We start from the raw sequence: 57333 nt of genomic DNA on the forward strand, positions 1-57333 counted from the left end.
GGCCTGCGCTTGAGGCCCGGTTGCGTCCACGCTTCCGAGGCAAGCAGATTGGCGATGATGGTGCTGTGGAGCAGCGTCGCGCCTTTGGAAACACCGGTTGTGCCACCGGTGTACTGCAGCACCGCGGGATCATTCGGTCCGATGTCCGGCCGATCGAGCTTCTTGCCCCTGCCTGCGGCCAGCGCCGCATTGAAGCGCACGGCACCTGGCAAGGAAAAGGCCGGTATCGCCTTCCTGACCTTGCGCAGCACCAGATTGGCGACAATGCCTTTCGGAAAGCCCAGCAGATCGCCGACACTGGCCAGCACGACATGTTTGACCGGGGTGCCGCGGATGACCTCCTGCAGCGTCGCCGCGAAATTCTCCAGGATGATGATCGCCTGCGCGCCGGAATCGTTGAGCTGATGCTCCAGCTCCCGCGGCGTGTAGAGCGGATTGACATTCACGACGATGAAACCGGCACGCATGACCGCGGCGACGGCAATCGGATATTGCAGTACGTTCGGCATCATGATGGCGACGCGGTCGCCCCGCTTCAGGCCAAGCCCCTGCAGATAGGCTGCGAAGTCACGCGAAAGGCTGTCGACCTCGCCGAAGGTCAGGGCCTTGTCCATGAAGACATAGGCCTTTTCGTTCCTGTATTTCGCGAAGCTCTCCTCGAACAGCGCAACGACAGACGAATACTGGTTGATGTCGACCTCAGCCGGCACGCCGGCCGGGTAATTCCTTACCCAGATACGCTCCATGCGCTCCTCCCCTGGACCGCGTTTCCAGCAATCTAGACGCGCAGAAAAGGCTTGGGAAGCCGCAGCCTGCGTCTTAGGCGGCTCACAGTGATTACCCAGCGGCAATGGATGCGGGCGGTACAGGACACGTCTCGCAAGCTCCCGTTACGGTGCGGCAGCTTGCCTTTGGCCACGATCCGGCAAATGATCGGAGAAAGAGGCCGCATGGCCGGGCGGCTCTCCACCGTAACAATTGGCCAGGAGGGACGCATGAAGCAGCTCGGCGGCATCGACGCCACATTTCTATACATGGAGACGCCGGAAACGCCGATGCATGTCGCCGGTCTGACGCTCTATGAGCCGCCGGCCGATCTTTCGGGCTCCTTCTACGATCATTTCAAGGACTTCTTCCTCACCCGGATGCATCTGGCGCCGATCTTCGAAAAGAAGCTCGCCCGAACCGTGCTGGAGCTCGACCACCCGGCCTGGGTCGACGCCGGCGAGATCGATATCTCCTATCATCTGCGTCGATCGACACTGGCGGCGCCGGGCAGCTGGAAGCAGCTGGAGGACATGGTCGGCGAATTGCATTCGACCCTGCTCGACCGCTCACGACCGCTCTGGCAATTCACGGTGATCGATGGCCTCGATGACGGCAATGTCGCCATCTACTCCAAGATGCACCATGCCGCGATCGATGGCGGTGCCGGCATGGCGATTGCGGCAGCCCTCTACGACATGTCGCCCCAGCCACGAAAGGTGAAGCCGCCGGAGCCAAAGCCGGCCGTCCGCAAGCCGACGATCGAGGAGCGCGCCATCCTGGGCATCAATGACGTGGTGCAGAATGTGATGCGCCAGCAATTGAAGGCGATGGAAGCCGTGCCGCAGGTGCTCGGTACATTGACCGACCTGCTCATCGCCAAGAGCGGAAATGGCGAAAACAAGGGCGTTGGCTTGCCTGGCATTCCCGATATCCTGGCTCCCAAGACGCCATTCAACGTCACCATCACCGCGCAGCGATCCTTCGCCGCCCGCGCCTTGTCGCTCGGCGACGCCAAGATGATTGCCAAGGCAACCGGCACCAAGATCAACGATGTGGTGATGGCGGTGAGTGCCGGCGCATTGCGGGCCTATCTCGAAGATCACGAAGCCCTGCCGAAGAAACCGCTGGTGGCCTTCGTGCCGATCTCGTTGCGCCAGCCGGGTGACATGGATGCTTCCAACCAGGTCTTCGGCATGTTCTGCCCGATCGCAACGGAGCTTGCCGATCCGCTGGAACGATTGATGGCAATCCGAAAAAACAGCGGCGATTCCAAAACTTTGGCCGGAACGGTGAAAGATGTTTCACCGAAAGACTACACGCTGCTTGGCGCGCCGATCCTGTTTCCGGGCCTTGCCCAGCTCTATGGCCGCACGGGCCTTGCCGACGTGATGCCGTCGACCACGAATCTCACCATCTCCAACGTTCCCGGGCCACCGATCCCGGTTTTCTGTGCCGGGGCCAAGGTGCTGGCGATGTTCCCCGTTTCGATCCCGATCCACGGCATTGCCCTCAACATCACCGTGCAGAGCTATCAGGACCGGCTCGACTTCGGGATCACCGCCGACCGCCGTGCGGTACCGGATATCGACCATCTCGGCGACCTGCTGGTGACGGCCATGGCAGAGCTCAAGGCCGCGGCCGAAAAACTGCCTGCGCCTCCGCCGAAGCCTACAAAGCAATGAATCCGGTGCAATTCCAGGAAAAGTACGCAGCGTTTTCCGCCAGGAATTGCGGAAGGGCAAAGAGCCGGAGCGTTTCCGCTGAAAGCCGAAAAGCTCCGCTGCCGCTGCGGAAACCGCACGCAATATTGCAGTTTTGTGAACAAAAGCGGCATAGTCTGCGTTGAGTGCAGCCGGAATCGACCGACAGGAGCCATGATGGCCCACGCTGATACGCTGAAACCGCCTTCGCGACTGCTGTTCGCGCTGGAACTCAGGGCGTTGCCCGAACTCGGCGGTTTCGTCGCTTCGCTGCCGCTGCTGACGGCGCTGGCACCGCGTGGCGACGGCCATCCCGTTCTGGTGCTGCCGGGCCTCGTCACCAGCGATCGATCGACGGTGGCGCTGCGCGGCTTCCTGAAATCCAAAGGTTATGCCAGCTATGGCTGGGACCTCGGCCGCAACTACGGCCCCTTGCCCGGCGTCGAAAGCAAGATGATCGACCGCCTCAAGGAGCTGGCCGACAAACATGAGCGCAAGGTGAGCCTTGTCGGCTGGAGCCTCGGCGGCATCTATGCGCGGCAGCTCGCCAAGATGCTGCCCGACGACGTGCGCCTGGTGATCACGCTGGGCAGCCCGTTCAACGGCGATCCACGCGCGACGAACGCGTGGAAGCTTTACGAGTTCACCTCGGGCCATAAGGTCGATGATCGCGAAGGCCATATGGGTGGCGCGATTTCGGAATCGCCCCCGGTCCCGACAACGGCGATCTACAGCCGCACAGACGGCATCTGCGCCTGGCAGGCCTGCATGGAAAACGAGTTGCCGCACACCGAGAGCATCGAGGTGGAAGCGAGCCATTGCGGCCTCGGCCACCATCCGGCTGCTGTCTATGCGATTGCCGACCGTCTGGCGCAACGCGAAGGCGAGTGGACGCCGTTTGACCGCGGCGGCTTCAAGAGCCTGTTTTTTCCCGATCCGAAACGGAACTAATTCAACAGCCTGAGAAAACCCGGCACAGGCGTCGGCTACTCGGCCGCCTGCTGTTCCGGTACGTCGTCCAGCCGGTTGGGATCGCCCGGCGCGGTCTCGCAACCGAGATCGGGGAAGGCCACCACACGACGTCCATGAAAATCGGTCCGCAGCACAGCCAGGCCACGTTCCTCGAAAAAAGACAGCAGGCGCCGCGCACGGCGCGCGGATTGCGTGCCGTAGGCCCGCGCCAGCGCAGCGTCGGATGGGCACGACGAGCCGGTCACAGCCGCCTGCGCCACAATCAGGAACACCGCCTGCAGATCTTCAGGAACATCGGCGGACAGCGCCAGAGCCTGTTGCCAGACATCGCTTGCCGCCGTCGTCTCGTCGATACCGGTCTTGGCGATGGCCAGCCGCCGGCGGAATACGGAAAGGCCAAGCGGTTCACCCGGCACACGGCGGATGCGGCAACGCACCAGAAAGTCCTGGTAAAGCAATGAATCTGCTCGGAAAGCAGCATCAGGGTCTTCCACGATTTCCGATAGTACCGCCTTGATCAGCGCCTCACGCTCGACCTCGTCGAACAGGGTCGGTGCAGGCTCCGACGCGGCAGCCTGTTCGGGCAATGCACGCGCCAACTGTTCCAGAATGTCAGCGGTCGGGGTCGGTGCAGGCGGACGCGGGCGACGCACCACCGGTTGGCGCAACTCCTCCGGGCTCGGCGTCAGGATCAGGCTTTCGACATCCTCGATTGCCTCCGGCAGCGGCGTCAGCTTGGGGCTGACCGAGCGCGCCGACGTTTCGACCGTGCCAATGGCGACCGGCAACGGCCGCCGCGACATGGCAGGCCCGAGCGCCACGAAATTACCGCGCGCCAGATCGCGGAACATCTCTGCCTGGCGGCGTTCCATGCCAAGCAGATCGGCAGCACGCGCCATGTCGATGTCGAGGAAGGTGCGGCCCATCAGGAAGTTGGAGGCTTCCGCCGCCACGTTCTTGGCGAGCTTGGCCAGCCGCTGCGTGGCGATGACGCCGGCAAGGCCACGCTTGCGGCCCCGGCACATCAGGTTGGTCATGGCACCGAGCGAAACCTTGCGGGCTTCGTCGGAAACCTCCCCGGCCACCGCAGGCGCAAACAGCTGAGCCTCGTCCACCACCACCAGCACGGGATACCAGTAATCGCGCTCCGCATCGAACATGCCGTTCAGGAAGGCCGCGGCACCACGCATCTGCTGTTCGACGTCGAGACCTTCGAGATTAAGCACGACGGAGGCGCGGTGCTGGCGAATGCGGCCGGCAATGCCGGTGAGTTCGGCCTCCGTGCGCTGCGCATCGACCACGATGTGTCCGAAACGGTCGGCGAGCGTGACGAAATCGCCCTCTGGGTCGATCACCACCTGCTGCACCCAGGGTGCGCTCTGTTCGAGAAGACGGCGCAGGAGATGCGACTTGCCGGAGCCGGAATTGCCCTGCACCAGCAGACGTGTCGCCAGCAACTCCTCAAGATCGAGCGTGGCGGCTGCGCCAGACGCCGTCCCCATCTCGATGGCTACCTTCATTCAAAACCCCGGCCGAATTCCAGAGCAGAGCCCGATCACGATGAACCGGCAACCCGCTCTATCTCTTGTTGCGCGTATGATTCTTGTCCGAAAAGTCTGCAACTTTTCGGCGCCACGCTCCAGACATTTGGAGGGGACGTCTAGCATCTCGCCAGCCGGGATGCAGCGGCCGACCGGCGAAACCCACAGAAGAGGTGCCCTATCCCGTCAGCACCGAACCGTCGAGATCACTTGCCTTGGTCAGCCCGGCCAGAGCGAGTGTCAGGTCGAATTCGGCAACAATGTTGCGGATCACTTCGCGCACGCCGGTTTCGCCGGCGAGCGCCAATGCGTAGACATAGGGCCGACCGATCAGCGTGGCCGTGGCGCCGAGCGCCAGCGCCTTGGCAACATCGCTGCCCGAACGGATGCCGGAATCGAGCAGGACGGGCAAGCCACCGGCCGCGGAAACGATACCTGGCAAGGCATCCAGCGTGGCGATTTCCCCATCGACCTGGCGACCACCATGATTGGAAACGATGATGCCGTCGACCCCGTGCTCATGCGCCAGCCGTGCGTCATCGGCGTGGCGGATACCCTTGAGCAGGATCGGCAGCTTCGTCATGCCGCGCAGTCGCTTGATGTCACCCCAGTTCAGGTCCGGCCGCGAATAAGTGGCGGTGAAATGGGCAACTGCGGCACGCATCTGCTGCATCGACAGGCCAAATTGCTTACCCTTGCGGCGCAGGCTGAGCGCGGTCGAGATCAGATCGAAGCCACGTGGCCGGACGCCGGTCTCTGGCGGACTGGGCGGAATTTTGGACCTGAAAACGGGATCACTGAGATATTGCCCGAGCCCCAGCCCACGCAGGAACGGCAGGTAGGCGGCGTCGAGGTCGCGCGGGCGCCAGCCCAGCAACGTGGTGTCGAGCGTGACGGCGATCGCTTCGCAGCCGCATTTCTCGGCACGCCCGACCACAGAGCGGACAAAATCGTCGTCGCTGGACCAGTAAAGTTGAAACCAGCGCGGCGCATCGCCCATGGCTGCAGCGCATTGTTCCATCGGCACGGATGCCTGGTTGGAGAAGACATAGGCGATGTTTTCCGCGGCTGCCGCGCGGGCAACAGCAAGATCGGCCTCGGGATGCACCATCTCCAGCACACCGACCGGATCGAGCAGGATCGGCACCGTGTGGCGGCGGCCGAACAACGCCACGGAAAGATCGCGCCGGGAAACATCCCGCAACACGCGCGGCACGATCTGATGGCGTTCGAAAGCGCTGCGGTTGGCGCGCATCGTCGCCTCACTGCCAGCTCCTCCGGCAATGTAGGCGGCGGCCTCCTGTGTCATCTTGCGGATCGCCGCCTGTTCCAGCAGATCCGGCGCGACCGGAACGGTCGGACGCCTGCCGCCTGCGCCGGTTACATAGATCTGCATCTGGCGCAGGCGACCAGGCGCATTGCCGGCCTGTGTTTGGCTCATTCCTCTCTCCGACCAACTCTCTCGCGGGCTTGGGCGTCAACAACGCCCCGCAGATCAGTTTCCTGCCGCTTCGAACAATTCGATCACATTGCCTGAAGGGTCCATGCACAGGATCTGTCGGCCGCCCGGACCCTCGACCATAGTATTGCGAAACGACACGCCGCCATCCTGCAAGGCTTTTACAAAGGCAGGCAGATTCGTCACCTCGAGGACGAACCTGTTCCAGCCACCTGGCTCGGGTACGCTGCCATCCGGCATCGGTCGAGAAGCGGAAGCTTGGCGTCCCGCCAGCCATAGCGTGAGGTCACCCCGATCAAGGATCGCCATGTTGGGACCGAACTGCTGTCGCAAGGCGAAGCCCAGATGCGTTGTATAAAAGGAGACTGAGGCACCGACGTCGCCGACAAAGTATCGGACGGTAGCCACCTACTTCTTCTCGTAGCTCTGCCGGATCTCGTCCATAGCGTCCTTGATACGAGCCCGGAGGATATCGACGGATTCCGTACCCGACTTCTTGACGATTTCGGCAACTTCGCCGGCGTTCTTCACCGCCGCTTCAAAGGACTTGCGTGCGAAGTCAGCCTGCTTGGCGATCAGCTCCTGCGGATTGCCGGGCGCACGGTAATTCTGGCCGAATTCGGTGATCTCACGCAGGGACTCCTGCAGAACTTCGCGCTGCCTGGCCATGATCGAGGATGCACCTGTTGCGGTCGCCCGAGCCGATTTCTCCAGCGCTTCGAGGTTCTTGCGGTGATGACTGAGGATCGCATCGACATCCACCTGCGGCATCTTCAGGTCGCGGCCGAGCTTGCTGAACATGTCCATGAAGGATTCGGGTTCGGGCTGTTTTGCCATGGTCGTCATCTCCTCCTTTAGAGCGCCGCGCGTCCGTTTGGACGCGCAAAGGACGCTCCAACACTTTGATTTGGCGCATGATCCTTTCCGAAAATCGAACCCGATTTTCGGGGTCATGCGCTTGCTGGCGCCATTGCCGCGAGGGTGAGAATAGACCAGGGAACACAACCGTCAATTGACGAGAAACAGCCGTTCCACCGTGTAGAGCGCCAGACCGGCGAGGCCGCCGATGATCATGCCGTTGAAGCGGATGTATTGCAGGTCGCGGCCAATGTTCATCTCGATCAGGCGGGTAAGCTGCGCGAGATCCCAGCGCTTAACCTGATCGGCGATGAATTTGGAAACCCCGCTCTTCTGGCTTTCCACGAAAGAGGCCAAGGCAACGACAAAGCCCTGGTTCATGTCCGCCCTGATCTGCGGATCACCCGCGAGGTGCCGTCCGACCTCGATGAACATGCCGGTCAGGTGTTGCCGGATCATCGAGTTTTCGGCGACCGCATCCTGCTCGATGAAACGACGCAGGCTGTCCCACATGTCATGCGCCAGATCGCGGATTTCCGGCCGAGCCAGGAAACCCCGTTTCAACCGCTCAGCGCGACGGGCATATTCCTTCGACTGGCGCAGCCGATCGATGAACTTGGCGACGAAACGGTCGAATTCCTCGCGCATGGGGTGATCGGGATCGGCCCTCACCTCCTCCAGCAGCGATCCGGCGGAAGCCACGATCTTCTTCAGAAGATAGGCATCGGCGCGAAACAGATTGAAAAGCGAAGGCAACTCCTCGCGGATCTTCTCGCGCATGGTGGCCAGCGCCTGTTCGTCGTTGAGAAATCGGCCGATGACCCGGGTGAACTCATCGAACAGCTTCTGGTGACGACGATCCTCGGTGAAAGCCTCCAGCAGTTCCGCCGCCAGCGGTGCAACCTGGACCTTTTCCATCTGTTCCAGCATGCGCTGGGTGACGAAGCCGCGCAGGCCGGATTGCTCGATGGCGCCGAGCGTCTGCGGCACCAGCCGCACGACGAAACGCGACAGACCCGCGGCGCGTTCTTCATCGGCCAGCCAGTCAGCGACCAGGGAGGCAAAGTCGACCTCGTTCAGTTTTTCCCGAACCGGGCCAGGTGCCAGGAAATTGACCTCGATGAAGCGGCCGAGATTGTCTGCAATGCGGGTCTGGTTCTCTGGAATGATCGCTGTGTGCGGAATCGGCAGGCCAAGCGGTCGCTTGAACAGCGCCACCACTGCGTACCAGTCGGCCAGACCACCGATGGTCGCGGCCTCGGCAAAGGCGGCAATGAAGGCCAGCCACGGATAGCTTCCCTCCAGGGACTTCGAGACAGCAAATACCACCACGCAGAGCGCCAGTGCCGCGGCGGCCACGAACTTCGTGCGCCGCAGTGCGGCAAGTTTTGCCTCGGCATCCTTGTCAGAACTCAAGAACCCTGCGGCGGTAGCATCCTGCTGCGACATTTACGGTCCGCTCCTGCTGCTGCTCGAACAAAGCTTAGCATCGGAAAGTAAGGTTTGCGCATGCCGATTGCATGAGCTTTTCGGTCGCGCCCCGAACCAGTCAACGACGACCTCGGCCTCACATCGCTTAGCCAGCGACTTTTTAAATGCTTTGGTGACAAAGGGTTAGATGAAATATTGCATCGCAACAAAAATCCATGTTGCAATGCACAATAATCAACTCTATATGCTTGCCATGCTCCGGGTCGATCCTGAACGGAGCGCAACCCATAGCTCCTTTATGAGGATGGAGAATCGCCATGACCAAGACCGCCAAGGCCACCACGCCTGCTTCCAACTATTTTTCCTCGATCAAGAACGTTTTTGATGGCGTTCAGTCGAAGCTTGAAGTTCCCGCTGCCGCCCGCGATTTCGTGAAGCGTGGCGCCTCGACCGCCAAGGAGCGCGCCGAGACCGTTCACGGTGGCGCTGCCAAGCTGACCGACGGTGTCGAGAAGTTCGCCGCTTCCTTCGTTGCCGGCTATGCCAATTTCTCCCGCGGTCTGCTCGATGCGACGCTGGCCAATGTCCAGCACACCCTGAGCACGGTCGAGAAGATTGCCGGCGCGCAGTCGTTCAATGAAGCTGTCCAGATCCAGGCCGACTTCGTGCGTGAAAACGCTTCGGCCAACATCGAACGTGTCCGTGGTGCTGCCGAGACCGCCAAGACCACCGTCGTCGAAGGCGCCAAGACCGTTCAGGCCGAAATAACCATCCGCGCGGAATCTCCGCATAAACGGTTCTGATTTTCTGTACGAGTGCACGTCGCGCAAGATGTTGGCGTAACAAGGCCCGCTTTTCGGCGGGCCTTTTTTGTTTTCGGACCTCTGGCCAGCAAAAAGGCCGGGTCATCGACCCGGCCAATTCGCGGCAATTACCAAGACAATTTCAGCCTGAGGCGCCGAAAATGGACGCCCGTGCTGCTTATTTCGACGGCTTGATGCTCTGCACCGTGGTCTTGCCCGCGGCGTCCGTCGAGTAGGTGACCAGCACCTTGTCGCCGGCCTTGAGGCTGGCGGCCTTGACACCGGCCGGCAGCTTGACCGTCTGGCCGCTGTCGAGCGTCACCGAGCTCGTCAGCGCGTCGACCTTCTTCACGGTGGCCTTGAGGTCCTTGGCGAACGCGCCATTGACGCTGGCAAGTGCGAGCACGATGGCGGTGGCGGCGATGTACTTCCTCATGGGGGCAACTCCTTTTGTTGAGGCACCACCACATTGAAGGCCCGATCTCACCGGCACATTGCCGCTACCATACGGATCGGTAAAGTTGCGAAGCCTATTTCACCACCAGAACCGGAATGGTGGAGTGGGCCAGCACTTCGGCTGTCTGGCTGCCCAGCAGCACGCGCTCGACACCACGCCGGCCGTGCGAAGCAATCACGATAAGGTCGGCTTTATGCACCTTGGCGGCCTCAAGGATCGCATCGGCGGCGCGCTGGTCAGGCACATGGACGAGATCGGCATCGACGCCGGCCTTCGCTGCTTCCGCCTTGACGGCAGCCAGGATTTTCTCCGCATCCTCTTTCTGCGCGGCACTGAACTCCTGCATGTCCGCTCCGGACGGAACCCAGCCCGCACCGAGCGCAAAGCCGGACACCGGGAAAGGTTCGGTTGCAGTCACCACCGTTACCTTGGCGCCCAATGCCTTGGCGAGTGCCAGGCCTTGCTGGACTCCCTTGCCGGCGAGATCGGAACCGTCGGTCGGAACAAGAATATGTTTGTACATCGCAATCTCCATTGGTCCGTAAAACCTCCCACAAAGAAAGTGGGCATGCGTTGACCAAGATCAACCGGACAGCGGCGGAGCGAGGATGGGCCAGGAACGTCGGACAGGTGCCACGCCATTGGGCGTAGTTACCGCCTGTCGCGTTCGTGCAATGAAACCGTGATCGAAGCGTCCGACAGGCTCGCAAGTCCCTTGGCCGAATCGAGACATGGGACCTGCTCGGGCTCGGGCAGTGTCCTGGAGCGCCGGCACCGCAAGTGCAGCAAGCGTTCCCGTCTCGTGACTGGCAAAGCTCTTGGCGGTCCGTTATGTGTCGCTGCCCGAACAACCGTAGGAACATGTGATGGCGAACAAGAACATCGACCACGCTTTTACCGCCCGCGGCAAAACCGGCCACTCTTACGAGCCGACCTATGCCGGTGCCCTGTCCTTCATGCGGCGCAAATACACCAAGGATGTGAAGGGGGTGGACGCCGTGGTGTGGGGTATCCCGTTCGATGCGGCCGTCACCAATCGGCCTGGGGCGCGTTTCGGACCGCAGGCAATGCGGCGCGCCTCGGCCATCTTCGACAACGATCCACAATATCCGTTCTCGCGGGAGTTCTTCGACCACCTCGCCGTGGTCGACTACGGCGACTGCCTGCTGGACAGCGGAAACCACCAGAAGACCCCCGGCATCATCGAACGCGAAGCCGCCAAGATACTGAAGAGCGGGGCATTCCTGCTTTCGCTCGGCGGCGATCATTTCGTGACCTACCCGCTGCTGAAGGCTCATGCCGCCGTGCACGGCCCGCTGGCGTTCGTGCAGTTCGATGCACATCAGGACACCTGGCCGGATGACGGCAAACGCATCGACCACGGCTCGTTTGTCGGCCGAGCCGTCAAGGAAGGCCTCATCGACCCCGATCGTTCGATCCAGATCGGCATCCGCACGCATGCACCCGACACCTTCGGCATCAAGATCCTGCACGGCTACGAAGTCGAGGAGATGCGCGCCGCCGATATCGCCTACGCCATTGTCGAGCGTACCGGCGGTCGCAAGACCTACCTCACGTTCGACATCGATTGCCTCGATCCCGCCTTTGCGCCCGGCACCGGCACGCCTGTTTCGGGTGGCCCGAGCTCGTCCAAGATCCTGTCGACACTTCGGCTGCTCGGCCAGATCGACCTGGTCGGTGCCGACGTCGTGGAGGTTGCGCCGGCCTATGATCATGCCGATATAACGGCCATCGCCGGCTCGACCATCGCCATGCACTATCTCGGCCTGCTGGCGGAACGAAAGGCGAGAGCCGAAGAGAACACCAACCAGACCCATACCGGTCAGGACATCTGACGTCCCGGCCAGAAAGATCGGACCAGACAAGGCAATGAAACCGAAAATCTTCATCGACGGCGAACACGGCACCACCGGCCTGCAGATCAGGGCCAGGCTGGCGGACCGCGGCGATCTCGAAATCATCTCCGTGCCGGCAGAGCGCCGCAAGGAGACCGCTGCCCGCGCCGAGTTCCTCAACGCCGCCGATGTCGCCATCCTGTGCCTGCCGGACGATGCGGCAAGGGAGAGTGTGTCGCTGATCAAGAACGACACCACCCGTGTCATCGATGCCTCCACGGCCTATCGCGTCGCCGCCGGCTGGGAGTACGGTTTTCCGGAAATGGACAAGGAGCAGACGAAGCGCATCGCGGCTGCGAAGCGCGTCGCCAATCCCGGCTGCTGGCCGCAAGGCCCGATCGCGACACTGCGCCCGCTGGTCGAAGCTGGTCTGCTGCCGGCTGATTATCCCGTCACGTTCAACGGCATCTCCGGGTACTCCGGCGGTGGCCGCACCATGATCGAGGACTATGAGGCCAAAGGCGAGAACGCTTCGGAATTCACACCCTACGCACTCTCGCTGAAGCACAAGCACCTGCCCGAACTGAAGGCTTATGCGAAGCTGAAGCACGACGCGTTGATGCAGCCGGCGGTCGGTAATTTCGCACAGGGCATGATCACGGTGGTACCGCTGCAACTGGCCCAGCTCGACCATATTCCGACGGGTGCCGAGCTGCATGCGGCGATCGCGGACCATTTCGCCGGCATTCAAGGCGGCGTGGTGGAGGTGGCACCCTACGAAGCCGTCGACCGCGTGCCGGAGCTCAATCCGGAGCAGTACAACGACACCAACCGCATGAAGGTCTATGTCTTCGCCAACGATGCGCGGGCACAGGCGCTGCTGGTTGCCGTCTACGACAATCTCGGCAAGGGCGCATCGGGAGCGGCCGTGCAGAACCTCGACCTGATGCTCGGCCTCAACAGCTGATCATCGGATACCAGAGCTGGGCCGCGCCGTGGCGCGGCCCTGATTCCAACAAACCGGAAACATGTCATGCACCCGCCTGCCCTGCCGGCGCGCTGGAACGTCAGCGAGCCTGTTCTTGTCACCGAAACCTTCTCCAGTCGCATCTGGAAAGTGCGTCAGGCTGACGGCACGCCGGCCATCGTCAAGGCGTTGAAAGATTTCGACGACGTGGAAGACGAACTGCGCGGCATTCACCTGCTGTCCTGGCGGCGTGGTGAAGGTCTCGTCCGCCTGTTCGACGGCGAAGACAAGATGATGCTGATCGAATATGCCGGCGAACGTCACCTGCGTGCCGTCCTGGATGATGCGAGCGATACCGCCGCCACCGAGATCTCCGCCGAGGTGATGGCGCGGCTGCACTCGCCATCGCGACACCCCGCGCCTGGCGATCTGCAGCCGCTTCGCGATCGTTTCGTCAGCCTCTTCGACAAGGCCAAGGCGGACAGGAATGCCGGTGTCGAAAGCCTCTATGTCGACGCTGCCGAAATCGCCGAGCGCCTGCTCTCCGATCCCGTGGATGTGCGCCCTTTGCATGGCGACATCCACCACGACAACATCATCCAGTCGCCGCGCGGCTGGCTGGCGATCGATCCCAAGGGCATATTGGGCGATCCGGGCTTCGACGCCGCCAACATGTTCTTCAACCCGCTGGACCGGCTGTGCACCGAGCCAGAGCGTATCGCGACGATGGCCACGATCTTCTCACGCTCGATGGGCCAGGATCCGCGCCGCCTGCTCGATCATGCCATGGCTTATGGCTGCCTGTCGGCCTCGTGGCACAGCCAGGACAAGAACGACGTCGACGAAGAACGCGAATTGTCGATCGTCGAGGTCGTGCGATCCGTACGGGACAACAGCTTCTGAGGATCGACGCTGGTCGCTAGTTCCTGACGACCACTTCTGTCTCAAGTGGATACGCACCTTTGGTGCCGCGCCAGTGCGCTGTCGCGAAAACCAGCACGATCATCGCAAAAGCCTGGTGGGTCAACGCCACGTCGATCGGCGCCTGCAGCAGCAGCGTGGCGACACCGATGGCAGCCTGGCCGACGACAAGCCAGAACAGAACCCAGGCCCGGCGTGAATGCGTGCTGCCCGGCTTGGCACGTGCTGTGGAGAGTGCATGCCAGAAGGCAATGATCAGCACCGTGTAGGCAAACATACGGTGTACGAACTGCACCGTCTTCGGGTTCTCGAACAGGTTGATCCAGGCCGGATCGAGTATGAACAGGTCGCCGGGAATGATCGCGCCGTCCATCAGCGGCCACGTGTTGTAGGTAAGGCCTGCATGCAGGCCGGCAACCAGGGCGCCTAGATAGATCTGGATCAGGACCAGCAGCACCATGATGCCGGCGAATCGCTGGGTGCCACGTCCGGCTGGCGGCTCGCTATAGGTGGCCAGCCCGCGCGCTATGTAGGCGACTGCCGTGATGATGATGCAGGCAAGCGTCAGATGCGTGGCCAGCCGATACTGACTGACCGAAACACGCTCGCTGAGACCGGAAGCAACCATCCACCATCCGATGGCCCCCTGCAGTCCACCGAGCGCGAGAAGGCCGACCAGACGCGGCTTCAGGCGGCTTTCGAGCCGACGCGTCGCCCAGAAAAAAACGAGCGGAATGGCAACCAGGAAGCCGACACCGCGTGCCAGCAAGCGATGCGCCCATTCCCACCAGAAGATACCCTTGAACTCCTCCAGCGTCATGTCCTTGTTGATCTGCTGGTATTGCGGGATCTGCTGATATTTCTCGAACTCCTCCTGCCATTCGGCCTGGTTGAGTGGCGGAACGACACCGTGGATCGGCTTCCATTCGGTGATCGAAAGGCCAGAGCCGGTCATGCGGGTGGCGCCACCCACCATGACGATGGCAAACAACACCAGCAGCACGACATACAACCAGCCGCGAACCAGTGCACGATTGCGCAATTCGCGATTCTGTTCGGCAACGGGTGCGGCAATTTCGGTCGTGGCTGCCATGGCTGATCCGAGTATTGGTCTTGCGGTCTCAAGTGAACCATAGCACCAAAACTGGCAAGGTGACGCGGCGCGGCACGCCGTCGCGCCAGCGTTGGCCGGTTGCACGCGGCTGCCATTCGGCTTAATCCGAACGTCACAAAGGATTGCGGCCATGCCCATGCGTCTGAAGAAACTGATCGGAACCGTTCTCCTGGTGGCGCTCGTCGTCGTCTACGCGATTGTCGCGACCATTGTCGCAGTCGCGCAGCTGTCGCAATCCGGTCCGCTCGCCCACCTCGTCTTCTTCGCACTCAGTGGCCTGCTCTGGATTCTGCCGGCCATGGCCATCATCAAGTGGCTGATCCTCGAGCCCCGCCCGAAGAACTAGCAAGCAAGACCAAGATTCATTTATCTTTTTAGTCTAATATGTTGCACCATGACGTGTCCGTCTGATGCAGGCTCACTGCATGGTACCAACAGGACGATGCAGGCATGGTGGACGCGACGGCGTCGGGGGATAACAGGGCTTTCGCGTCAACGGCAGTGCCTTACGGGGCACCGCCAAGCACGCAATTTTTGCCTTCCGTGCAGGCAGCCACCGATGAAGTGCTCGCTTCTTATGCCGAATTCGCCCGAACCGCCGTTCATGCTCCGCCGCAGGACCCGCTCTGGGTACGCCACTGGATAGAACATCTGCGCCCCGACGCCATCATCGCCTCAGTGGCGGTTGACGGTCATACGGTGTTTGCCCTTGCACTCGAAATCGAACGCTCCGGTCCATTCCGCATAGCCCGCTTCCTTGGCGGACGTCATGCCAACGGAAATTTCCCTGCAACCTCAATTGCTTCCGGAAGTGACTTCGCATCACTGCACCTGCCAGCGCTGTTTGCAGCCATCCGGACGGCACGTCCAGATATCGATCTCATCGCACTGCAGCGACTTCAGCCCGACCTCAACGGCACGAACAATCCATTGGCGGGGCTTCCGTCCTTTCCCAGCCCCAACCTGGCCCTGGCGGTCGACCTCGATGGTGGTTTCGACAGTGTTCTCGAACGCGCCAGCGGCAAACGCAAACGCAAGAAGCACCGCTCGCAGGCGCGCAAATTCGAGGCCGCTGGCGGATTCGCCAGGATCGAAGCCGGCACCCGAGACGAGACAGGACGCCTGCTCGAAGCCTTCTTTGCCATGAAGGAACAGCGCTTCCGCAAGATGGGCATCATCAATGTCTTTGGCGACGAACGGGTGCGCGGCTTTTTCCAGGCCCTGTTTGCAAGCGCCCTCGAAAGCGACAACCCCACCTTCGTCCTGCATGGGCTGGAAGTTGGCGGCAAGCTGCGCGCCGTGACGGGTTCCAGCCGCTCGCCAAAGCGACTGGTCTGCGAATTCGGCGCGATCCTGGAGGACGAGCTCTCTTTTGCCAGCCCCGGCGATTTCCTGTTTTTCGACAACATCCAGGAAGCATGCCAGCAGGGCAATCTTCTGTACGATTTTTCCGTTGGAGATGAGCCGTACAAGCGTCAGTGGTGCGACGTCGAGATCAGGCAGAGCGACGCGCTTCTCCCGCTCACGACAAAGGGCCGCGCACTGGCCAGTGCCCTGCACCAGGGGGCGCGTGCCAAGGCCTTCGTCAAGAACAGTCCAATGATATGGAAGATCACAAAAGCCCTGCGACGCAGGACACAGGGCCAGGAACAATCGTCGCGCACCAACGAAGACTGACAAACCATCCACCTGGTGCATCCCCGCTTTTCGCGGAAATACTCCAACTTTGGCGCAGTTAAGGACGTAAAACCGCTGCGCACGTTAGCTGGAGTTGCTCCTAGGCCGCAGACCGACCAAGCGGAGCGCCAGGCCTGCCATGGCTTGCCGGCGTCACAAGAACCAGATCCGGATACCCCCCCTCGATCAGCTTTACGGCTGCATCGGCGACGGCATCGCTTGGCTCCAGCGCGCTGACGAAGACTTCCGTCGCTTCACCGACAAGCCGACGGATGCCATCGGCATCTGCCGGTCCACACTCCACCACCACGAGGTCATAGGCGGTGGTCAGCGACTGCATGATGATCGGCAGACGGTCTGCCGCCCGCATGGCACGTACCGGATCCGCCGTGCCTGCCGGGATCACGTGGCAGTCCGAATAGTGATCGGCATGGATGACATCGCTGAACTGAGCCTCGGAGGCCAGCAGATTGGTGATGCCAGCCTGGCTGGTTCCATCAAGCATCGGGCGAGAAGCGGCTCCAGATGCGGTGAGATCCAGAAGCAATACACGCAAGCCGGCGTCCGCGACCTCACGAGCGACCAGAATGGAGCTGGCGGCGGCCTCATCGCCTTCCGGCGAGATGAAGATAGCGCGCGCAGCCCCGCTGGTGATCAGCCTTTCGGCGGCTTTTTCGATATCGATCTCGCCAAGTCCCAGTACGGATTGTTCCAGCGCGGGCTCGTCCGCCGGCAAGGGCTCCTCCACCGGCACGTGTGCGTGTCCGGCGGAAACATTCTCGATCAGCGCCGCAGCCTTGCGTACCGCCTCGGCGCGCTCGTCGTCCTGCTGCCGCGTCGTTGCCGCAGGAATTTCTGCCGCAGGACGACGATTCTCTTCAGACGCATCAGCTTCTACTGCGGGCATTGGCACCGGTACTACCGGCATAGGTACCTGCCTCACAGGTTCGGGCCGCGGTCCCGGTGCCGGGCGCATGGCGCGACCCGAGAATAGCTCGCTTAGCAGGGTGAAAATCGACATCACCAGCAACGAGGCGACGAATGCCGCAGTGACGATAGGGATGACTTTGGGGAAATATGGCTCCGTGGGAATCGTCGCCCTCGAAACGATGCTTGCGACGACCGGCAGATAGTTGCGATCCTGACGTGAGTTCGCCTCCTGGAAGCGGGCCAGATTATCTTGAAGCGCCTGGCGTTTCGTTGCGGCGTCAAGCTCCAGGGAGCTGAGTTCGACCCGTGCTTCCTCGGCGCGTGCTGCCTCAGCCTTCAATTGGTTCAGATCGGTCAAAAGCTGACTCTCGCGCTCCCGCGCGGTTTGCGCTTGAGTGACGAGACCAGCCAAGACGTTCTGGGCTTCCCCGCGAAGCTGCCGATCTATGTCGGCAAGCTGAGACCGAAGCGAGCGGATGCGCGGGTGATTCTCAAGCAGGGTGGTCGAGAGATCCGCGATGTCGCTTTTGATCTGCCCTTCCCGGTCGCGAAGGCGCTGGATCGCCGGTGATGCCTGCACCTCCGGGAAGGAGTCCAGTGATCCTCCTCCCTGGAGCGCCTTCCGCACAGCTTGGGACGTTGCCTCGGCAGAGGCCCGGTTGGCCTGCACACGCGAGTATTCGCTCTGCATCTCGGAAACCCGCTGCGACACGAGCGCGGTGTTGTTCTGACCAGTGAGAAGATCAGACTGCGCCCGATAGGTCGCAACCTTGGCCTCGGCCTCCTTCACTTGCTGGGAAAGCCTGTTGATTTCCGGTTCCAGATAGCCGGTCGCTTCGGCACCCGACTCTCTCTTTGACCCCCGCAACATTGCAACATAGGCGTCAGCGATCTCACCGGGCACCGCGACTGCCAACTTGGGATCACGAGACGAAAACTCGATGCCGATGATGCGCGTCCCTTCAACGCGATAGACGTTGAGTTTCTCGCGCATTCTCTTGAGCACGCGCTCTTCAGGGGGAATCTCGCTCGGATCGCTCTTCAAACCAACCAGGATGAGAAAATGGCTGACCGCAGACATGTCCACGGTCTCATCAAACTCCGCCCGTTTCGCCAGATCGAGCTTTTTCGCAACCTGACTGAGAACGTCAGTCGACGAGATCAGCACCACCTGGCTGGCGACCGCTCCATCATCCAGATTTTCACGATTCGCATCGGCACCTGCATTTGGGCGCGTGAATGGAGATTCGCGGTCCGCGATTTCCAGTCGCGTCTCGGCTTTGTAAAGCGGCGTAACAAACGAGGTGATGGCGAATGCCAGGCCCGCCACGAGCAGGGAACCCACAAGTATACGCAGCCAGTTTCGGCCAAGACTCGCGAAGAGCTGCCTCAGGTCAACATCAACATCCGCCGCGCTAGATTGTACGCTCGACATGCATCCTGCTCCCACTTTGGGTTGCGGGCATGGTAAACAAGCATGGTAACTTAGCCGTTAAAAAAGCCACCCCTCAAATAAGCTGGCGGCAGAATCCCTTACCGCCAGTCGCTACGGATGCAATTGACAGCGCCCAAACCATAAAATCAGCATCTGCTCATATTTCGCGACGCCGAATTTTACCGGCCATTAACCCTAACAGACCGATAACGAGACTCGATCCTGAACGTCTGCCGATCATCCGGCGACCAGTCGAAGGCATGTACCTGGTGATGAGAAAATCTGCCCCGCTCCTTCGCGCATTGCTTGCAGTATCGCTGCTGGCGGGCTGCACCAGCTACCGGCCGACACCGCCGGCTTTCCATGACGCGCTCACGCAGCCCTACCGGCTCGGCGCCGGTGACCGCGTACGGGTAACCGTCTTCGAGCAGGACGGCCTGACCAACACCTACAATGTCGACCAGTCAGGCTTTATCTCCTTCCCGCTCGTTGGCCCGGTTCCGGCACGCGGCAGCACGGCCCAGCAGCTCGAAAAGGCCCTCGCCGTCAAGCTGCGGCAGGGCTATCTGCGCGATCCCGATGTCTCTGTCGAAATCGACCGTTACCGTCCGATCTTCGTCATGGGCGAGGTCGGCGCTCCCGGCCAATATTCCTATGTGCCCGGCTTGACCGTGCAGAAAGCTGTTGCCATCGCAGGTGGCTTCTCGGCTCGCGCCAACCAGTCGGATGTCGATGTTACACGCGACATCAATGGCAAGGTGATGACCGGGCAGGTCGTGACATCCGACCCGCTGCTGCCAGGTGATACCGTCTACGTTCGCGAACGCCTGTTCTGATCACGTGGCATCCCCTTCTTCGCTCCGCATCGTTCATTGCTTCCGCTCACCGGTCGGCGGTATTTTCCGCCACGTGCGCGATCTTGCCGATGCGCAGGCCGCTGCCGGCCACCAGGTGGGCATCGTCTGCGATTCGACAACCGGGGGTGCGTTCGAGGAAGCACTGTTTGACGACATGAAAGATACGCTGGCGCTTGGCGTGCATCGCACTCCCATGCAACGGCACATCGGTCCAGGGGACGCCGCTTCGGCCTGGCGAACCTTCAAGATCATCAAGGAATTGCAGCCGGACGTGCTCCATGGCCATGGCGCCAAGGGCGGTGCCTATGCGCGCCTGTTCGGCTCACTGTTGCGGGTTTCAAGGTCTCGCGTGGCCCGCCTCTATTCGCCGCATGGCGGCAGCCTGCACTATGACGAGCGCACGGCGACAGGAAAGCTGTTCTTCGCAATCGAGCGGACGATGGCTTTCTTCACCGACTACCTGCTGTTCGTTTCCGACTACGAGAGGCAGGCTTACCGGCGCAAGGTTGGGGAACCGCGTGTGCCGAACGTGCTGGTCTACAACGGGTTGCGCGATGGTGAATTCGAACCCGTCGCCGCAGAAACGGATGCCGCCGATCTTCTCTACATCGGCATGATGCGTGACCTGAAGGGTCCGGACATCTTCATCGATGCCCTCGCCCAGGCAGAGATTCGCTCCGAACGCACCATCAGCGCCGTCATGGTCGGCGATGGCGACGACCTGCCGCGCTATCATGCCCAGGTGAAGCGGCTTGGGCTGGACAACCGCATTCGTTTTTTCCCGCCGATGCCAGCCCGCAGGGCTTTTGCGCTGGCTCATGTTGTCGTGGTGCCTTCGCGCGCCGAAGCGATGCCCTACATCGTGCTCGAGACACTCGCGGCGGGAAAACCGATGATCGCCAGCGCGGTCGGTGGCATACCGGAAATCTTCGGCCCTGATTCCCCTGCCCTCGTGCAGCCGGACGCCATCGAAATCGGTGAGAAAATGGACCAGGCGCTGACCGATCTGGATGCCTATCGCCAGGCGATGCCGCAAACCAGCGTCCTGAAGTCACGATTCGGCGCTGATGTCATGGCAGCCGAAATCGAAAAAGCGTATTTCGCGGCCCTGGCTGGGTAGCGCTCCAAGGAACAATTCCGGCAAAACGCGTTGCAGCCTTTGCATCTGCAACTGCGTAAAACAAAAGAGTCGCAGACGCTCTGGATCAGGCGGCGGCCTCGGCGCTCTTCTCTTCGATCTGGCCAATCGCATCCACGACGGCGTCGAAGGTCAGCATCGTGGAAGCGTGACGTGCCTTGTAGTCGCGCACCGGCTCCAGATACTTCAGGTCAGCGAAACGACCTTCAGGCGGCGGCCCATTTTCCTTCAGCATCTTCCACATCGCCTCGCGCACCGCGCGCAGCTCCTGTGCAGTCGCGCCAACGACGTTGGCAGCCATGATCGAGGACGACGCCTGACCGAGGGCACACGCCTTCACGTCATGCGCGAAATCGGTAACGACACCGTCCCGCATGGCGATATCGACGACCACGGTCGAACCACACAGCTTGGAATGAGCCTTGGCTGTCGCGTCGGGATGCTCCAACCGGCCGATACGGCCGATATTTCCGGCAAAGCCAAGAATTTTCGTGTTGTAGACGTCGTCGATCATAATGTTTCAGCCCGCCGTGCTGGCACGATCATCGAATACTGCTGGCGTATCTTTCATTCGCTCGGCACGACCATATATAATGCTGGAGGTCCGGTGACGACAAGGCGACGGGCAGTCGCTTCAGCCGGCCTTTTTTCACGCCGCTTTCGGGCGGGAAACCGGGTGGGTTTCCGCTACCGCAAAAGGCAGTGGTCCGTTCAACTCGTTCCCTCTATGAAGGGAACTACGGGAGATGCCTTTCATGGATGCCGCCATCAAGAAGATCATGCCGCAGTCGGCCTATATGGACAAGCCGGTCACCGACCGGCCGAGCCAGGAGGAAGTCGAGGCGGCAGTCCGTACGCTTTTGCGCTGGACCGGCGACAATCCGGACCGCGAAGGACTGGTCGACACGCCGAAACGCGTCGCCAAGGCTTACCGCGAGATGTTCGGCGGCTATGATATGTGCCCGGCCGAAGAACTCGGGCGCACCTTCGAGGAAGTCGCAGGCTATGACGACCTCGTCATCGTGCGCGACATCAAGTTCCATTCGCATTGCGAGCACCATATGGTGCCGATCATCGGCAAGGCACATGTCGGCTATCTGCCGGATGGGAAGGTCGTCGGGCTTTCGAAAATCGCCCGCGTCGTCGACATCTTCGCACATCGCCTGCAGACCCAGGAGGCGCTGACTGCGCAGATTGCCGGTGTCATCCAGGACGTGCTAAATCCGCGTGGCGTTGCGGTGATGGTCGAGGCCGAACACATGTGCATGGCCATGCGCGGCATCCGCAAACAGGGATCGACAACCCTGACTTCCACTTTCACCGGCACTTTCCGGGACAATCCCGAGGAGCAGATCCGGTTCGTTACCATGGTGCGTGCCGGCAGCGGAATCTGATCCGCCTCGCCGGTTCCAGATTTCCAGGACCCGGCGATGACCGCTTTGCAATTTCCCGCCCCTTCCAGCGACAAGCTGCAGCTGGAGGAAGGCGAAGACTTCACGCCGCGTTTCGACGCCAGTGGCCTTGTCACCGCGGTCGTCACCGACGCCAGTGACGGCATGCTTCTGATGGTTGCGCACATGAATGCGCAGGCGCTCGCCCTGACGCTGGAAACCGGAATCGCCCACTACTGGTCGCGTTCGCGCAACGCGCTTTGGAAGAAAGGCGAAACGTCGGGCAATTTTCAGCATGTCGCTGAAATCCGGACCGATTGCGACCAGGACGCGGTGTGGCTTCGCGTAAATGTGACAGGTCATGATGCAACCTGTCACACTGGCCGGCGTTCCTGCTTTTATCGAACGGTGGAACTTGTCGACGGCAAGGGGATGCTCGCCGGGGACGGCAGCGCGCCGCTGTTCGATGCGCATGAGACCTATCGGAAGCCTCGTTGATTATCCCCCTGGGACGCAACTTTGCCCGATTCACGATTTCGATACGGCCGTTGTATAAGATGGTCGTGGGTTAAGGGAGACTGTGATGCTCGAATGGGCGTCATTGCGTGGCAGGGGGATCGCTCGCGAAGCGAATGACCCGTCGGCGTCCGACGGAGCACCGACGCTCAAGCATCCCAGCAAATGCGGCATAGCACTCGCCCTCGGCGGGGGTGTAGCACGCGGCTGGGCCCATATCGGCGTATTGCGTGCACTCGACGAGGTTGGCCTCGAGATCTCGATGATCGCCGGAACTTCGATCGGAGCGCTGGTTGGCGGTTGCTATCTTGCAGGCAAGCTGGATGAACTGGAAGAGTTCGCACGTGGTCTGACCCGGCGGCGTATCTTCGGCCTGCTCGATATCAATCTGCGCGGCAATGGTCTGTTCGGCGGCATGAAGCTGGACGCGCGACTGCGCGAACATCTCGATGGCATTCGTATCGAAGGGCTGCCGAAACCATTCGTTGCCGTCGCAACGGAAGTCCGTACGGGCCATGAAATCTGGATCAACCAGGGTTCGATGGTCACGGCGATGCGCGCATCCTATGCCCTGCCCGGGGTCTTCGAACCGGTCAATTGCAACGGCCGTGTCCTGGCCGACGGGGCACTGGTCAATCCGGTTCCCGTGTCGGTGTGCCGCGCCTACGAGCAGCCGATGGTGGTGGCGGTGAACCTGCATTACGATCTTTTCGGTCGCGCTGCCGTGATCAAGCACAATGCCGGTGAACTCGTCATACAGAAGGACGCGAAACGGCCAACCCGCTTCGACCCCAATACCACGGAGCAGGGAACACGGCTCGGCATCACCGGCATGATGGTGGAAGCCTTCAACATCATCCAGGATCGAATTTCGCGTGCCCGCATGGCCGGCGATCCGCCTGATCTGTCGCTGCAGCCGAAGCTCGGCCATATCGGGCTTGCCGAATTCCATCGTGCCGACGAGGCGATCCGCCTTGGCTACGAGGCCACCATGGCACACATCGACGAGTTGAAACGGCTGCAGGCAGTCCTCGCCTAGTCAGCTCTTCGGATCAGGCTATTGCCGCATCGGTGATGCGGAACTGCACGCTGCGATTGCCATTCCAGTAATTGCCGGAAACGGACCCCGCAACATGCAGGGTCTTGCCCCTGTTCTTGAACAGGAATTCCCCCAGCGTCGTGTCGACGGCACGGAAAGCCATCGCCTGGATGCGTCCTCCGCTTTCGGAGGTCAGGTCGACACGGATGTGATTGGTGCCGACCGCCCGCGCATCGGCCAGCCGATGGCGCGGCAGCACGAACAGCGGCGGCACATGGCCTGTACCATACGGTCCCGCCTTCTCCAGTGTGTCTAGCAACGTCAGCGTGGCCCCTTCCGCCGCCAGGGCACCATCCACCAGGAGGGTTTCCTCGTCACGCAGCCGGAACACGTCGGCCGCCGCCCGATCCTCGAAGAAGGCGCGCAAGGCACCGAGCTTCTCGCGCTCGACTGTGATGCCTGCTGCCATGGCATGACCTCCGCCCTTGACGATCAGACCTGCCTCCGCGGCCTCACGCACCAGCCTGCCGAGATCGAAACCGATAACCGAGCGCCCCGAGCCCGTGCCGGTACCGTTGGCATTGAAGGCGATGGCAAAGGATGGTCGCCGTGCATGCTCCTTCAAACGCGAGGCGATCAGCCCGACAATACCGGGATGCCAGCTGTCGGAAGCCGTGACGATCACCGCAGGTCCCTCCCCGCCGACCAGTTCAGCGTCGGCCTCGGCGCGCGCCTGGGCAAGCATCTCCTGCTCCATGGTCTGCCGTTCCTGATTCAACCGGTCGAGCGTTTCGGCGATGGTACGAGCCTCGACGGGGTCATCCGTCGCCAGAAGACGACTGCCCAGGGCGGCATCGCCAATGCGGCCGCCGGCATTGATACGCGGGCCGATCAGGAAGGCGAGATGGAAGGTGTTGACGGGTTCGCCGATGCGCGAGACACGCGCCAGCTCGGCCAGACCGACATTTCTTTGCTGGCGTATGACCTGCAGACCCTTGACGACGAAGGCGCGGTTGACGCCGACGAGGGGCACGACATCGCAGACTGTTGCCAGCGCGACGAGATCGAGCATGGCGAGCAGATCTGGCTTCGCTGCATCCGGCACCCGTTCGCGCAGCAGCCTGGCAGTCTGCACCAATGTCAGAAAAACCACGCCGGCCGCACACAGATGCCCCTGGCCGGAAAGATCATCCTCGCGGTTGGGATTGACGATTGCCGTCGCAGCTGGCAGCGCTCCGCCGACCTGATGGTGATCCAGCACCACGACATCAGCGCCGGCCTCCTTGGCGGCATCGATGGAAGCCGCACTGTTGGTGCCGCAATCGACGGTGACGATGAGGCTCGCTCCTCGTCCGACCAGCTCGCGCATCGCATCGGGATTGGGACCGTAGCCCTCGAAGATGCGATCCGGAATGTAGATTTCCGACGGCACCGAGAAATGCGCCAGGAAGCGCTTGAGCAATGCCGAGGAAGCCGCGCCGTCGACGTCGTAGTCGCCGAAGATGGCCACCCTTTCGCCGCGGATGACCGCTTCGGCAAGGCGCACGGCTGCCTTGTCCATGTCGGTCAGCGATGCCGGATCCGGCAGGAGATCGCGGATGGTGGGATCGAGGAAACGTTCGGTACCGACGGCAGTCACGCCGCGCCCTGCCAGAACACGCGCAACGATGTCCGGCACGCCGTGGCCCTGGGCGATGGCCAGAGCAGTCATATCCTGCCGTTCGGACAGCCGATGCACCCAGGCAAGTCCGGTCGCCGATCGCCGGACATCGAGGAAGAACCGCTTCTCACCGGTCATGCGGGGCTACCATTCACAGTATTGAGCCACATGACGGCTCAATACGGTGAAACCGGCAAAAATCAAAACTTATCGAGGTCCTGATGGCGCGCCTTGATCTCTCGCACCGTACGCGACGAGGAACGCAGCACGATTGTGTCGGTGGTGATGTAGTTGCGGCCGAACTTCACGCCTGCGAGCATGTTGCCGTCGGTGACGCCCGTAGCCGCGAACAGCACGTCACCGCGCGCCATCTCGTCGACGCGATAGACCTTGTTCGGGTCGGAGATGCCCATCTTGGCGGCGCGAGCGACCTTCTCGGGCGTATCGAGGATGAGACGGCCCTGCATCTGGCCGCCGGTGCAGCGCAAGGCCGCAGCGGCAAGAACGCCTTCAGGCGCGCCACCCGAGCCGATATAGATGTCGATACCAGTCTCTTCCGGATCGGTGGTGTGAATGACGCCGGCAACATCACCATCGCCGATCAGGCGGATGGCCGCACCGGTTGCACGCACCGCCTCGATCAGCTTGGCGTGACGGGGCCGGTCGAGAATGCAGGCCGTGACCTCGTTCACCGGCAACCTTTCGCCTTGGCAAGGCTGGCAATATTGTCGGCCGGGGAAGCGTCGATGTCGATGGTACCTTCCGGATAGCCGGGTCCAATGGCGATCTTGTCCATGTAGACGTCCGGCGCGAACAGCAGGCTGCCCTTTTCGGCGATCGCAATGACGGCCAGCGCATTCGGCAGGTTCTTGGCGCAGATCGTTGTACCTTCCAACGGGTCCAGCGCGATGTCGACCGCCGGTCCCTTTCCGGTACCCACCTCTTCGCCGATGTAGAGCATCGGCGCTTCGTCGCGTTCGCCCTCGCCTATCACCACGGTGCCCTTGATGTTGAGGCGGTTCAACTCAGACCGCATGGCATCGACCGCGACCTGATCGGCCGCCTTCTCATCGCCGCGCCCGCGCAGCCTGGCTGCAGCAACGGCGGCACGCTCGGTGACGCGCACCAGCTCCATGGTGAGAATCCGGTCAAGGCCGGCGATCGTGTTCGAAACAGCATTCATGAAGTGGAGATCCTCATTTGCAACGCGCCAAGGGCGCAGGCGCGCTTCTTGTGTCAAAGCCTCATGACAACAGCAAGACCCGGAGAGAAGCTTTCCTGGCCAAGAAACAATATCAATCGATTGAAAGAGATAACGGCATTTTCTGCCGCGAACGGCGGCATCGTTTGTCCTGGGCAGCACGTCCGCAGCGGCAGCGCAATGACGTTGCCCGGGATGCGGCGAATATTTGATCTTCTGAAAACTCCCGTTCGATGGCCGCAACGTTGACAACACCCTCATTGAGCAATATTGGATACAATCATGACTTCGGATACAAATAAGACGCAGTCGGATTCGGCTGCAGCAAAAATCAGGACGTTGATCCTGAACGGGACGTTTCAGCCCGGTCAGCCGCTACGGCAGGAGGCATTGTCGGAACAGCTGAGCATCAGCCGCACGCCGTTACGACATGCCCTGCAGTCGCTTGCCGAAGACGGGTTGGTCGAGGCAACCGACTACAAGGGAGCAAGGGTTGCGGCGCTTGACCCGGGCATGGTCGACGACCTGTTCGAGATGCGGTTGCTGTTGGAACCACTGGCACTCAGGTCCGCCTTCGGGAGCCAAACCAAGCTTGATTTTGCGAAGGCCGAGATGGCGCTCGATGCTGCCGAGATGGAAAGAGAACCATCGAGACTATCGGCGTTGAACTGGGACTTCCATCAAACCCTGTACAAACCATCAGACCGGCAGACCCTGCTGAAAACCATCGAACAGCTCAACCGAGCGTCGGCGCTCGCAGAGGTTATCGCGAGTTCCATTGTCGCCCGCCCCGAGAAATCGGCTGCCGAACATCGAAAACTGCTTCAAGCCTGTCGCAATGGCGACGAAACAGGTGCGATCTCGATTCTGGTCGAACACTTGCGGCTGGCCCATCACGACATAAAAAATCGGAGGGAGTGACCATGCCCATCATAAACAGGATCGCCGAGTTTCATGACGACATGGCGCAGTGGCGGCGTCACCTTCACGCCAATCCGGAACTTTCTTTCCAGGAACAGGAGACCGCAGGTTTCGTCGCCGAAAAACTTCGTTCCTACGGAATCGAAGTCACCGAAGGCGTCGGAGGAACAGGCGTAGTCGGTATCCTGCACGGCAATCGGAGGGGCTCACGCTCCATCGGATTGAGGGCGGACATGGACGCGCTTGCCATAGAGGAACGCAACGATTTTTCGCATCGCTCGACGAACAAGGGCGTCATGCATGCATGCGGGCATGATGGGCATACCGCAATGCTCCTGGGTGCTGCCCGCTACCTCGCCGAGACCAGAAATTTCGAGGGCCGCGTTGTTTTCATCTTCCAGCCGGCCGAAGAGATGGGGGGTGAAGACGGAGGTGCCGCGCGCATGATCCGGGAGGGTCTGTTCGAGACTTTTCGCTGCGATGAGATCTATGGCCTGCACAATTGGCCGGGAATGGAAATCGGTACCTTCGCCGTCAAGGCGGGACCAATGATGGCGTCGGGTGATGCGTTCGAAATCGAGGTCACGTCCACTGGGATGCACGCCGCCCAGCCTCAGAAAGGCGTCGACGTCGTTATGACTGCCGGGCATATCCTCATCGCACTCCAGCAGATATCGGCGCGCAACACCGACCCTCTGGATGCAATCGTCGTGAGTGCGACACAGGTTCACGGCGGCGACGCCTACAATGTCTTGCCGAACAACGTCACCATTCGCGGCACCGTACGGGCATTTTCTCCCAACGCGCGAGCGACTGCAGAGCCAGCGGTACGGCGGATCGTCGAGGGCATCGGCCTGTCGACAGGCGCGCAGTGCAAGGTTTCGTATTCCCAGCAGTATCCAACGCTCATCAATTCGCAGTCCGCCGTCCGATCGGCTGAGGCTGCGGGATCATCGGTGTTCAACAAGATCGACACGAACCCGCCGCAGACGATGATCGTCGAAGACTTTGCCTTCATGCTCCAGGACCGACCTGGGTGCTACGGCTGGATCGGCAACGGACCGGACGACAATGGCCGCATCCTTCACAGCGCATGGTTTGATTTCAACGACGAAGCGCTGCCTTTCGGGGCTTCCTATTTTGCGTCGCTCGTCGAAGCGAGGCAGAACTAGCTTCTGCAAATGACAGTACGCAGTTCAATTGGGCGTGACGACAAGGCGCGATGGATGCGCCCTTCCGTCGCGACGAAAATTCCGATCTGGATCGAATTGGAAGCGCTCACCGCAGGGGCTGTGGAGTTGTTCGAACGCTCTCTCCAGCAACATCCCGAAATCGAGGAATGCTACACCGTAGCCGGCAATCCAGACTACCTGTTGTTCGTCTCTGTCACGGCAATGCAGGAGTTCGAAAGCCTGCATCGCAATGTCCTTTCGAAGCTCCCCGGCGTCAGGAAGATCAGGACTGAATTCCTGTTGCGTCGTGTTCTTTTACGGGCGTTTCCGGACTAGGAAGCGACATCGTCCAGGAAGTCGACAGTCGGCACGAAGAACAGGCATCCTGTAACCGCGCGGCTGAAATCGAGCAGATGGTCATAGGTTCCCGGCGGATTGCCGACGAACATGTTCTCGAGCATTTTCTCGATACGGTGCGGGGAACGGGCGTAGCCGATGAAATAGGTCCCGAACTCACCCTTGCCAATCTCGCCAAACGGCATGTTGTCCCGCAGGATCTGCAACTGCTTGCCGTCTTCCTCGATCGAGGTCAGGACATTGTGGGCGTAGGGCTTCTTTTCTGAATCGCGCTGTTCGATGTCGGAGAGTTTGTGGCGCCCGATGATGTTCTCCTGCTCCTCGACCGGTACCTTGTTCCACCGCTCGACGTCATGCAGGTACTTCTGGACGATCACGTAGCTGCCGCCAGCGAAGGAAGCATCTTCCTCACCGACGATGGTGGCATCCACCGCTGCCTGGTCGACTGGATTCTCGGTGCCGTCAACGAAACCGATCAGGTCACGATCGTCGAAAAACTTGAAACCGTGCACTTCGTCGACAGTGGCGACAGCAGCGCCTAACCGCGACATGATGTGCGTGGCCAGTTCGAAGCACAGATCCATGCTCGCAGCACGCAGATGAAAGAGTATGTCACCGGGGGTTGAAACCGCGTGATGGACACCGTGAATTTCACGGAACGGATGCAGATCCCTTGGCCTTGGCGCACCAAACAGCCTGTCCCAGGCCTGCGAACCAAATCCCATGACGCAGGAGAGCTGACCTTCGAGATCACGGAACCCGACACCCCGCAGCAAGCTCGACAGGTCAGCGCAAAGGTCGCGCACCGTTTCCTCAGCCTCCGGTCCAGGATTGATCGTCACCACCAGGAAAATGGCTGCACGTGTAAGCCTGCTGGCAACCGATTGTGATACGGGGGAAGGAAGGCTTGAGACCATTTTGTCCATCAACCATCGTCGAGCGTCAACGATCCATACGATGCAACGGCCAAGATCGATCTACAAGTTTCGAGATCCACAAAACGACGTTCCCTTGAGACACAGCCAATGTGGTCGAATCTGGCACAGCCGAAGCTCCCACCGAGGCCTTGACCACACTGGAGCAACGGCAGCACTTCGTATCTCCCGGATATTTTTGGGGATGCTCCGATGACGGTCGTCATTACCACCAGACACGATATCAATCTCGAGACGCTGTTGCGTGTCGCCTGGCAGAAGGAACCTGTCATGCTCAGCGACGCCGCCCTGTCGGAAATCGCGCGTTGCCGGACCGCCTTCCTCAACCTCATCAACAAAGACCCGTCGGTCGTCATCTATGGCGTGACGACGGCAATGGGTGAACTTGCCCACACGCGTCTTTCAACCGACGAGCGCGAGCGCCATGCCCGCATAAAAGCCTTCGCCGCTGCGACCTCCTTTGGCGACCCCTTCCCTGAGCGTGTGGTGCGCGCCATGGTGTTTGCACGGCTGGCCAATTTCGTGGAGGGCCATGCGGCAACCACCACCCGGATAGCGCTTGCTGTGGCGGACATGCTCGACGGTCGGCCAATGCCAGCTGTTGCTTCCTCCGGCCAAGGCGGGGCCGGAGAAATCCTCGCCCTCTACCCTCTGTTCGCCGAACTGACTTCCAGCCTTGATCTCGAAGTCAAGGAACGTGGCTCGCTGATCAACGGGTCGCCATGCGCGGCAGCGCTCGTTGCCGACAGCGCCATTGCCGCGAGACGAAGATTGCGACGCGCCGAGCAGGTCTTCGCCCTTTCGATCGAAGCGTTCCGTGCGCCGCTCGAGCATTACGACGCAGCGCTCGAGACCCTCTGGGGCGACGAACATGAAGCCACGGCCCTGAGCGGCCTGCGCACTCTGCTTGAAGGCGGAACAAACGAACGACGCAACTATCAGGCGCCCGTCAGCTTTCGTATCGTGCCGCGGATCCTCGGCCAGGCATACCGCGCCCTTGCCACTGCCGAACGCGCGGCAACGATTTCGCTGCGCTCGGCCTCCGACAATCCCGTCTTCATCCCGCCGGACGACAACCACGTCTACGGTCGCTGCATCAGCACCGGCGGCTACCATAATGCCATGGCAGCGCCTGCCCTGGACGACCTGGCAGCGATCTGGGCGGATCTTTGCCTGCTTTCCGACCGCCATGGATCCAAACTGCTCAACGGCGCGGTTTCGCATCTACCCAATCTGCTAATGGTCGATCGGCATCCGAGCGACAGCGATGGACATGGGGCTCTCGGCTATGTGCCAATGGCCTCAACGGGATATCTCGAACAGGCGAAAATGGCGGCGCAGACGACCTTCATCCCGGGTACGGAGTCGGCCGGCTCGGGTCAGGATGACGTGGCGACGACAGCCTTCATCGCCTGGACAAAGGAAGAGAAAGCTGGCCGATATCTCGATGCGTGCCTGGCGGCTCTTTCAGCGGTTGCCTCGCAGGCCTTCTACGCCACGAAGCGCAACGCACCGCCTCGGCTTGCACAGTTCATGGATGAGGTGCGCTCTTTGGTGCCGCCGGTGCGGCAGGACAGGATCCTTGGACCGGAACTTGAGCGGCTGGCGCGGCACTTTACTTCAGAAACGTTCAGGGCCTAGCTACAGCCCAAACGTTTCCAATGATGTGAAACCGGTCAGATCGGCAGCATTTCCGGCTCATCACCGCGCTTGCGCGGCCGCATCATGTCCTTGGCCATGATGCCGCTGGCACGGCAGAAAGCCGCGAAGGCGCGGCATGCCTCCTCGGAGGTCATGATGCCGACGCTGGCACCGAAACAGGCATTGAAAGCCGTCTGATACAGTTTACCCTGCTTGCCCGTTGGCCAATCGGACAGGAAGTCCATGGCCTGTTCGACACCATAAATCTCCTCGACCGGCTGGTCTGGGGTGGGGACGATACGAACGGGTACGGCAAACTGCAATTCGCGCATGGCAACGCCTCTCGATTACCTCCACCCGGGGCGTGAACGTCTTTTCTGGGCGGAAGTTCCTTGCCGAAGCCTTTTATGGTGAATTGTGGCGAGAGCGCGACCACTGGTTGCATATCTGCAACACAACCGGCCGCACCACCTCGCTTACAGCAACAGTCCACACCAAAGAAGCAAACGCCAGGGTTGCAGCAAGGATCAGGCAGGGGCGAAGCGCGGCTTGCAGTTTCGCGTTGGTGCCTCATCAACCCGCCTGTAGAGAGCGCCCCAGTCCGACAACGGCTCGATTTTAGTCCAGTTCGGCGAGGCATCCATTACCGCGATATCCGAAGCGCCGGCGACCAGATAGCCGCTCGCCACCTGGCAATCGAGCTCATCGCGTCGCAGCTCAAAGATCTTGCGGTGGCCGTAGACCAGAATGTTCTCGTTCATATGATCGTGATCCCAGACCACCGGCATTGGCCCCGGCGGCAGGCTTTTCATCACAGCAGAAAACGCCTCGACGTCCGCGCGCAGCTGACGCTGTCCGCTTGTGCGGCCATCGGTGACGACAACCTGAACAAGCTGCACGATGGCGGCGATGGTCAGCCCGGCACCGATGATGAAATGCGCCATGTAAAGCCGGCGCCAGTTCATCGACACCCAGAGCCCGGCCATGACGGCGAGAGGCCAGGTCGCCGGCATCGAATAGCGCGTTCTGCCGATCGGAAGGATGCTCGTCAGCACGCCCAATGGCACCGCAGCCAGGAGCAATGCATCGATCATCCAGCGGCGCTCCCGCGGCAGGTCGGAGCGGACGGAGACCAGGGCAACCGCTGCCGGCAGGAATGGCAATTGGTAAAGAATCGCCAAAGGCAGATCACTCAGATGCAGCAATCGTGTCAGGCGGTTGTCGCCGCCAACCTCGCCACCGAGCCGCATTTCGCTGACCCAATGCGCGGCACCGGCATCCGGACGATTCGACCAGGCCCAGGCGAGCATCGGAAGATGCGCAACCGCAATGATGGCGACCGCGACAAGCGCCTCGCGCGGCTTACGTTCGAGAAGCGGCATGAGGATCATCGGCAGTGCTGAAAACGCAACCGGGATCGGCCCCTTGGTCATGGCCGCGCAGGCGAGAAGAGCTGCAATGCCAAGCCACAAGGCGGGTCCGAAATGCTGACGAGCACGGCCATACAACCAGAGCGCCAGCGCCATGCCGCAAAGAGCCGTGACTGTGACATCCGTCTCGCCGATGCGTGCCTTCAGCAGTATCTGCACCGAGCAGAGGAAGGCCAATCCCGCTGTCAGAGCGGCCACCTTTCGATCGCGCGGCGCAAGGACAAGTGCAGCGGTACCGGCGGAAAGTGCACCGGCCAATGCCGCAATCACGCCCGGCAGGCGGACTGTCACCTCATCGAGGACACCACGCAACAGACCAACGGCCGCCATCAGCCAGGGCGTGAATGGTGGCTTGTTGACGTAGGGCGTGCCGATGAATTTGAGATGCCACCAGGCACCACCTTCCAGCATTTCCAGGACCTGCAGCGCGCGCCGGCCTTCCTCGAAACGCAGTGGGCGCAGCCCCAGATACGGAAAATAGAGAAGGAGACCCGCGCCAAGCACGAAGACAGGCCAGTATCTGGCCCACCCTTCCAGCATGTTGATCTGCCATTGCGCGGGAGATGCGCGCCAGCCCGGCCAGCCGAGCAGTTGCCTGAGGATACCCGACACGGAATACCGTCCCGTTTAGATGCCTGTCTCCCCCAGCAGTCGGCATTTAGCATGCTCAAATCCCCCTGTCTTGCGCCCGATGCAACGCAGAGGTTGAAGAACGACACCATCGGTGTCACATGATAATCTGCTCGAAACAAACCGCTTCCGGATATCCATGGTTACCTATCTAGACGCCGAAACGGCCCCGCTGCGTAACACCGGCCAGATCAGGCTCTACAATGAGGAAAGCTTCGCCGGGATGCGCAAGGCTTGCCTGCTGACCGCGCAGTGCCTGGACGAACTGGTCGATATCGTAAAACCTGGCGTTACCACGAATACGATAGACCGCTTCGTCTTCGAGTTCGGCATGGACAACGGTGCGCTGCCGGCCACGCTCAACTATCGTGGCTATACGAAATCGTCCTGCACCTCGATCAACCACGTCGTCTGCCACGGGATTCCCGATGACAAGCCGTTGCGCGACGGTGATATCGTCAACATCGACGTTACCTACATCCTGGACGGATGGCATGGCGATTCCAGCCGTATGTATCCGGTTGGTGCCGTCAAGCGCGCGGCCGAACGACTGATGGAAGTGACGCATGAATGCCTGATGCGCGGCCTTGCCGTCATCCGTCCCGGCGTGCGCACTGGCGCCATCGGACAGGCCATCCAGGTTTATGCCGAGGCTGAACGCTGCTCCGTCGTTCGGGATTTCTGCGGTCATGGTGTCGGCCGACTGTTCCATGACGCTCCAAACATCCTGCACTACGGCCATGCCAATGAAGGCGTGGAAATGCGGCCCGGCATGATCTTCACGGTGGAGCCGATGATCAATCTCGGCCGACCGCATGTGAAGGTTCTTTCCGACGGCTGGACCGCGGTAACCCGGGACCGTTCGCTTTCAGCGCAGTACGAACACACGATCGGCGTCACCGAAACCGGTTGCGAGATCTTCACACTGTCGCCGAAGGGGCTCGACAGGCCGGGCCTCCCGCCGCTGTAAGCTGAAACTGGGTGAAGCTGCCCCTGCTCTCATGCCGAAGACGCGTTCAAGGCTGAGGTCCATGACGAGCACGGGGAAAAACGAGCGTCGGTTGCTGGCCTGACAGCGGTATCACCGCTCGGGGAAACAAGCATGGATACAGTCTGGCTGCAGGATTTCCTTGCCGTGATACGCGAGGGCGGGTTTTCCCGAGCCGCCGAGCGACGGGCCATCAGTCAGCCTGCCTTCAGCAGGAGAATCAAATGCCTCGAGGAGTGGGTGGGCACGCCGCTTTTCGACAGAAGCTCGCATTCTATCGAGCTCACCAGTGCCGGCGAACGCCTCAAGCCATTCGCCGAGGAGATCCTCAGGCAACTCGAAAGCGCGCGCCGTGATGCGATGAGCGCTGCCCAGGCGGCAACGGAGACGCTGGTTTTCGCATCGACGCACGCCCTGTCGTTGACGTTCTTCCCGCCTTGGCTGCGCCGGCTGGAAAGTGACAAGCCCTTGATGGCTTCCGTGCAGCTGATCGCGGATTCAATGGTGCGCTGTGAACAGCTCATGATCGAAGGGCGGAGCCAGTTCCTCCTGTGCCATCACCATGCCGCTGCCTTCAACAGGCTGACAGGCGATCGATTTCGGTCCGTGCCGCTTGGCACGGACATCCTCGTTCCCGTTGCCGCGCCGTCCCTCGCATCGGCTGAACTCATGGAGAATGGGCCCTATCTCGCTTATTCTGCTGAATCCGGCATGGGCCGCATTCTGAACGCCGCCTGGGAACAGAACGGCAGGAGCCTGCCACCGGAGCCGGTCTTCTCCTCGCATCTTGCAACGATGCTTGTCGCGATGGCACGCGACGGGCGCGGGCTGGCGTGGTCTCCGCTCAGCCTGGTTGCCGAGGATATCGCTTCCGGACGCCTGGTGAAGATCGGCCTGCCGGAGGACGAGGTCTCGATCGACATCCATCTTTTTCGCGCCAAGGCGCGGCAGACCCAGACAGCGGAACGCTTCTGGCAGCGTTTGCTACGCGACCGTGATCAGCTTGCGAAGAACGACAGCAGCTCTTCCGTCACCAGAGCTGGGCATTCCTCCTGAAGATTATGGCCGCAATCCAGCGCCCTGCCCCTGACGTCGAGCGCTTTCTCCCGCCAGGTCTGTTCGACGTCATAAAGCGTGCCGACGGTTCCACGCGCGCCCCACATGGCAAGCAGGGGTACGGCAATGCGTTTGTCGTCATCCGTGGCGTCATGGACAAGATCTATACCGGCCGCGGCCCGGTAATCTTCACAAACGGCATGCTGTGTCCTGGGGTCGCGATAGCAGCGCAGGTATTCTGCCATGACCTCGGGTTCGGTTGCATGCACAGCACCGTTTTGCCGGCCAAGATGTGCCTGCAGAAAATATTCCGGATCAGCACCCATGAGCCGCTCCGGCAACGGGTGGGGCTGGATGAAGAAAAACCACCAGAAGTACCGCGTGGCAAATTCCCGGTTGGTGCGCGCATACATCGTCGCGGTCGGTGCGATGTCCAGCACTGCCAGACTGGTTACGGCATCTGGATGGTCGAGCGCCATGCGGTGGGCGACGCGTCCACCCCGATCGTGTCCCGCCACGACAAAACGCTCGAACCCCAATGCCCGCATCAGTTCGACCTGATCCCTGGCCATCGCCCGCTTGGAGTAATTGACGTGATCATCTCCGCCCGACGGCTTGCTGCTGTCGCCATATCCGCGCAGGTCGGCCGCGATCACGGTGAAGTGTCGGGCAAGTACCGGGGCGATCTTTCGCCAAGTTACGTGCGTTTGCGGATGCCCGTGAAGAAGCAGGAGCGGCTGCCCCTCGCCCGCGATCGCAAAGCGCAGTCTCGTTTCCGCCGTCGAGGTGAAATCGAACAGATCGAAGCCTTCCAGGAATGGCGACGATCCGATCGGCTTCAGTGATCCTTCAGCGGTCAGTTCGCGTCCAGCCATGGATTGTCCCGCAGATGCTTGCGCTCGAAGGCGCTGATTTCATCACTCAACTCCAGCGTCTGGCCAACAGCATCAAGCCCCTTGAGCAAGGCGTTCTTGCGTATCGCCTCGATCTTGAAACCGATCTCCAGGTCCTGGCCACTGATGGTCTGGCTGTCCAGATCGATGACGAGCACGTTGTCCTCGGGCAAGCCGGCGCGCTCCTGCAGACGCCTGACGTCAGGCTCGCCGAGCTCGATTGCGAGCAAGCCGTTACGGGCGCAGTTATCGAAGAAAATGCCCGCAAAACTCTCCGCGACGATGGCGCGGATGCCATATTGCATAAGCCCCCAGACAGCATGTTCCCGACTGGATCCGCAGCCAAAATTGGCGCCGGCGATCAAAAAGGCGGCATCCCGCCATTGCGGGCGGTTGAGGATGAATTCCGGACGAGCCCCGCCCTGCTCGTCGAAACGGAGATGGTAGAACAGTCCGCGGTCGAGACCGCTGCGATCTATTCCTTTCAGGAACTGCTTGGGCATGATGACATCGGTATCGATGTTGCTGGCCGCGAGCGGTACTGCAACACCCCTCACCTTGACAAAGGCTTGCATCTCTAACGTTCACTCGCGATTTGACGAACATCCGCCAGGCGACCAGCCACGGCCGATGCCGCAACCATTGCCGGGCTCATCAGATGCGTGCGTCCCCCGGCACCCTGACGATCCTCGAAATTTCGATTGGTGCTGGACGCACACCGCTCCGCCCGGGCGAGGACGTCGTCATTCATCGCCAGGCACATCGAACACCCCGATTGCCGCCATTCGAAACCAGCCGAGGTGAAAACGCGATCGAGGCCTTCGGCTTCCGCCTGGCGCCTGACCGACATTGAGCCGGGGACAACGATCGCCCTCACACCTGGCGCGATTTGCCGCCCTTCCAGAATTCGCGCCGCATCGCGCAGATCCTCGATGCGCGCATTGGTGCAGGAGCCGATGAATGCTGCCTGGATTTCGATCGAATCCACGGGCTGACCGGCTCTGAGATCCATGTAAGCCAAAGCGCGCTCGATGGCTTGCCGGCGAACAGGATCCGGCTGCAGACGGGGATCCGGTACACATTCGGTGATCTTGACCGCCTGATCCGGGCTCGTTCCCCAGGTCACCATGGGTGCGATTTCCCCGGCGGCCAGGATGACTTCCCTGTCGAAAACCGCATCCTGATCCGTCTGCAGCGATGTCCAGCTTTCAGTTGCCAGTCGCCAAAGCTCACCTTTGGGCGCCCGCGGCGTTTGCGAGAGGTAGTCCATGACCTTTTCGTCGGGTGCTATCAGCGCGCCGCGTGCACCGCACTCGACCGCCATGTTGCACAGCGTCATGCGCGCCTCGATGCTGAGCGTACGGATGCCTGCGCCCTGAAACTCGATCGCATAACCCGTCGCGCCCGAAGCACCGATCTTCTCGATCAGCGCCATGACGACATCCTTGGAACGCACACCTGGCGGCAGATGCCCCTCCAGTGTGACACGCATTGACGCCAGCCGCTTGTAGATCAGCGTCTGCGTTGCGAGGTAGTGCTCGATATCGGATGTGCCGATGCCGAAGCCGAGGGCACCAAACGCACCATAGGTGGTGGTGTGGCTGTCACCTGCCGCAATCACCATGCCCGGCAACACCAGGCCGATCTCAGGCATGACCACATGTTCGATGCCTTGCATGGCATGCGTCATGTCGAAAATCTCGATGCCGAAATCGCGGCAGTTCTCGGCGAAATATGCGGTCTGTCTCGCTGCGTCCCCCGGCATGGTGATGCGGCCGACGACGGTTGGATTGACGTGGTCGACGACACCGAGAGCCGCACGAGGACGCCAGACGGAACGGCTGGCCAGACGCAGGGCGGTGAATGCCTGCGGTGACGTGTATTCGTTCAATACGGTGCGATCGACATAGAGCACGACCTGCTGACCCTGCTCGTCGAGCTTTCTCACCGTGTGACGATCAACGAGTTTGTCGTAAAGCGTTCGAGCCCTGTACACCGCCGCAACCTCCGGTCTGTGACGGAAAGGTTAGCGTCGGCGAACGCGAGCGGTCCCATGCAAAACTTGCATCGATTAATCGGCAAATCCTGCTGGCCGTCGAGCGTGCCGAATTACTAGGGTGGCTTTGCCGGTCAGCCAATGTGCTGTCGGCCAATGAGCAGAAAATGCGCCATCGTTGTCGACAGTCCATCGGCGGCATTCAGCCAGAAAAGCCGGGACGCGAACAACGCCAGGGGAAATTTTCGTCTGTCGAGCAAGGTCTTGCCGGGCGAATGCAGCAAGGACCGGGGGAGACAACATGCATCGGATTGTGAGCTTCTTTGGCGGCCATCTCATCCACGCCGATCGAAATGCGATCGAACGTCGCCGGTATTGCGGGGAATGATGCAGGCTTCCCTGACCACCTTCCCGTCATCTGCCGTGGAAGAAGCAACTTCCATCCGCCGTCACCTGCACAGCAGACCCGAACTGAAATTCGAGGAAAGGGAAACCTCCGACCTCGTCGCCAGTTTCCTCGTCCGGCATGGCTACGAGACGAAGCAGGGTATTGCGGATACTGGCGTGACTGGCGTTCTCGATACCGGACGGCCAGGTCCAACCCTCTGTTTTCGTGCCGACATGGACGCCCTGCCAATTCAGGAAGAGACAGGTCTGCGCTACGCGTCAACCGTCCCGGGCAAGATGCACGCGTGCGGCCATGACGGACATACGGCTTCACTACTGCTGGCCGCCGCGAAGCTTGCTTCGGAAAGCGACCAACTGGGCGGGCGTATCAAACTGCTGTTCCAGCCTGCAGAGGAAGGCGGCACCGGCGCTGCCCGCATGATCGAGGAAGGCGCACTCGCCGGGGTTGACGCCATTTACGGCTTTCACAACCGTCCGGGCTATCGGTCAGGCCGGGTTTTCGCCAAGGCGGGGCCGGCCATGGGCGGCACGTCTGTCTATGATGTCACCATCATCGGCAATGGCGGCCACTCCTCTCGGCCCGACCTGGCAGTAGACCCGATTTTCGTGGGCGCAAGCCTGATCCATTCCATGCAAAGCGTGGTGTCGAGACGCCTTTCTCCGCTGGAATCGGGAGTGGTCAGCGTCACGCAGTTCCATGGCGGCAACGCCCACAACATCATCCCCGGCCGCGCTTCGATGACGATCAACACACGCGATGCCAGTCCTGAAACCGGGGCCATGATCGACCGAGAGCTCAATCGTTTGATCACGAGCATCTGCCACGCCCACGGCGCCGAGGTGGAGCTGACGCGCATCCTGCGCATTCCACCCGTCGTCAACCACGACGCTGAAACCGAGTTCACCGTGGCTGTCGCTGCCGATGTCGTCGGGCCCGACAACGCGGGATATGTCCATCAGCTTCCCACGATGGGAGCCGAGGACTTCGCCTTCTACCTCGAGAAGGTTCCCGGCTGCTTTTTCTTCGTCGGCAATGGCGAAGACAGCGCCTATCTCCACCACCCCCTCTACGATTTCAACGACGACATTCTACCGGTCGCCGCGGGCATGTTCGCAGGAATTGCCCATCGGCGCCTCGGCCCTGGTGCCCGCTCACGGGATGGATGACAGCACCTTCGTGCAACGGGTCAGCAAAGCTCTCTTTTGCGAGCGCACCAGCCAATCCAATGGAGGATCTCTCACGTGTCGGTTCTTGAGCCACAGGACTATTTCCGGCTGCGTCTGCCGTCAGACCCGCAGATTTCACCAGATGGGCGCTATATCGCCTATGTGCGCGACCGGCCGGACGTCATCCAAGATGCCTGGTCTTCGAATGTACAGATCATCGAACGCAAGTCCGGCAAGGCTGAAGATCTGGGCGATGGGTTCCAGCCACGCTGGTCGCCGGAATCAGGCCGCCTCGCATTTGTGAACGCCGGCGACGATACGAATGAAATCCGCCTTTGGTCCGCAGCAACTGGCGAAGCCGTCACAGTCGCCAGCCTGCCGTCGACACCCGAAGGCCTTGCCTGGTCTCCCGACGGTCGAACAATCGCATTCGTCATGCGGGCGCAGCTGGCACGACCCGGCCAGGCGAACAACCAACCGGCACCGGCCTGGCATGCGCTTCGTACGGAACATTGGGCGCGGCCCGGTCAGTACACGGAAAAGCTGCTGCGCCGAATAGAAGGCGTCGACGCCGAACTGCTGCCCGAGGGGCATCACCAGATCTTCCTGCTCGATGTCGCGACGGCCACGATCCGGCAGCTGACCTTCGATCCGTTCGAACATGGCGGTCCGCTGGCGTTGATCACAAAACTGAAGCTCGCCGGGCATATCTCCTGGTCTCCGGACAGCCGCAGCCTGGTGATGTCGATGCTGCGCGATCCGACCCCACCTGGTCCAGTCGACCCGGTTCATGCCGTGGCGGCGGATGTCTACAGCTTTTCGATTGCGGACGGTGCCGTCACCCGCCTGACCCGTTTCGGCGGAACGATTGCTCATGCCTCTGTCTCACCTGATGGCGAGTGGATCGCGTTTGTCGGCTCCCGTGGACCACAGAAGAGCTTCCGCACGAATGTCGTCCATGTCATGAGCCGGTCGGGCGACAATCTCCGCGCCTTGAACCATCCCGACGGACTTGAAGTCCATCAGGAATTGCTCTGGCTGCCAGACAGTTCGGGATTGCTCGCCCTCGTCCCGCACGAAGGCACCGGATCCCTGCAGAAGGTCGACCTCGAAGGGCAATGGACGGTCCTGTCGCGAGAGGTGGGAGGCTCGGCGGCATCCGGATATGTGCTGTGGAGCAAGTTCGTTTCCGTCTCACACGATGGCGAGATCGCGATATTGCGGGGCAGTTCGACACGGACCGACGAAGTCGCAATCCTCTCCCCTGATGGCGCGCGCTGCCAGGAGGTGACGCGCGAAAGCGACTGGATGTCGGACATAACCGTCGCACCGATCGAGCCGATGTGGCTGGCAACCAGGCAGCCCATGCAGGCCTGGCTTGTCCGGCCAGCCGACGCACCTGCCGACAAGCCGCTCCCCATGATCCTGTGGCTCCATGGCGGCCCCTATCTGAGCTGGGGGCCACATTTCGCGGTCATACCGCAGCTATGGGCGGCGCGCGGCTATGCCGTGCTCATGATGAACCCTCGCGGATCGCTCGGTTATGGTGAGACCTTCACCGATCATCTGGAGCATGATTTCCCCGGCGCCGACGATCTGATGATCGCCGATGCCGTTGACCTGGTGGTCAAGCGCGGCGGCATCGACCCCGAGCGCGTCTATGTCGCGGGGGAATCCGCGGGTGGCGTGCTGACAGCCTGGCTCATCGGTCACACCCATCGCTTCGCAGCGGCCGCTGTTGTCTATGGAGTCGTCGAATGGATCAGCCAGACACTGCTCCAGGACCGGCCGGACTACTTCGCCTATCGCTGGCGGTCGGGGCCGCCTTGGGATGCCGGCAAACAGGAAGTGTACTGGCGTCATTCGCCGCTGGCCCTGGTCGGCAATGTCCGCACACCCACGATCGTCCTGTGTGGCGAACGCGACTGGCGTACACCGATCACGCAGTCGGAAATGTACTTCACCGCCTTGAAGATGTGCGGTGTCGAAGCCGCGCTGGTCAGCTATCCCGACAACAATCACGGGCTCGAGCGCCATCCCAGCCAATATCTCGATTTCGCCGAGCGGATCGGAGACTGGTTCGAGCGATACGCGCAGGTGACCCTGGCCAAGTCGGCATGATCGCCAACTCGACCGGAGGAGCAGCCGGAGGAAGCTGCTCTCTCGATCGTGACGTTTGACAAGCAGGCCGAGCCAGTCCCGCGGCAATGCAGCGGGATCGGTCAAGATAAGGCCGTAGAAAAAGAGGAAGAAGCCATGTCGCTCAATCAGATGAATCCGCAGGAATTCCTGGAGCTGACCTATGCCCGTGCACGGCAGAGCGTGCTGAGTCGCCGAGCGGTCCTCGGCGGCTTCGCCGCGCTGGCTGCGGCAATGGTTCTGCCGGACCGCGCAGCGTTCGCCGAGGGCCGCGGCGGAACGTTGCGCATCGGCCGCGACCAGGAACCCGACAGCCTGGATCCGCAAAAGACGCTCGTCGCCGTCTCGGACCAGACCAATAACTGGATCTACGAGCCGCTGGCGCGTCTCGACACCGACGGCAATGTCGTGCCCGGGCTGGCTGAACGGTGGGACGTAACGGACAACAACAAGACCATCGTGTTCCACCTGCGCGACGGCGTGACGTTCCATGACGGCAGCCCTGTCGATGCAGAAGCCTGCGTGTGGACCACGCAACGGATCATGGACCCGGCCACGGCATCGCCATCCGCCTATCTGCTCGGCCCGTTCGACAAGGCCGAGGTGATCGACCGTTTGACCGTTGCCTACCATTTCAAGGAACCTTTCGTGCCACTGTGGATCGGCCTCTCAAGCCCCGCGGCCGCGATCCTGCCACGCAAATCGATCGAAGCGCTTGGCGATCAGTTCGGCCGCAATCCCGTCGGCTGCGGGCCCTTCCGTTTCTCGGGCTGGGCGCCCGATACCGGCATCAAGCTGGTGCGGTTCGACGACTACAAATGCGGCCCGGTGGGGGCACCGGATGAAGTGCAATTCCTGTACTTCCCCGAGGATTCGACCCGGATCGCGGCCCTGGAGACAGGCGAGATCGATGTGCTGGCCACGGGTCAGGCCGTACCCGTCGACGCAGTCCGCCGGCTGCGCCAGAATGGCGAGATCCAGCTTCTGTCGCGAGCGAGGCAAGGATTGCGCGCGCTGGTCTTCAACATGAGCAAGGCGCCGTTCGACGACATTCGCGTGCGCCAGGCAGTTAGCCATGCGATTGACCGCGAAAAAGTGCTGGCGTTTGCTCTCGACGGCAACGGCCAGATTGCGCATGGCCCCCTGCCCACGACCATCCCGGGTTACTCAAAGGCGGTCGAGACGCTGGACTATCCCTATGACCCAGCCAAGGCCAAGGCGCTGCTGGCCGAGGCCGGCCAACAGGCAGGACTGAAGCTGCGCATGATCACCTCCGATATGCCGCCGGTCCGCCGGACGGCCGAGATCGTGCAGACCGAATTGCGTGACATCGGCATCGAACTCGAGATCCAGTCGCTTCCGGTTGCCGAATGGGCCTCGCTGTCGAGCAAGGGCGAGCACCACATCTTCTTCATGGCGTATGAATACAACGATGCCGATATCCTCTACGCGGCGCTGCACAGCCAAGGGTCATACAACCGCAGCTTCCACAAGGACCCGGCGCTGGACAAGCTACTCGAGGCGCAAAGGGTGGCGTTCGATCCAGCCGGGCGCCAGACGCTTCTCGACGACGCACAGGCGCTGATCATGCGCCAAGCCTATTGGGCTCCCCTGTTCGAACCATTGAACTTCGCCGCCCTGTCGTCCGCAGTCAAGGACGCAGCCTTGCGCAGCGACGGCGACATCTCCGTCAGCAGCGCCTGGATCGAGAGCTGAGGAACGGCTGGTGCTGCCCCTCATCATCAAGCGGATCGGCTACGCCTTGATCATCATTGCGGGCATCGCTTTTGTGGTGTCGGCGATGACCAAGCTGGTGCCGGGCGACCCGGTCGACGTGATGGCGGCGGGTAACCCCGGCATGACCGAGGCCGACAAGGCAAGGCTGCGCAGCCAACTCGGTCTAGACCGGTCGATGATGGATCAATACGTCTCCTACCTTGGCAATGCGTTGCAGGGCGACCTGGGCACTTCACTGCGCCAACGCGTCCCGACTGCGCAGCTGATCCTGGAGCGGCTGCCGGCAACGGCGGAGCTGACACTGTGGTCGATGGTGCTGGCGTTGCTGGTCGCGGTCCCGATCGGCGTGGTGACCGCGCTTCGCCGGGATAGCCCGGTCGATACTGCTGGCACCGTCGTCGCCGTCCTCGGTGTGTCCACTCCCTCCTTCCTGCTTGGTGTCCTGCTGATCCTCCTGTTTTCGGTACAACTCGGCTGGCTGCCGGCCTCGGGCTACAAGGGATCGGTGATCGCCGCGATACCAAGGGCGATCGTCGAGGGTCGCTTCGACCTCCTGTGGCAGAAGGCACGTTACTTCCTCCTGCCCTCGGTTTCGCTGGCCTTCGGCCTGATGGCGGTGAATGCCCGGCTGATCCGCTCGGCGATGATCGAGACGATCCGCCAGGACTATGTCCAGTTCGCCCGGGCCAAGGGAGTACCACCGCGCACGGTGGTGCTGCGGCATGCCTTGCGCAATGCCATCATCCCGGTGATCACGATGATCGGCCTGCAATTGGGTAACCTGTTGTCCGGCGCCATCGTAGCCGAAACAGTGTTCGCCTGGCCGGGTATCGGCCGGCTGTCGGTGCAGGCCATCACCACCCGTGACTATCCCCTGGTTCAGGCGACCGTGCTGATCACGGCGGTGCTGTTCGTGGCCATGAACCTGATCGTCGACCTTCTCTACCATGTCATAGATCCACGGATGCGCCATGGCTGACAGCATGTTGTCTCAAGCCGTTGGAACCGGGTTGTCGGCCGAGCCTGCACCTGACGTCGCCCGCGGACGGTTCCTCAAGGCGCTGCGCCGCAGTCCGAAAGGGCTCGCCGGGCTGCTGCTGGTCGGCCTGGTCCTCGCCTGCGCCGCCGCAGCCCCGGTCCTTGCGCCGCACGACCCCGCCCAGCAGGTCCTGGAATGGCGTTTCCTGCCGCCCGCCTGGGCGACGGGCGGCAGCTGGGAGCACATCCTGGGTGGCGACAATCTGGGGCGGGATATCTTCAGCCGGATCCTTGTCGGGGCCCGTACCTCGGTGGCGGTCGCCGTCGTCGTGGTCGCGCTGGCCGCCACGATCGGTTCCCTGCTCGGTGCCGTAGCCGGCTATGCCGGCGGCATCGTCGACAACATCATCATGCGGCTGGCCGACTTCCTGCTCGCCTTTCCCTTCCTGCTTCTCGCCCTGATGATCATGGCGATCCTGGGTCCCGGCTTCTGGACCATGGTGCTGGCCCTGTCGATCGCCTTGTGGGTCAACTACGCTCGCGTGGTGCGCGGCGAGGCATTGCGCATCGAGCAGATGGAGTTCGTGGAAGCGGCGCGATCGATCGGCGTGCCGGGCTGGCGCATCGTGCTGGGCCATGTCGTGCCGAACGTGATCCCGTCGGTTCTGGTTCTCGCCACTTTGGAGGTGGCATTGGTGATCATCGCCGAAGCAGCCCTCAGCTTCCTCGGCCTCGGAGTACAACCACCGACCCCCTCCTGGGGCAAGATGATCAGCGAAGGCCGCGACTTCCTCTACGACGCACCATGGATGGTGCTGGGCCCTGGCCTGGTGATCCTGATGACTTCGGTGGGCATCAACCTGTTCGGCGACTTCCTGCGCGACTTCATCGATCCGAGGACAGAACGATGAGCGCACCTCTGCTTCAAATCCAGGACCTGCGCGTGGAGTATGCGTCGCCGAGAGGTCCGGTTCAGGCGGTTGCCGGCGTATCGCTGACGCTCGACCGCAACCGCATCCTGGGCCTGGTCGGCGAAAGCGGCTGCGGCAAGTCGACGGTCGGGCAGGCGCTGATGGGCCTGATCCAATCGCCAGGACGCATCGCCGGCGGTGACATCCGCTTCGAGGACAAGAGCCTGATCGGCCTGCCCGAGCGCGAGATGCGAAAACTGCGTGGCGACCGGCTGTCGATGATCTTCCAGGATCCGACCGCGACCCTCAATCCAGTTCTCACCATCGGCGACCAGATCGCCGAGCTGTTCCGGTGGCACCGGCCGCAGATGCGGCGGCGCGAGGTGCAGGCCCGCGTCACGGCGCTTCTCGAACGTGTCGGCATCGTCGATGCGGACAGGCGATGCCGGGCCTATCCGCACGAATTGTCGGGCGGGATGCGCCAGCGTGTGGTCATCGCCTGTGCCCTCGCTCTGGAACCGGCCCTCATCGTTGCCGACGAACCAACGACCGCGCTGGATGTCACGGTCCAGGCCCAGATCCTCGACCTCCTCCGCGGTCTGCAGTCCGAGCACGGCACCGCAGTGATCCTCGTCAGCCATGATCTCGGCGTCATCGCCGAAACCTGTGACGACGTCGCAGTGATGTATGCGGGGCGGGTGGTCGAGAGCGGTCCGGCCGATGAGGTACTGGCTCGGCCACGGCATCCCTATACCGCAGGTCTGATTGCATCGCGCCCGTCTATCATGGCTCCAGATCAGGTGGTCAGGCCGATCCCGGGTACGGTGCCCGATCTGGCGCGTCCGCCGGCTGGCTGCGCGTTCCATCCGCGTTGCCGCCATGCCGTCGCGACCTGCCGCGACGCCATTCCCACCTTGTCCGCAATCCGGGAGGAGCCGCGCCATGCTGTCGCCTGTCCCCTCGCTGCCTGATCAGGCCCGAACCGCCACAGCCGCCGATCTTCTCTCGATCGAAGGCCTGGAGAAGCATTATGCCCTGCCCGGACGCTGGTTCGGCCAGGCGGGAGTGATGCGTGCGGTCGATAATGTCAGCTTCGCCATCAGGCCACAGGAAACGTTCGGCCTCGTCGGCGAAAGCGGCAGCGGCAAATCCACGATCGGTCGTATGATCGCCAGGCTGATCCGCCCGACTGCCGGCCGCATCCGTTTCGACGGCAAGGACTGGCTTGCCTTGTCCGGCGACGAGTTTCGGCGCGCCCGGAAGCGGGTGCAGATGGTGTTTCAGAGCCCCTATGCATCGCTGGATCCGCGCTGGCGTATCGCCGACATCGTCGCCGAACCGCTGCGCACGCATCTCAACCTGCCAGCGGCGGAGCTGCGCGACCGGGTGGCAGGTCTGCTGCAGGCTGTCGGACTGGACCCAGCCGTAGCCGACCGCCATCCGCATCAATTTTCGGGTGGTCAGCGCCAGCGCGTCGGCATTGCCCGCGCCATCGCGCTGGAACCCGACCTGCTGGTGGCGGATGAGCCCGTGTCTGCTCTCGATGTCTCGGTACAGGCCCAGATCCTGGCGCTGCTGCAGGACATCAAGGCGCGCCGCCGGCTGTCGATGCTGTTCATCTCGCACGACCTTTCGGTCGTCGCCTATCTGTGCGACCGCGTCGGTGTTCTCTATCGCGGTCGTCTGGTGGAAATTGCAACGACCCGCGACCTGTTCAATGCGCCAGGACATCCTTACACCCGCGCGCTGCTCGCCGCGATCCCCGGATCGGGGCAGCGTCGCGAAGCACCCATGCCGGCCGCAGGCACCGTTTCGGAGGGCGGCTGCGCCTATGCCGGCCGATGCCCTCATGCCCGGGATCCATGCCGCACAGCCGTGCCGGCACTTCGGCCATCCGCATCCAACACACTGATTGCCTGCCATCGAGCAGGAGAAATCTGAAAAAGCAGCGCGCCGCGCAGCTTTTTCAGGGAGGGGGACAGCGCTGGGAACGCTGTCCTCGTGAACAAGCACGCCCATTTTTCTGAACTTTTCATTGGAGGAGACAATGAACATCAAGAGCCTTTTGCTCGGCTCAGCTGCAGCTTTGCTCGCAGTTTCCAGCACGCGGGCCGCCGACGCTGTCGTCGTCGCAGAGCCGGAACCCGCTGAATACGTCAAGGTCTGCGACGTCTACGGCGCCGGCTACTTCTACATCCCGGGCACCGAGACCTGCCTGCGTGTCGGCGGGTACATTCGCTACGATATCGGCATGGGAGACGTTGGTTCGTACAACGGCGCGCGCGCCAACGACCGCCTCGACAACAAGGAGCAAGGTACCTGGTGGAAACTTGCCCGTTTTGCGATCAGGACCTGGACCGGTCAGGAGACCGAGCTCGGCACGCTGAAGACCTACACCTCGACCCGCTTCGACTTCGGCAACCCCCAGGACTACGGTTCGAACTCGACAAGCAACGGCTACGCGCTGACCTTCGCATGGGTCCAGCTCGGTGGTCTGCGCATCGGCAAGGGTGAAACGGCTTTCGCCAGCTTCATCGACTATGCGGGCAACGTCATCAACGATACGCTGGTTCCATACAGTGCCCTCGATACCAACCTGATCAGCTACACTTTCGATGCCGGCAACGGTTTCTCGGCGGTCGTTTCGCTGGAACAGGGGGCGGGCAAGTTTTCGAAATGGAAACGCGCCGGCGACACCTGGACCAGCGCCGACAACACCATCGACAGTTATGTGCCCCATGTCGTCGGCGGTGTGAAATATACCCAGGGCTGGGGCGGGATCACCGGCGTTGTTGCCTACAACAGCAATTTCGAAGAGTGGGCCGGCAAGGTTCGCCTGGACGTGAAGGCGACCGACCAGATCGACCTGTTCATCATGGCCGGCTACGGCACGAATGACCATATCGACCGCAATTTCTACAAACTGTGGGGCGGTAACTGGGCGGTCTGGGGAGGCGGCACCTACAAGTTCAACGAGAAGACTTCGTTCAACGCCCAGCTTTCCTATGATGACGCCAAGAACCTTGGCGTCGCCGTCAACGTTGCTCACCAACTGGTTCAGGGCTTCACCGTCACTGCCGAAGTCGACTATGTCAACGAAGGCAATTTCGGTACGGCCGACTATACCGGCAGTTGGACCAACGCCAACAAGAAGAACAATCTCGGCGGCCTGCTCCGCTTCCAGCGCGACTTCTAACACCGCGACAACTCCCAGAACCCGTCGGGCAACGCCGGGTTCTGTTTTTGGGCAGGCTGAAATGCCGGTCGCAATGACAGGCCGTTGGTAGAACTGTGTCCCTGTACCAGCCAAGGAACTCGCTCTACACTGCCGGCAAGGCAGGCAGGTTCGAAGCGGGGGCTCGATGAGCAAGGGGGACGATACGCGTCAATTCCTGGCTGAACAGTCAATTGCGCCGCTCGAGAAACAGAAAATCGCTGACGACAAGCCGCATTATCTCGGTCACCGTGAAAGGCTGCGCGAGCGATTTGCCAGTGCCGGGCATGGCGCCCTGCCCGATTACGAGTTGCTGGAGCTTCTGCTCTTCCGCTTCGTCCCGCGCACGGACACGAAACCCATCGCGAAGGCACTGCTTGCCCGCTTCGGTACGCTTGCCGAAGTCCTCGGCGCACCGACGGGATTGCTGCAAGAGGTGAAAGGGGTCGGCCCCGCCGTTGCGCTTGACCTCAAGGTGATCGCCGCGGTCACGCATCGCTCACTCCGCAGCGAGGTGACCGGTCGCGAATCCCTGTCTTCCTGGCAGCAGTTGCTGGATTATTGCCGAGCGGCCATGGCGTTCGAAAGCCGCGAACAGTTCCGTATCCTCTTCCTTGACAAGAAGAACATGCTGATCGCCGACGAAGTGCAGCAAACCGGAACGGTCGACCACACCCCGGTCTACCCACGCGAAGTCATGAAACGAGCGCTGGAACTTTCAGCCACGGCAATCATCCTCGTGCACAACCATCCTTCAGGTGACCCCACCCCGTCGCGCGCGGACATCGACATGACCAAGGAAATCGTCGAAGCCGGCAAACGGCTGGGCATTACGGTGCACGACCACCTCATCATCGGCAAGAAAGGTCATGCCTCGATGAAGGGGCTGTTGCTGATCTAGATCGCAGGTATCAGGGCGTCGCGATCTTGCATTCGGCGGCCAGCCTGTCGATCGCCGCGGCGGCTCCGGCCAAAAAGAAATCGGCGTTGGCACGGCCGGTGATGACGCCAAAACGCCACGAAAGCCTGAGGTGCCTGGCCGACGCCAACCTGCTGACGGCGTCGGTGCCAGGTCGTATCAATGTCCGCGAACCATTGGACACCGACCAGTCTTCCTTGACATTTTCGCCACGGTCGACCGACACGGCAACAGTGATGGTGTCCGTGACAGCGACACCATCGTTGAGCTGCAGCCACTCGCTCCATTGCGGCTCGCCGTCCGGGCGACAGGCAATGGTCAGGACAGGACGATAGCCAAGTGCGCCGCTGCCAATGGCTATGATGCTGTCGGCAGAGACCGAGGCAGTGATCGAGCCATCCGGAGCGGAGCCAAACCGCCAGCGATCGGCAGCATCGTCCGCCTGCGCGGCACCACAGCCGAACGCCAGCAACACTATGCCAAGCAGCGGACGAAGTCCGACAACCGACCCTGCCAATTTGCCCTCCGCGAAAAACAGGCACGACTCTGCTGCAAGCTACGCTACGGCAGCTTACCAAGTGATTAGTGTTGATTTAGTGGCATATTGGGCAATCGCCAGTAGTCTGCATGTACAGACCGGTGGAGCGGACAAGAGTGCGACGCTCCCAGCTGACAGGCCAACTCGGAGCACAGGCGGCCTGGGCCCACGCAAAGAAAAAGGCCGCCTTGCGGCGGCCCTCATTCTTTTTCCGTTGACGCTTATTCAGCGTCCTTGGCGGCTTTCTTCTTTGGAGCAGCCTTCTTCTTTGGCTCCTCAGAGCCAGCCTCTTCGGCCTTTTCAGCCTTCTTGGCGGCTGCTTTCTTGGCCGGTTTGGCCTTGGTCTCGCCTTCCTCGTCCTCGGCCATCAGCTCTTCCTTGCTCACCTTCTTGTCGGTGACGGAGATCTGGCCGAGCAGATGGTCGACGACCTTCTCCTCGAACATCGGCGCGCGCAGCGTGTTCAGCGCATCCGGATTGGAGCGATAGAACTCGTAGACTTCCTGCTGCTGGTTGCCCGGGAAACGACGGATCTGCTCGAACAGGCCACGCTGCAGTTCTTCGTCGGAAACCGTGACGCCAGCCTTCTCGCCGATCTCGGCAAGCACCAGGCCCAGGCGAACACGACGCTCGGCAAGGCGGGTATACTCGGCACGGGCTTCTTCCTCGGTCGTCTCTTCGTCGGCAAAGGTGCGGCCAGCGGCTTCGAGATCGCGATTGACCTGGTTCCAGATGTTGGTGAACTCGGCCTCGACAAGCTTGGACGGCGCCTCGAAGGAGTAGGACGTGTCGAGCTGGTCGAGCAGCTGGCGCTTGACCTTCTGACGTGTCATCGAACCGAACTGGCTCTCGATCTGGCCCTTCACGACTTCACGCAGACGCTCAAGCGATTCCAGGCCGAGGTTCTTGGCGGTTTCGTCGTTGACCTCGAGCTTACCTGGGGCGGCAACTTCCTTGACGGTGACGTCGAAGGTCGCTTCCTTGCCGGCCAGGTGAGCCGCCTGGTAGTTTTCCGGGAAGGTCACGGTGACGAGCTTTTCATCGCCAGCCTTGGTGCCGACCAGCTGATCCTCGAAGCCCGGGATGAATTCCTTGGACCCCAGCACCAGCGGCTGGTCGGTACCGGCGCCGCCAGCGAAAGCCTCGCCGTCGATCTTGCCGACATAGTCGATGGTGACGCGATCACCTTCGGCGGCCTTGCCCGACTTGGTTTCGTAGGAACGCGACGATTCCGCGACGCGCTGAACCTGCTCGTCGATTTCCGATTCCGGAACGTCATAGACTGGGCGGGTCACCTTGATGTCGGAGAAATCCTTGATCTCGATCGCCGGGATGACCTCGTAGTTCAGCTTGAACTCGAAATCGCTGCCGCCGGCCAGGATCTTTTCAGCTTCCTTCTCATCCTCGGTCATGATGACCTCGGGCTGCATGGCGGCCTTTTCGCCACGGCCGGTAATGATGGTGCGCGACTCGTTGAGGATCTCGTTGACCACCTCAGCCATGAAGGACTTGCCGTATACCTTGCGCAAGTGCTGGACCGGCACCTTGCCCGGACGGAAGCCGTTGATGCGGACCTTGTCCTTGGCATCCGACAGCCGGGCCAGGAGCTTGGCCTCCATGTCGCCGGCGGGCACGACGACCTTGATCTCGCGCTTGAGGCCGGAATTGAGCGTTTCGGTGACCTGCATCATCAAACCTTTTATCTTAACCAATGAGACTGGCTAACGGACCTGCCGTTCGCAGCCTGCCGGAGTAATCTTGCCGGGAGTGGCTTTTGGTACGGAAGCTGGAGCTTTGACCGCTTCGGCGGCTCAATTCCCCCAACGACGCCCCAAAATGTGATTAAGTCTTTGTTTTTCCGACTTCATATCACATTTAGCAGAAGCGGATCGTCGCATCCCGTCACATTCGACACGCCTTTTGTCACAGGCGGGGCCGATTTTCAACTATCTTCGCGCCCGGCAACAAGCCGTGTCTTGACCACCGACATTGACAGAATGATGGCTACGTGGGATTTGGCCCGCTATGCGGATGTGGCGGAACTGGTAGACGCCCCGGATTTAGGTTCCGGTGCCGAAAGGCGTGGGGGTTCGAGTCCCTTCATCCGCACCAATTTTCCTGACCTCAAGACAGCGACCGATCACCTAATAAAGCGGCTCCTCGAACAGCGTCTTGTCGCCATCGACGAGTGCCTTGATCTGAGGTGTGCCGTCCCTGGCCAGCGCGACGCGCACGCCAAACGGCCGGACACGCATGTCGGTCTCGATCGCCCGTCCCTCGCCTTCCGGCAGATAGAAGCGCTCGATGCCGTAGTCCGGGGACAACGTGGAATCACCCTCGATCGACCAGCCGCCTGAAATCACGCCGGCGATATCGGCTTCATCCGAGCCCGGCGCCGAAGCAGGTGCACCGAGGAAAGCCGAAACGGGACGCCAGTAGCCATCGGCATCCTTCTTCAGCCGAACCAGCATCCGGCCGCCAGGTGTCGTTGTCTGGCCCGGCACCAGATCGGCCACGAGCTTGGCCGGAATGGTGGAGATTTCGTAGCCCAGTCGGACATAGTCGCCACGCAGCAGGTCGCGCGGATCAACCGGTTCGACCTTGAGCAGAACTTCCGTGCCGTTGCGCAGGATGGCGGCGCGACCGGCGATGATCCAACTCAGGAAGCCGATCTGGACAAGCGCCAGAACGGCAGCGGAGATGATGAGCTTCTTTCCGGTCACGATGCTGTGCCTCTTTTCGCGATGCCCCCGCGCATGCGCTTTTCAACGCGGATGATGACAAAGGCGAGAAGGCCGAGGATCACCGCCGCGGCCAGGAAGAAGCTGGCCGTGTCCAGCATCGTTCCCATCATCACGAGGTAGATCCAGACCAGTTCATAGGTGAAGCCAATGTACGCGAGCCAGCGCAGACCGCGGCTGTCCCGCCCGGCCAGCACGAGGGCGGCAACGATGCCCGCGAGCATCAGCGCCGCGGTAAGGATGAGGCCACCGCCTTCGTCATATTGGAATTGCAGGATAGCCATGCCGACAAGAAACCCGAGAAATGCGTGCAACGGCAGCCGTCCGCCAAGTTGCAACAGGCCATCCAGCGGCTCTGACGCATAGACGGCCGCCGCAAAGATCACTGCCGAGCCGATCGCCAGCTGGATCGCCATCGCATCCCATTCGTCGGCGGCGGCGACGAAGCCAGCGTAGAGAATGAGCGACAGGATGATGAGATGTCGGGATGGCTGGCTGCGCGTCCAGTAGGAAATCAGGAACAGCGCGAACGCCATCAACACATAAAGATAAGGAATGTCGAAGCCGCTGCGGAAGTCGAAGCCGTTGAGCAGCATGATGACCAGCCAGCCGTCGGCGATGGCCACAGCCATGATGGTGAGCGGGTTCGAGCGCAGCGCTATCGCGGCAAGAGCGGTGCCGGCACACCAGGTGAGAATGGCGCCGGATTCATCGCCCGAGAAATGATACATCTGGCCGATCAGCGCGATCGCCCCACCGAAGGCAGCTGCGGCGACCACCCATGCAGCCTCGGCAAAGGCGGGATGATCGCGCAGCTTCAGCCATGCACCACCGACATAGCCGGCCGCGATGACCGCAAAGACAGCCAGCACACGCGCGATGCGCGGGATGGTTTCCCAGTTGGCCGCGATGAAGATGAGGATGGCGGCGCCGAGCAGAATGGCCGCCAGCATGGCAAGAACCGTTCCGAAGGAAAAAGAACGGCGAACATTCGCCTCAACGTCGCGACGTAGTTTTTCGGCGGTTTCGCCATCGATCAGGCCGTTTTCGACCCAACGCGCGATATCCTGCCCGACCTTGCTCGCATAGCTTGCCAAGAGTCTCACTCCACTATTTTAGTCGGATTACCAGCCGGCCGGAGCAAATCATTGGCAGGGCGTCATTTTCCGATTCTGGCTTCTTTATGACGGCGGTGTGAAATGGCTGCCATGTTGCATTGCACAAAACGCATTGCTGCCATGCGACAATCGCACTTTTAAATCGATATGGGTCCACCTATTTTAGCACCGTACAGAAAAGATGAACGAACGAACAAAGACGTAAACGAGCAAGTATCATGAACCTGATCCGCAACTACCGCAACTGGCGCCGCTACCGGGACACCGTCTCCGAGCTGAGCCGCCTGAGCAACCGTGAGCTGAGCGATATCGGCATCAGCCGCAGCGACATCCCCTACGTGGCCCGCAAGGCCGCGTAACCAGTCGGGCCGAGCCCGGCCCGAACCGAATTGAGAGACACGACAATGAACCTGATCCGCAGCTACCGTAACTGGCGCGCTTATCGCGACACGGTCGAACAGCTCGGTCGCCTGTCGAACCGCCAGTTGGAAGACATTGGCCTGTTCCGTATGGAGATCAAGCAGGCCGCTCGCAAGGCGAGCTAAGCAATTTCGCCAGGGTCTACCTCCTCCCAGACCCTGACGGATACGGTCACCCCTTACCTCCTCCCAAGGGTTGACCACCGAAATGGCGCCCGCCGCATTCCTCCTCCCAGCGGCGGGCGTTATTTCCGAAAGAGAGTTTCGCCCTCTCCGATTGGTGAAAGAGATTTTGTCAGAGCCGACCTCCTCCCCGGCGATGACGAATAGGTCGGCTTCCTCCTCCTCCCTGAGGCCGACCACCGAAACGGTGCCCGCCGCATTCCTCCTCCCAGCGGCGGGCATTGTTTCCGAAAGAGAGTTTCGCCCTCTCCGATTGGCGAAAGAGATTTTGTCAGAGCCGACCTCCTCCCCGGCGATGACGAATAGGTCGGCTTCCTCCTCCTCCCTGAGGCCGACCACCGAAACGGTGCCCGCCGCATTCCTCCTCCCAGCGGCGGGCATTGTTTCCGAAAGAGAGTTTCGCCCTCTCCGATTGGCGAAAGAGATTTTGTCGAAGCCCACCTCCTCCCGGGCAACGACGAATAAGACCGACCTTCTCCTCCTCCCTGAGGTCGGTCACCCAAACGACACCCGCCGGACCTCCTCCCCCGGCGGGTGTTGTGTTTTTGGGCTCCAGCAGGCCAATGAGACCCGAGCGCCGTTGCGAGAATTGCATTCGCACCGCTGAAGGATTATTGCGGGCCGCATGAGCAAAGACCCTATTCACATCGTTGGCGGCGGTCTCGCCGGTTCGGAAGCCGCGTGGCAGGCAGCCCAGGCGGGCGTGCCCGTGATCCTGCATGAAATGCGCCCGGTGCGGGGGACCGATGCCCACAAGACCCAGGATCTCGCGGAGCTGGTCTGCTCGAACTCCTTCCGCTCTGACGATGCAGAAGCCAACGCGGTCGGCCTGCTGCACGCTGAAATGCGACTGGCCGGCTCACTGATCATGTCTGCAGGCGATGCCAATCAGGTCCCGGCCGGCGGAGCGCTTGCCGTCGACCGCGATGGTTTTTCGGCCGCAGTCACTGCCAGGCTCGAGGCACACCCGCTCATCACCATCCAGCGCGAGGAGGTGACCGGCCTGCCGCCTGCGGAATGGGGTCAGGTCATTGTTGCGACGGGACCGCTGACGGCACCTTCGCTCGCCGAGGCCATCGCCACCGAAACCGGAGCCGACGCGCTCGCCTTTTTCGATGCCATTGCACCGATCGTGCATTTCGACACGATTGATATGAACGTCGCCTGGTTCCAGTCCCGTTACGACAAGGTCGGCCCCGGCGGCACCGGCAAGGATTACATCAACTGCCCGATGGACAAGGCGCAATATGACGCTTTCGTGCAGGCATTGATCGACGGCAGCAAGACCGAGTTCAAGCAATGGGAAGGCACGCCTTATTTCGACGGCTGCCTGCCCATCGAAATCATGGCCGAGCGCGGCGTCGAAACGCTGCGCCACGGCCCCATGAAGCCGATGGGCCTGACCAATGCCCACAACCCGACGGTCAAGGCCTATGCGGTGGTGCAGCTGCGGCAGGACAATGCGCTGGGCACGCTCTACAACATGGTGGGCTTTCAGACCAAGCTGAAGCATGGCGAACAGGTCCGCATCTTCAAGACCATCCCGGGTCTGGAAAATGCCGAATTCGCTCGTCTCGGCGGCCTGCACCGCAACACCTACATCAACTCACCAACCCTGCTCGACGGTTCGTTACAGTTGAAAAGCCGGACGGGCTTGCGTTTTGCCGGCCAGATCACCGGCTGCGAGGGGTATGTCGAAAGTGCCGCCATCGGCCTGTTGGCAGGACGCTTCGCCGCCGCCGAGCGTCTCGGCACGCCGATTTCATTGCCGCCGGCCACCACGGCCTTTGGCGCATTGCTCAACCACATCACCGGCGGTCACATCACCTCCGATGACGAACCCGGCAAGCGCTCATTCCAGCCTATGAACGTCAATTTCGGCCTGTTTCCACCCCTGGAGGCTGGCACGAAGCTGCGTCCCGACGGCTTCGAAGGTCGTTTTCGGGGCAAAGACAAATCGATCGCCAAGAAGAAGGCAACGACAGGGCGAGCGTTGGCTGACTGCCGTGCATGGCTCGGTCTGCCGGCACAGGCCGAGGCCGCGGAGTAAGCCGACTTGTTCTCAGCCGGCTATTCGGCGGCTTCGATCTTCTGACCGGGCAGCCCTGGCTTGCCGGCTTCAGCGGGATTGCGGCGCACATAGGCAGCCTT

At 61.5% G+C, this 57333-nt stretch carries 55 protein-coding genes, 1 tRNA gene and 1 pseudogene (2 of these 57 only partly in view); 33 read left to right on the forward strand and 24 right to left on the reverse strand.

Annotated features, from left to right (window positions below; all coding sequences use genetic code 11):
- Positions 1 to 746 carry the start of a long-chain-fatty-acid--CoA ligase gene (locus tag C1M53_RS28930; RefSeq protein ID WP_129415513.1) on the reverse strand. It extends 952 nt beyond the left edge of the window, so 746 of the gene's 1698 nt are visible here — the first part of the coding sequence; the start codon lies at positions 744 to 746; its stop codon lies beyond the left edge, outside the window.
- Between the two features lie 249 nt (positions 747 to 995).
- Between C1M53_RS28930 and C1M53_RS28935 the strand changes: the two genes are divergently transcribed.
- Positions 996 to 2450 (forward strand): wax ester/triacylglycerol synthase family O-acyltransferase, encoded by a 1455-nt coding sequence (locus C1M53_RS28935; protein ID WP_165358274.1) that lies wholly within the window; start codon positions 996 to 998, stop codon positions 2448 to 2450.
- A gap of 192 nt (positions 2451 to 2642) precedes the next feature.
- Entirely contained in the window at positions 2643 to 3419 is a 777-nt protein-coding gene (locus C1M53_RS28940) for an alpha/beta hydrolase (protein ID WP_129415515.1), read from the forward strand.
- Between the two features lie 35 nt (positions 3420 to 3454).
- On the opposite strand, the gene C1M53_RS28945 is transcribed toward C1M53_RS28940, so the two are convergent.
- The 5 genes from C1M53_RS28945 to C1M53_RS28965 all read right to left on the reverse strand — a co-directional run bounded on the left by C1M53_RS28945 (position 3455) and on the right by C1M53_RS28965 (position 8747).
- Positions 3455 to 4960 (reverse strand): ATP-binding protein, encoded by a 1506-nt coding sequence (locus tag C1M53_RS28945; RefSeq protein WP_129415516.1) that lies wholly within the window; start codon positions 4958 to 4960, stop codon positions 3455 to 3457.
- 199 nt (positions 4961 to 5159) lie between these two features.
- The gene (locus tag C1M53_RS28950; protein ID WP_129415517.1) at positions 5160 to 6422 is read right to left on the reverse strand and encodes an alpha-hydroxy-acid oxidizing protein; all 1263 of its coding nucleotides are present in this window, start codon (positions 6420 to 6422) and stop codon (positions 5160 to 5162) included.
- 54 nt (positions 6423 to 6476) lie between these two features.
- Positions 6477 to 6848 carry a VOC family protein gene (locus C1M53_RS28955; protein ID WP_129415518.1) on the reverse strand — a complete coding sequence of 124 codons (372 nt, stop codon included), beginning with the start codon at positions 6846 to 6848 and terminating at the stop codon, positions 6477 to 6479.
- On the reverse strand, positions 6849 to 7277 hold the full coding sequence (locus tag C1M53_RS28960) for a phasin family protein (protein ID WP_129415519.1): 429 nt from the start codon (positions 7275 to 7277) through the stop codon (positions 6849 to 6851).
- 171 nt (positions 7278 to 7448) lie between these two features.
- Complete coding sequence (locus tag C1M53_RS28965) at positions 7449 to 8747, reverse strand: DUF445 family protein (protein WP_129415520.1); 1299 nt, start codon at positions 8745 to 8747, stop codon at positions 7449 to 7451.
- Between the two features lie 299 nt (positions 8748 to 9046).
- On the opposite strand from C1M53_RS28965, the gene C1M53_RS28970 reads away from it, so the two are divergent.
- Complete coding sequence (locus C1M53_RS28970) at positions 9047 to 9532, forward strand: phasin family protein (protein WP_129415521.1); 486 nt, start codon at positions 9047 to 9049, stop codon at positions 9530 to 9532.
- 178 nt (positions 9533 to 9710) lie between these two features.
- Here C1M53_RS28970 and C1M53_RS28975 read toward each other — a convergent pair whose 3' ends face one another.
- Complete coding sequence (locus tag C1M53_RS28975) at positions 9711 to 9968, reverse strand: DUF1344 domain-containing protein (protein WP_129415522.1); 258 nt, start codon at positions 9966 to 9968, stop codon at positions 9711 to 9713.
- Between the two features lie 94 nt (positions 9969 to 10062).
- Positions 10063 to 10512 carry a universal stress protein gene (locus C1M53_RS28980; RefSeq protein ID WP_129415523.1) on the reverse strand — a complete coding sequence of 150 codons (450 nt, stop codon included), beginning with the start codon at positions 10510 to 10512 and terminating at the stop codon, positions 10063 to 10065.
- 343 nt (positions 10513 to 10855) lie between these two features.
- Between C1M53_RS28980 and speB the strand changes: the two genes are divergently transcribed.
- From speB to C1M53_RS28995, 3 genes are all read left to right on the forward strand, one after another.
- Positions 10856 to 11845 carry an agmatinase gene (gene speB / locus C1M53_RS28985; RefSeq protein ID WP_129415524.1) on the forward strand — a complete coding sequence of 330 codons (990 nt, stop codon included), beginning with the start codon at positions 10856 to 10858 and terminating at the stop codon, positions 11843 to 11845.
- 34 nt (positions 11846 to 11879) lie between these two features.
- A complete protein-coding gene (argC, locus tag C1M53_RS28990) occupies positions 11880 to 12812 on the forward strand; it encodes an N-acetyl-gamma-glutamyl-phosphate reductase (protein ID WP_129415525.1) in 933 nt (310 codons plus the stop codon).
- 66 nt (positions 12813 to 12878) lie between these two features.
- Entirely contained in the window at positions 12879 to 13715 is an 837-nt protein-coding gene (locus tag C1M53_RS28995) for an aminoglycoside phosphotransferase family protein (RefSeq protein WP_129415526.1), read from the forward strand.
- A gap of 16 nt (positions 13716 to 13731) precedes the next feature.
- On the opposite strand, the gene C1M53_RS29000 is transcribed toward C1M53_RS28995, so the two are convergent.
- Positions 13732 to 14826, reverse strand: coding sequence for a COX15/CtaA family protein (locus C1M53_RS29000; protein ID WP_129415527.1), 1095 nt, complete (start codon positions 14824 to 14826; stop codon positions 13732 to 13734).
- Between the two features lie 151 nt (positions 14827 to 14977).
- Between C1M53_RS29000 and C1M53_RS29005 the strand changes: the two genes are divergently transcribed.
- Positions 14978 to 15193, forward strand: coding sequence for a DUF2842 domain-containing protein (locus C1M53_RS29005; protein WP_129415528.1), 216 nt, complete (start codon positions 14978 to 14980; stop codon positions 15191 to 15193).
- A gap of 197 nt (positions 15194 to 15390) precedes the next feature.
- Positions 15391 to 16524: a GNAT family N-acetyltransferase gene (locus tag C1M53_RS29010; protein WP_348630015.1), complete on the forward strand. Its 1134-nt coding sequence runs from the start codon at positions 15391 to 15393 to the stop codon at positions 16522 to 16524.
- Between the two features lie 100 nt (positions 16525 to 16624).
- On the opposite strand, the gene C1M53_RS29015 is transcribed toward C1M53_RS29010, so the two are convergent.
- Positions 16625 to 18889 carry an exopolysaccharide transport family protein gene (locus tag C1M53_RS29015; RefSeq protein ID WP_129415530.1) on the reverse strand — a complete coding sequence of 755 codons (2265 nt, stop codon included), beginning with the start codon at positions 18887 to 18889 and terminating at the stop codon, positions 16625 to 16627.
- Positions 18890 to 19161: 272 nt separating this feature from the next.
- Here C1M53_RS29015 and C1M53_RS29020 point away from each other — a divergent pair, with 272 nt between their 5' ends.
- Positions 19162 to 19725, forward strand: a complete 564-nt coding sequence (locus C1M53_RS29020; protein WP_129415531.1) for a polysaccharide biosynthesis/export family protein — start codon at positions 19162 to 19164, stop codon at positions 19723 to 19725.
- Between the two features lie 4 nt (positions 19726 to 19729).
- Positions 19730 to 20866 carry a glycosyltransferase family 4 protein gene (locus tag C1M53_RS29025; protein ID WP_129415532.1) on the forward strand — a complete coding sequence of 379 codons (1137 nt, stop codon included), beginning with the start codon at positions 19730 to 19732 and terminating at the stop codon, positions 20864 to 20866.
- Positions 20867 to 20951: 85 nt separating this feature from the next.
- Here the strand turns inward: C1M53_RS29025 and C1M53_RS29030 are convergent, their stop codons facing one another.
- Positions 20952 to 21398: an iron-sulfur cluster assembly scaffold protein gene (locus tag C1M53_RS29030; RefSeq protein WP_129415533.1), complete on the reverse strand. Its 447-nt coding sequence runs from the start codon at positions 21396 to 21398 to the stop codon at positions 20952 to 20954.
- Between the two features lie 241 nt (positions 21399 to 21639).
- On the opposite strand from C1M53_RS29030, the gene folE reads away from it, so the two are divergent.
- From folE to C1M53_RS29045, 3 genes are all read left to right on the forward strand, one after another.
- The gene (gene folE, locus C1M53_RS29035; protein ID WP_129415534.1) at positions 21640 to 22278 is read left to right on the forward strand and encodes a GTP cyclohydrolase I FolE; all 639 of its coding nucleotides are present in this window, start codon (positions 21640 to 21642) and stop codon (positions 22276 to 22278) included.
- Positions 22279 to 22314: 36 nt separating this feature from the next.
- Positions 22315 to 22773, forward strand: a complete 459-nt coding sequence (hisI, locus tag C1M53_RS29040) for a phosphoribosyl-AMP cyclohydrolase (protein WP_129415535.1) — start codon at positions 22315 to 22317, stop codon at positions 22771 to 22773.
- A gap of 85 nt (positions 22774 to 22858) precedes the next feature.
- Positions 22859 to 23830, forward strand: coding sequence for a patatin family protein (locus C1M53_RS29045; RefSeq protein ID WP_129415536.1), 972 nt, complete (start codon positions 22859 to 22861; stop codon positions 23828 to 23830).
- A 13-nt stretch (positions 23831 to 23843) separates the two neighbouring features.
- Here the strand turns inward: C1M53_RS29045 and recJ are convergent, their stop codons facing one another.
- Positions 23844 to 25628: a single-stranded-DNA-specific exonuclease RecJ gene (recJ, locus tag C1M53_RS29050; protein ID WP_129415537.1), complete on the reverse strand. Its 1785-nt coding sequence runs from the start codon at positions 25626 to 25628 to the stop codon at positions 23844 to 23846.
- Between the two features lie 62 nt (positions 25629 to 25690).
- Positions 25691 to 26673, reverse strand: a pseudogene (gene glpX / locus C1M53_RS29055) (class II fructose-bisphosphatase).
- A gap of 17 nt (positions 26674 to 26690) precedes the next feature.
- On the opposite strand from glpX, the gene C1M53_RS29060 reads away from it, so the two are divergent.
- The 4 genes from C1M53_RS29060 to C1M53_RS29075 all read left to right on the forward strand — a co-directional run bounded on the left by C1M53_RS29060 (position 26691) and on the right by C1M53_RS29075 (position 29120).
- Positions 26691 to 26903 carry a hypothetical protein gene (locus C1M53_RS29060; protein WP_129415538.1) on the forward strand — a complete coding sequence of 71 codons (213 nt, stop codon included), beginning with the start codon at positions 26691 to 26693 and terminating at the stop codon, positions 26901 to 26903.
- Between the two features lie 70 nt (positions 26904 to 26973).
- A complete protein-coding gene (locus tag C1M53_RS29065; RefSeq protein WP_129415539.1) occupies positions 26974 to 27612 on the forward strand; it encodes a GntR family transcriptional regulator in 639 nt (212 codons plus the stop codon).
- Positions 27613 to 27614: 2 nt separating this feature from the next.
- On the forward strand, positions 27615 to 28784 hold the full coding sequence (locus tag C1M53_RS29070; protein WP_129415540.1) for a M20 aminoacylase family protein: 1170 nt from the start codon (positions 27615 to 27617) through the stop codon (positions 28782 to 28784).
- 54 nt (positions 28785 to 28838) lie between these two features.
- A complete protein-coding gene (locus C1M53_RS29075; RefSeq protein WP_165358275.1) occupies positions 28839 to 29120 on the forward strand; it encodes an Lrp/AsnC ligand binding domain-containing protein in 282 nt (93 codons plus the stop codon).
- On the opposite strand, the gene C1M53_RS29080 is transcribed toward C1M53_RS29075, so the two are convergent.
- Positions 29117 to 30058, reverse strand: a complete 942-nt coding sequence (locus C1M53_RS29080; protein ID WP_129415542.1) for a Dyp-type peroxidase — start codon at positions 30056 to 30058, stop codon at positions 29117 to 29119. The two genes, C1M53_RS29075 and C1M53_RS29080, sit on opposite strands and share 4 nt — an antisense overlap.
- A gap of 210 nt (positions 30059 to 30268) precedes the next feature.
- On the opposite strand from C1M53_RS29080, the gene C1M53_RS29085 reads away from it, so the two are divergent.
- The gene (locus C1M53_RS29085) at positions 30269 to 31717 is read left to right on the forward strand and encodes an aromatic amino acid lyase (RefSeq protein WP_129415543.1); all 1449 of its coding nucleotides are present in this window, start codon (positions 30269 to 30271) and stop codon (positions 31715 to 31717) included.
- A gap of 35 nt (positions 31718 to 31752) precedes the next feature.
- Here C1M53_RS29085 and C1M53_RS29090 read toward each other — a convergent pair whose 3' ends face one another.
- A complete protein-coding gene (locus tag C1M53_RS29090) occupies positions 31753 to 32049 on the reverse strand; it encodes a DUF982 domain-containing protein (protein WP_129415544.1) in 297 nt (98 codons plus the stop codon).
- 195 nt (positions 32050 to 32244) lie between these two features.
- Positions 32245 to 33759, reverse strand: coding sequence for a glycosyltransferase family 39 protein (locus tag C1M53_RS29095; protein WP_129415545.1), 1515 nt, complete (start codon positions 33757 to 33759; stop codon positions 32245 to 32247).
- Between the two features lie 157 nt (positions 33760 to 33916).
- On the opposite strand from C1M53_RS29095, the gene map reads away from it, so the two are divergent.
- Positions 33917 to 34747, forward strand: coding sequence for a type I methionyl aminopeptidase (gene map, locus C1M53_RS29100; protein WP_129415546.1), 831 nt, complete (start codon positions 33917 to 33919; stop codon positions 34745 to 34747).
- Between the two features lie 132 nt (positions 34748 to 34879).
- Positions 34880 to 35821 (forward strand): LysR family transcriptional regulator, encoded by a 942-nt coding sequence (locus C1M53_RS29105; protein ID WP_129415547.1) that lies wholly within the window; start codon positions 34880 to 34882, stop codon positions 35819 to 35821.
- On the opposite strand, the gene C1M53_RS29110 is transcribed toward C1M53_RS29105, so the two are convergent.
- The 3 genes from C1M53_RS29110 to leuC are packed head-to-tail and all read right to left on the reverse strand — an operon-like array spanning position 35764 to position 38710.
- The gene (locus C1M53_RS29110) at positions 35764 to 36696 is read right to left on the reverse strand and encodes an alpha/beta hydrolase (RefSeq protein WP_129415548.1); all 933 of its coding nucleotides are present in this window, start codon (positions 36694 to 36696) and stop codon (positions 35764 to 35766) included. The two genes, C1M53_RS29105 and C1M53_RS29110, sit on opposite strands and share 58 nt — an antisense overlap.
- Positions 36678 to 37289 (reverse strand): 3-isopropylmalate dehydratase small subunit, encoded by a 612-nt coding sequence (gene leuD, locus C1M53_RS29115; protein ID WP_129415549.1) that lies wholly within the window; start codon positions 37287 to 37289, stop codon positions 36678 to 36680. The genes C1M53_RS29110 and leuD overlap by 19 nt, the downstream gene beginning before the upstream one ends.
- 2 nt (positions 37290 to 37291) lie before the next feature.
- On the reverse strand, positions 37292 to 38710 hold the full coding sequence (leuC, locus tag C1M53_RS29120; RefSeq protein ID WP_129415550.1) for a 3-isopropylmalate dehydratase large subunit: 1419 nt from the start codon (positions 38708 to 38710) through the stop codon (positions 37292 to 37294).
- 264 nt (positions 38711 to 38974) lie between these two features.
- On the opposite strand from leuC, the gene C1M53_RS29125 reads away from it, so the two are divergent.
- From C1M53_RS29125 to radC, 9 genes are all read left to right on the forward strand, one after another.
- Positions 38975 to 40285 (forward strand): amidohydrolase, encoded by a 1311-nt coding sequence (locus C1M53_RS29125; RefSeq protein WP_245488341.1) that lies wholly within the window; start codon positions 38975 to 38977, stop codon positions 40283 to 40285.
- 75 nt (positions 40286 to 40360) lie between these two features.
- Positions 40361 to 42406, forward strand: a complete 2046-nt coding sequence (locus C1M53_RS29130) for a prolyl oligopeptidase family serine peptidase (RefSeq protein WP_165358276.1) — start codon at positions 40361 to 40363, stop codon at positions 42404 to 42406.
- A gap of 135 nt (positions 42407 to 42541) precedes the next feature.
- Complete coding sequence (locus C1M53_RS29135) at positions 42542 to 44140, forward strand: ABC transporter substrate-binding protein (protein ID WP_129415552.1); 1599 nt, start codon at positions 42542 to 42544, stop codon at positions 44138 to 44140.
- A gap of 10 nt (positions 44141 to 44150) precedes the next feature.
- A complete protein-coding gene (locus tag C1M53_RS29140) occupies positions 44151 to 45140 on the forward strand; it encodes an ABC transporter permease (RefSeq protein ID WP_207213050.1) in 990 nt (329 codons plus the stop codon).
- A complete protein-coding gene (locus C1M53_RS29145) occupies positions 45133 to 46050 on the forward strand; it encodes an ABC transporter permease (protein WP_245488343.1) in 918 nt (305 codons plus the stop codon). The genes C1M53_RS29140 and C1M53_RS29145 overlap by 8 nt, the downstream gene beginning before the upstream one ends.
- Positions 46047 to 47021, forward strand: a complete 975-nt coding sequence (locus C1M53_RS29150) for an ABC transporter ATP-binding protein (RefSeq protein WP_165358277.1) — start codon at positions 46047 to 46049, stop codon at positions 47019 to 47021. The genes C1M53_RS29145 and C1M53_RS29150 overlap by 4 nt, the downstream gene beginning before the upstream one ends.
- A complete protein-coding gene (locus tag C1M53_RS29155) occupies positions 46993 to 47991 on the forward strand; it encodes an oligopeptide/dipeptide ABC transporter ATP-binding protein (RefSeq protein WP_129415554.1) in 999 nt (332 codons plus the stop codon). The genes C1M53_RS29150 and C1M53_RS29155 overlap by 29 nt, the downstream gene beginning before the upstream one ends.
- A gap of 106 nt (positions 47992 to 48097) precedes the next feature.
- Positions 48098 to 49246, forward strand: a complete 1149-nt coding sequence (locus tag C1M53_RS29160; protein WP_129415555.1) for a porin — start codon at positions 48098 to 48100, stop codon at positions 49244 to 49246.
- Positions 49247 to 49412: 166 nt separating this feature from the next.
- Positions 49413 to 50165 (forward strand): DNA repair protein RadC, encoded by a 753-nt coding sequence (radC, locus tag C1M53_RS29165; RefSeq protein ID WP_129415556.1) that lies wholly within the window; start codon positions 49413 to 49415, stop codon positions 50163 to 50165.
- Between the two features lie 10 nt (positions 50166 to 50175).
- Here radC and C1M53_RS29170 read toward each other — a convergent pair whose 3' ends face one another.
- Both C1M53_RS29170 and tig read right to left on the reverse strand, forming a co-directional pair.
- Positions 50176 to 50700 (reverse strand): hypothetical protein, encoded by a 525-nt coding sequence (locus C1M53_RS29170; RefSeq protein WP_129415557.1) that lies wholly within the window; start codon positions 50698 to 50700, stop codon positions 50176 to 50178.
- Between the two features lie 242 nt (positions 50701 to 50942).
- A complete protein-coding gene (tig, locus tag C1M53_RS29175; RefSeq protein WP_129416412.1) occupies positions 50943 to 52409 on the reverse strand; it encodes a trigger factor in 1467 nt (488 codons plus the stop codon).
- 339 nt (positions 52410 to 52748) lie between these two features.
- Here tig and C1M53_RS29180 point away from each other — a divergent pair.
- Positions 52749 to 52833 (forward strand) — tRNA-Leu (locus C1M53_RS29180).
- A 32-nt stretch (positions 52834 to 52865) separates the two neighbouring features.
- On the opposite strand, the gene C1M53_RS29185 is transcribed toward C1M53_RS29180, so the two are convergent.
- Together C1M53_RS29185 and C1M53_RS29190 are read right to left on the reverse strand one after the other, a co-directional pair.
- Entirely contained in the window at positions 52866 to 53447 is a 582-nt protein-coding gene (locus C1M53_RS29185; RefSeq protein WP_129415558.1) for a GDYXXLXY domain-containing protein, read from the reverse strand.
- On the reverse strand, positions 53441 to 54559 hold the full coding sequence (locus tag C1M53_RS29190) for a DUF2157 domain-containing protein (RefSeq protein WP_129415559.1): 1119 nt from the start codon (positions 54557 to 54559) through the stop codon (positions 53441 to 53443). The genes C1M53_RS29185 and C1M53_RS29190 overlap by 7 nt, the downstream gene beginning before the upstream one ends.
- 239 nt (positions 54560 to 54798) lie before the next feature.
- Here C1M53_RS29190 and C1M53_RS29195 point away from each other — a divergent pair, with 239 nt between their 5' ends.
- From C1M53_RS29195 to trmFO, 3 genes are all read left to right on the forward strand, one after another.
- Entirely contained in the window at positions 54799 to 54939 is a 141-nt protein-coding gene (locus tag C1M53_RS29195; protein ID WP_129415560.1) for a DUF1127 domain-containing protein, read from the forward strand.
- 45 nt (positions 54940 to 54984) lie between these two features.
- Positions 54985 to 55125 carry a DUF1127 domain-containing protein gene (locus C1M53_RS29200; protein ID WP_129415561.1) on the forward strand — a complete coding sequence of 47 codons (141 nt, stop codon included), beginning with the start codon at positions 54985 to 54987 and terminating at the stop codon, positions 55123 to 55125.
- A 682-nt stretch (positions 55126 to 55807) separates the two neighbouring features.
- On the forward strand, positions 55808 to 57232 hold the full coding sequence (gene trmFO, locus C1M53_RS29205) for a methylenetetrahydrofolate--tRNA-(uracil(54)-C(5))-methyltransferase (FADH(2)-oxidizing) TrmFO (protein WP_129415562.1): 1425 nt from the start codon (positions 55808 to 55810) through the stop codon (positions 57230 to 57232).
- Between the two features lie 20 nt (positions 57233 to 57252).
- Here the strand turns inward: trmFO and C1M53_RS29210 are convergent, their stop codons facing one another.
- Positions 57253 to 57333: the end of a sterol desaturase family protein gene (locus tag C1M53_RS29210; RefSeq protein ID WP_207213051.1), read on the reverse strand. Its footprint extends 870 nt past the window's final position; only the last 81 of its 951 coding nucleotides appear in the window; its start codon lies beyond the right edge, outside the window; the stop codon is at positions 57253 to 57255.

The sequence above is a fragment of the Mesorhizobium sp. Pch-S genome, assembly GCF_004136315.1.
Lineage (GTDB): Bacteria > Pseudomonadota > Alphaproteobacteria > Rhizobiales > Rhizobiaceae > Mesorhizobium.

Coding starts and splice junctions, on each gene's coding strand:
- C1M53_RS28935 (WP_165358274.1), top strand. CDS start 996: ATGAAGCAGCTCGGCGGCATCGACGCCACATTTCTATACATGGAGACG.
- C1M53_RS29030 (WP_129415533.1), bottom strand. CDS start 21,398: ATGATCGACGACGTCTACAACACGAAAATTCTTGGCTTTGCCGGAAAT.
- C1M53_RS28950 (WP_129415517.1), bottom strand. CDS start 6,422: ATGAGCCAAACACAGGCCGGCAATGCGCCTGGTCGCCTGCGCCAGATG.
- C1M53_RS28980 (WP_129415523.1), bottom strand. CDS start 10,512: ATGTACAAACATATTCTTGTTCCGACCGACGGTTCCGATCTCGCCGGC.
- radC (WP_129415556.1), top strand. CDS start 49,413: ATGAGCAAGGGGGACGATACGCGTCAATTCCTGGCTGAACAGTCAATT.
- C1M53_RS29160 (WP_129415555.1), top strand. CDS start 48,098: ATGAACATCAAGAGCCTTTTGCTCGGCTCAGCTGCAGCTTTGCTCGCA.
- map (WP_129415546.1), top strand. CDS start 33,917: ATGGTTACCTATCTAGACGCCGAAACGGCCCCGCTGCGTAACACCGGC.
- C1M53_RS29075 (WP_165358275.1), top strand. CDS start 28,839: ATGCGCCCTTCCGTCGCGACGAAAATTCCGATCTGGATCGAATTGGAA.
- speB (WP_129415524.1), top strand. CDS start 10,856: ATGGCGAACAAGAACATCGACCACGCTTTTACCGCCCGCGGCAAAACC.
- C1M53_RS29155 (WP_129415554.1), top strand. CDS start 46,993: ATGCTGTCGCCTGTCCCCTCGCTGCCTGATCAGGCCCGAACCGCCACA.
- C1M53_RS28975 (WP_129415522.1), bottom strand. CDS start 9,968: ATGAGGAAGTACATCGCCGCCACCGCCATCGTGCTCGCACTTGCCAGC.
- C1M53_RS29015 (WP_129415530.1), bottom strand. CDS start 18,889: ATGTCGAGCGTACAATCTAGCGCGGCGGATGTTGATGTTGACCTGAGG.
- C1M53_RS28960 (WP_129415519.1), bottom strand. CDS start 7,277: ATGGCAAAACAGCCCGAACCCGAATCCTTCATGGACATGTTCAGCAAG.
- hisI (WP_129415535.1), top strand. CDS start 22,315: ATGACCGCTTTGCAATTTCCCGCCCCTTCCAGCGACAAGCTGCAGCTG.
- folE (WP_129415534.1), top strand. CDS start 21,640: ATGGATGCCGCCATCAAGAAGATCATGCCGCAGTCGGCCTATATGGAC.
- C1M53_RS28940 (WP_129415515.1), top strand. CDS start 2,643: ATGATGGCCCACGCTGATACGCTGAAACCGCCTTCGCGACTGCTGTTC.
- leuD (WP_129415549.1), bottom strand. CDS start 37,289: ATGCAAGCCTTTGTCAAGGTGAGGGGTGTTGCAGTACCGCTCGCGGCC.
- C1M53_RS28995 (WP_129415526.1), top strand. CDS start 12,879: ATGCACCCGCCTGCCCTGCCGGCGCGCTGGAACGTCAGCGAGCCTGTT.
- C1M53_RS28945 (WP_129415516.1), bottom strand. CDS start 4,960: ATGAAGGTAGCCATCGAGATGGGGACGGCGTCTGGCGCAGCCGCCACG.
- recJ (WP_129415537.1), bottom strand. CDS start 25,628: ATGACCGGTGAGAAGCGGTTCTTCCTCGATGTCCGGCGATCGGCGACC.
- C1M53_RS29145 (WP_245488343.1), top strand. CDS start 45,133: ATGGCTGACAGCATGTTGTCTCAAGCCGTTGGAACCGGGTTGTCGGCC.
- C1M53_RS29005 (WP_129415528.1), top strand. CDS start 14,978: ATGCCCATGCGTCTGAAGAAACTGATCGGAACCGTTCTCCTGGTGGCG.
- C1M53_RS29070 (WP_129415540.1), top strand. CDS start 27,615: ATGCCCATCATAAACAGGATCGCCGAGTTTCATGACGACATGGCGCAG.
- C1M53_RS29105 (WP_129415547.1), top strand. CDS start 34,880: ATGGATACAGTCTGGCTGCAGGATTTCCTTGCCGTGATACGCGAGGGC.
- C1M53_RS29020 (WP_129415531.1), top strand. CDS start 19,162: ATGAGAAAATCTGCCCCGCTCCTTCGCGCATTGCTTGCAGTATCGCTG.
- C1M53_RS29085 (WP_129415543.1), top strand. CDS start 30,269: ATGACGGTCGTCATTACCACCAGACACGATATCAATCTCGAGACGCTG.
- tig (WP_129416412.1), bottom strand. CDS start 52,409: ATGCAGGTCACCGAAACGCTCAATTCCGGCCTCAAGCGCGAGATCAAG.
- C1M53_RS28970 (WP_129415521.1), top strand. CDS start 9,047: ATGACCAAGACCGCCAAGGCCACCACGCCTGCTTCCAACTATTTTTCC.
- argC (WP_129415525.1), top strand. CDS start 11,880: ATGAAACCGAAAATCTTCATCGACGGCGAACACGGCACCACCGGCCTG.
- C1M53_RS29065 (WP_129415539.1), top strand. CDS start 26,974: ATGACTTCGGATACAAATAAGACGCAGTCGGATTCGGCTGCAGCAAAA.
- C1M53_RS28965 (WP_129415520.1), bottom strand. CDS start 8,747: ATGTCGCAGCAGGATGCTACCGCCGCAGGGTTCTTGAGTTCTGACAAG.
- C1M53_RS29135 (WP_129415552.1), top strand. CDS start 42,542: ATGTCGCTCAATCAGATGAATCCGCAGGAATTCCTGGAGCTGACCTAT.
- C1M53_RS29045 (WP_129415536.1), top strand. CDS start 22,859: ATGCTCGAATGGGCGTCATTGCGTGGCAGGGGGATCGCTCGCGAAGCG.
- C1M53_RS29110 (WP_129415548.1), bottom strand. CDS start 36,696: ATGGCTGGACGCGAACTGACCGCTGAAGGATCACTGAAGCCGATCGGA.
- C1M53_RS29200 (WP_129415561.1), top strand. CDS start 54,985: ATGAACCTGATCCGCAGCTACCGTAACTGGCGCGCTTATCGCGACACG.
- C1M53_RS29150 (WP_165358277.1), top strand. CDS start 46,047: ATGAGCGCACCTCTGCTTCAAATCCAGGACCTGCGCGTGGAGTATGCG.
- C1M53_RS29000 (WP_129415527.1), bottom strand. CDS start 14,826: ATGGCAGCCACGACCGAAATTGCCGCACCCGTTGCCGAACAGAATCGC.
- trmFO (WP_129415562.1), top strand. CDS start 55,808: ATGAGCAAAGACCCTATTCACATCGTTGGCGGCGGTCTCGCCGGTTCG.
- C1M53_RS29080 (WP_129415542.1), bottom strand. CDS start 30,058: ATGGTCTCAAGCCTTCCTTCCCCCGTATCACAATCGGTTGCCAGCAGG.
- C1M53_RS29090 (WP_129415544.1), bottom strand. CDS start 32,049: ATGCGCGAATTGCAGTTTGCCGTACCCGTTCGTATCGTCCCCACCCCA.
- C1M53_RS29195 (WP_129415560.1), top strand. CDS start 54,799: ATGAACCTGATCCGCAACTACCGCAACTGGCGCCGCTACCGGGACACC.